Annotated in this window: 47 protein-coding genes (1 of these 47 running past the window's edge); 18 read left to right on the top strand and 29 right to left on the bottom strand. The window is 68.6% G+C overall.

Going from position 1 to position 57671, the window contains the following annotated elements; all coding sequences use genetic code 11:
• On the top strand, nt 1–1268 hold a 1268-nt coding region (locus tag ACEU5R_RS08570; protein ID WP_392409836.1), incomplete at its 5' end, for a PLP-dependent aminotransferase family protein.
• A 76-nt stretch (nt 1269–1344) separates the two neighbouring features.
• Here ACEU5R_RS08570 and ACEU5R_RS08575 read toward each other — a convergent pair.
• The 5 genes from ACEU5R_RS08575 to ACEU5R_RS08595 all read right to left on the bottom strand — a co-directional run bounded on the left by ACEU5R_RS08575 (nt 1345) and on the right by ACEU5R_RS08595 (nt 6678).
• Nucleotides 1345–1779 carry a hypothetical protein gene (locus tag ACEU5R_RS08575; protein ID WP_392409837.1) on the bottom strand — a complete coding sequence of 145 codons (435 nt, stop codon included), beginning with the start codon at nt 1777–1779 and terminating at the stop codon, nt 1345–1347.
• A 69-nt stretch (nt 1780–1848) separates the two neighbouring features.
• Nucleotides 1849–2562, bottom strand: coding sequence for an SDR family oxidoreductase (locus tag ACEU5R_RS08580; RefSeq protein ID WP_392409838.1), 714 nt, complete (start codon nt 2560–2562; stop codon nt 1849–1851).
• Nucleotides 2563–2724: 162 nt separating this feature from the next.
• Entirely contained in the window at nt 2725–4044 is a 1320-nt protein-coding gene (locus ACEU5R_RS08585; RefSeq protein ID WP_233772434.1) for an MFS transporter, read from the bottom strand.
• Nucleotides 4045–4145: 101 nt separating this feature from the next.
• Entirely contained in the window at nt 4146–5114 is a 969-nt protein-coding gene (locus ACEU5R_RS08590) for a TauD/TfdA family dioxygenase (protein ID WP_158658422.1), read from the bottom strand.
• Between the two features lie 652 nt (nt 5115–5766).
• Nucleotides 5767–6678: a LysR substrate-binding domain-containing protein gene (locus ACEU5R_RS08595; protein ID WP_392409839.1), complete on the bottom strand. Its 912-nt coding sequence runs from the start codon at nt 6676–6678 to the stop codon at nt 5767–5769.
• Nucleotides 6679–7053: 375 nt separating this feature from the next.
• Between ACEU5R_RS08595 and ACEU5R_RS08600 the strand changes: the two genes are divergently transcribed.
• The 7 genes from ACEU5R_RS08600 to ACEU5R_RS08630 all read left to right on the top strand — a co-directional run bounded on the left by ACEU5R_RS08600 (nt 7054) and on the right by ACEU5R_RS08630 (nt 12428).
• Nucleotides 7054–7935 carry a diiron oxygenase gene (locus ACEU5R_RS08600; RefSeq protein WP_392409840.1) on the top strand — a complete coding sequence of 294 codons (882 nt, stop codon included), beginning with the start codon at nt 7054–7056 and terminating at the stop codon, nt 7933–7935.
• A gap of 1 nt (nt 7936) precedes the next feature.
• Nucleotides 7937–8215: an acyl carrier protein gene (locus ACEU5R_RS08605; RefSeq protein ID WP_103274429.1), complete on the top strand. Its 279-nt coding sequence runs from the start codon at nt 7937–7939 to the stop codon at nt 8213–8215.
• A complete protein-coding gene (locus ACEU5R_RS08610) occupies nt 8208–9098 on the top strand; it encodes a hypothetical protein (RefSeq protein WP_392409841.1) in 891 nt (296 codons plus the stop codon). The genes ACEU5R_RS08605 and ACEU5R_RS08610 overlap by 8 nt, the downstream gene beginning before the upstream one ends.
• 21 nt (nt 9099–9119) lie before the next feature.
• The gene (locus ACEU5R_RS08615; protein ID WP_392409842.1) at nt 9120–9941 is read left to right on the top strand and encodes an enoyl-CoA hydratase-related protein; all 822 of its coding nucleotides are present in this window, start codon (nt 9120–9122) and stop codon (nt 9939–9941) included.
• Nucleotides 9925–10803, top strand: coding sequence for an alpha/beta fold hydrolase (locus ACEU5R_RS08620; protein ID WP_392409843.1), 879 nt, complete (start codon nt 9925–9927; stop codon nt 10801–10803). Before ACEU5R_RS08615 ends, ACEU5R_RS08620 begins: the two co-directional genes overlap by 17 nt.
• Before the next feature lie 7 nt (nt 10804–10810).
• Nucleotides 10811–11656: a DMT family transporter gene (locus ACEU5R_RS08625; protein WP_392409844.1), complete on the top strand. Its 846-nt coding sequence runs from the start codon at nt 10811–10813 to the stop codon at nt 11654–11656.
• Nucleotides 11657–11789: 133 nt separating this feature from the next.
• Nucleotides 11790–12428: a class I SAM-dependent methyltransferase gene (locus tag ACEU5R_RS08630; RefSeq protein WP_392409845.1), complete on the top strand. Its 639-nt coding sequence runs from the start codon at nt 11790–11792 to the stop codon at nt 12426–12428.
• A gap of 85 nt (nt 12429–12513) precedes the next feature.
• Here the strand turns inward: ACEU5R_RS08630 and ACEU5R_RS08635 are convergent, their stop codons facing one another.
• The 3 genes from ACEU5R_RS08635 to ACEU5R_RS08645 form a co-directional block, all read right to left on the bottom strand.
• Entirely contained in the window at nt 12514–13446 is a 933-nt protein-coding gene (locus tag ACEU5R_RS08635) for a 2-hydroxyacid dehydrogenase (RefSeq protein ID WP_392409846.1), read from the bottom strand.
• Between the two features lie 106 nt (nt 13447–13552).
• Nucleotides 13553–14173: an FMN-dependent NADH-azoreductase gene (locus ACEU5R_RS08640; protein WP_103274436.1), complete on the bottom strand. Its 621-nt coding sequence runs from the start codon at nt 14171–14173 to the stop codon at nt 13553–13555.
• The gene (locus ACEU5R_RS08645) at nt 14170–14610 is read right to left on the bottom strand and encodes a GNAT family N-acetyltransferase (RefSeq protein ID WP_103276476.1); all 441 of its coding nucleotides are present in this window, start codon (nt 14608–14610) and stop codon (nt 14170–14172) included. Before ACEU5R_RS08645 ends, ACEU5R_RS08640 begins: the two co-directional genes overlap by 4 nt.
• Before the next feature lie 326 nt (nt 14611–14936).
• Here ACEU5R_RS08645 and ACEU5R_RS08650 point away from each other — a divergent pair, with 326 nt between their 5' ends.
• The 6 genes from ACEU5R_RS08650 to ACEU5R_RS08675 all read left to right on the top strand — a co-directional run bounded on the left by ACEU5R_RS08650 (nt 14937) and on the right by ACEU5R_RS08675 (nt 20112).
• Nucleotides 14937–15974 carry a 2-keto-3-deoxygluconate permease gene (locus ACEU5R_RS08650; protein ID WP_103274437.1) on the top strand — a complete coding sequence of 346 codons (1038 nt, stop codon included), beginning with the start codon at nt 14937–14939 and terminating at the stop codon, nt 15972–15974.
• On the top strand, nt 15971–17173 hold the full coding sequence (locus ACEU5R_RS08655; RefSeq protein WP_392409847.1) for a four-carbon acid sugar kinase family protein: 1203 nt from the start codon (nt 15971–15973) through the stop codon (nt 17171–17173). The genes ACEU5R_RS08650 and ACEU5R_RS08655 overlap by 4 nt, the downstream gene beginning before the upstream one ends.
• The gene (gene pdxA, locus ACEU5R_RS08660; protein WP_212320061.1) at nt 17170–18222 is read left to right on the top strand and encodes a 4-hydroxythreonine-4-phosphate dehydrogenase PdxA; all 1053 of its coding nucleotides are present in this window, start codon (nt 17170–17172) and stop codon (nt 18220–18222) included. The genes ACEU5R_RS08655 and pdxA overlap by 4 nt, the downstream gene beginning before the upstream one ends.
• Nucleotides 18223–18227: 5 nt before the next feature.
• Nucleotides 18228–19136 carry a GntR family transcriptional regulator gene (locus tag ACEU5R_RS08665; RefSeq protein WP_392409848.1) on the top strand — a complete coding sequence of 303 codons (909 nt, stop codon included), beginning with the start codon at nt 18228–18230 and terminating at the stop codon, nt 19134–19136.
• Nucleotides 19137–19254: 118 nt separating this feature from the next.
• Nucleotides 19255–19701: a hypothetical protein gene (locus ACEU5R_RS08670; RefSeq protein ID WP_103274441.1), complete on the top strand. Its 447-nt coding sequence runs from the start codon at nt 19255–19257 to the stop codon at nt 19699–19701.
• 12 nt (nt 19702–19713) lie between these two features.
• Nucleotides 19714–20112 (top strand): GFA family protein, encoded by a 399-nt coding sequence (locus ACEU5R_RS08675; RefSeq protein WP_392409850.1) that lies wholly within the window; start codon nt 19714–19716, stop codon nt 20110–20112.
• A gap of 70 nt (nt 20113–20182) precedes the next feature.
• Here the strand turns inward: ACEU5R_RS08675 and ACEU5R_RS08680 are convergent, their stop codons facing one another.
• From ACEU5R_RS08680 to ACEU5R_RS08690, 3 genes are all read right to left on the bottom strand, one after another.
• Nucleotides 20183–21634, bottom strand: a complete 1452-nt coding sequence (locus tag ACEU5R_RS08680; protein ID WP_392409851.1) for a YdgA family protein — start codon at nt 21632–21634, stop codon at nt 20183–20185.
• Nucleotides 21635–21694: 60 nt separating this feature from the next.
• Nucleotides 21695–22630 (bottom strand): LD-carboxypeptidase, encoded by a 936-nt coding sequence (locus ACEU5R_RS08685; protein WP_392409890.1) that lies wholly within the window; start codon nt 22628–22630, stop codon nt 21695–21697.
• Nucleotides 22631–22844: 214 nt separating this feature from the next.
• Nucleotides 22845–23591, bottom strand: a complete 747-nt coding sequence (locus ACEU5R_RS08690; RefSeq protein WP_392409853.1) for an RNA pseudouridine synthase — start codon at nt 23589–23591, stop codon at nt 22845–22847.
• A 321-nt stretch (nt 23592–23912) separates the two neighbouring features.
• On the opposite strand from ACEU5R_RS08690, the gene soxR reads away from it, so the two are divergent.
• On the top strand, nt 23913–24374 hold the full coding sequence (gene soxR, locus ACEU5R_RS08695) for a redox-sensitive transcriptional activator SoxR (protein ID WP_392409854.1): 462 nt from the start codon (nt 23913–23915) through the stop codon (nt 24372–24374).
• A gap of 35 nt (nt 24375–24409) precedes the next feature.
• Here soxR and ACEU5R_RS08700 read toward each other — a convergent pair whose 3' ends face one another.
• The gene (locus ACEU5R_RS08700) at nt 24410–25459 is read right to left on the bottom strand and encodes a DNA-binding protein (protein ID WP_392409855.1); all 1050 of its coding nucleotides are present in this window, start codon (nt 25457–25459) and stop codon (nt 24410–24412) included.
• A gap of 187 nt (nt 25460–25646) precedes the next feature.
• Between ACEU5R_RS08700 and ACEU5R_RS08705 the strand changes: the two genes are divergently transcribed.
• The 3 genes from ACEU5R_RS08705 to ACEU5R_RS08715 all read left to right on the top strand — a co-directional run bounded on the left by ACEU5R_RS08705 (nt 25647) and on the right by ACEU5R_RS08715 (nt 30404).
• Nucleotides 25647–26765, top strand: coding sequence for a site-specific integrase (locus tag ACEU5R_RS08705; protein ID WP_392409856.1), 1119 nt, complete (start codon nt 25647–25649; stop codon nt 26763–26765).
• A 108-nt stretch (nt 26766–26873) separates the two neighbouring features.
• The gene (locus ACEU5R_RS08710) at nt 26874–28445 is read left to right on the top strand and encodes a diguanylate cyclase (RefSeq protein WP_392409857.1); all 1572 of its coding nucleotides are present in this window, start codon (nt 26874–26876) and stop codon (nt 28443–28445) included.
• Nucleotides 28446–28637: 192 nt separating this feature from the next.
• Nucleotides 28638–30404 carry a diguanylate cyclase gene (locus ACEU5R_RS08715; RefSeq protein WP_392409858.1) on the top strand — a complete coding sequence of 589 codons (1767 nt, stop codon included), beginning with the start codon at nt 28638–28640 and terminating at the stop codon, nt 30402–30404.
• 78 nt (nt 30405–30482) lie between these two features.
• Here ACEU5R_RS08715 and ACEU5R_RS08720 read toward each other — a convergent pair whose 3' ends face one another.
• From ACEU5R_RS08720 to gspM, 17 genes are all read right to left on the bottom strand, one after another.
• On the bottom strand, nt 30483–30632 hold the full coding sequence (locus tag ACEU5R_RS08720) for a hypothetical protein (protein ID WP_392409859.1): 150 nt from the start codon (nt 30630–30632) through the stop codon (nt 30483–30485).
• 232 nt (nt 30633–30864) lie between these two features.
• Nucleotides 30865–31308, bottom strand: a complete 444-nt coding sequence (locus ACEU5R_RS08725; protein WP_158658428.1) for a type II secretion system protein N — start codon at nt 31306–31308, stop codon at nt 30865–30867.
• Between the two features lie 70 nt (nt 31309–31378).
• A complete protein-coding gene (locus tag ACEU5R_RS08730) occupies nt 31379–31966 on the bottom strand; it encodes a type II secretion system protein J (protein ID WP_392409860.1) in 588 nt (195 codons plus the stop codon).
• A 4-nt stretch (nt 31967–31970) separates the two neighbouring features.
• On the bottom strand, nt 31971–32357 hold the full coding sequence (gene gspI, locus ACEU5R_RS08735) for a type II secretion system minor pseudopilin GspI (RefSeq protein ID WP_103274453.1): 387 nt from the start codon (nt 32355–32357) through the stop codon (nt 31971–31973).
• The gene (locus ACEU5R_RS08740; RefSeq protein WP_392409861.1) at nt 32344–32835 is read right to left on the bottom strand and encodes a GspH/FimT family pseudopilin; all 492 of its coding nucleotides are present in this window, start codon (nt 32833–32835) and stop codon (nt 32344–32346) included. The genes gspI and ACEU5R_RS08740 overlap by 14 nt, the downstream gene beginning before the upstream one ends.
• 142 nt (nt 32836–32977) lie before the next feature.
• On the bottom strand, nt 32978–33592 hold the full coding sequence (locus ACEU5R_RS08745; protein ID WP_392409862.1) for an RNA polymerase sigma factor: 615 nt from the start codon (nt 33590–33592) through the stop codon (nt 32978–32980).
• A 4-nt stretch (nt 33593–33596) separates the two neighbouring features.
• Nucleotides 33597–34223 carry a transposase gene (locus ACEU5R_RS08750; RefSeq protein ID WP_392409863.1) on the bottom strand — a complete coding sequence of 209 codons (627 nt, stop codon included), beginning with the start codon at nt 34221–34223 and terminating at the stop codon, nt 33597–33599.
• An 88-nt stretch (nt 34224–34311) separates the two neighbouring features.
• The gene (locus ACEU5R_RS08755) at nt 34312–34899 is read right to left on the bottom strand and encodes a transposase (protein WP_158658430.1); all 588 of its coding nucleotides are present in this window, start codon (nt 34897–34899) and stop codon (nt 34312–34314) included.
• Nucleotides 34900–35051: 152 nt separating this feature from the next.
• The gene (locus ACEU5R_RS08760; RefSeq protein WP_392409865.1) at nt 35052–36038 is read right to left on the bottom strand and encodes a FecR family protein; all 987 of its coding nucleotides are present in this window, start codon (nt 36036–36038) and stop codon (nt 35052–35054) included.
• A gap of 111 nt (nt 36039–36149) precedes the next feature.
• On the bottom strand, nt 36150–36665 hold the full coding sequence (locus tag ACEU5R_RS08765) for an RNA polymerase sigma factor (RefSeq protein ID WP_103274459.1): 516 nt from the start codon (nt 36663–36665) through the stop codon (nt 36150–36152).
• A gap of 17 nt (nt 36666–36682) precedes the next feature.
• A complete protein-coding gene (locus ACEU5R_RS08770; RefSeq protein ID WP_233772435.1) occupies nt 36683–37390 on the bottom strand; it encodes a TonB C-terminal domain-containing protein in 708 nt (235 codons plus the stop codon).
• Nucleotides 37391–37578: 188 nt separating this feature from the next.
• Nucleotides 37579–49911, bottom strand: a complete 12333-nt coding sequence (locus tag ACEU5R_RS08775) for a filamentous haemagglutinin family protein (protein WP_392409866.1) — start codon at nt 49909–49911, stop codon at nt 37579–37581.
• A gap of 301 nt (nt 49912–50212) precedes the next feature.
• Complete coding sequence (locus tag ACEU5R_RS08780) at nt 50213–51427, bottom strand: substrate-binding domain-containing protein (protein WP_392409868.1); 1215 nt, start codon at nt 51425–51427, stop codon at nt 50213–50215.
• A gap of 189 nt (nt 51428–51616) precedes the next feature.
• Nucleotides 51617–52822, bottom strand: a complete 1206-nt coding sequence (gene gspF / locus ACEU5R_RS08785; RefSeq protein ID WP_103274462.1) for a type II secretion system inner membrane protein GspF — start codon at nt 52820–52822, stop codon at nt 51617–51619.
• Between the two features lie 10 nt (nt 52823–52832).
• Nucleotides 52833–54284, bottom strand: coding sequence for a type II secretion system ATPase GspE (gspE, locus tag ACEU5R_RS08790; RefSeq protein WP_392409869.1), 1452 nt, complete (start codon nt 54282–54284; stop codon nt 52833–52835).
• Nucleotides 54281–57100: a type II secretion system secretin GspD gene (gene gspD, locus ACEU5R_RS08795; protein ID WP_392409870.1), complete on the bottom strand. Its 2820-nt coding sequence runs from the start codon at nt 57098–57100 to the stop codon at nt 54281–54283. The genes gspE and gspD overlap by 4 nt, the downstream gene beginning before the upstream one ends.
• A 19-nt stretch (nt 57101–57119) precedes the next feature.
• Nucleotides 57120–57671: the 3' portion of a type II secretion system protein GspM gene (gene gspM, locus ACEU5R_RS08800; protein WP_392409871.1), read on the bottom strand. Its footprint extends 81 nt past the window's final position; only the last 552 of its 633 coding nucleotides appear in the window; its start codon lies off the right edge, out of view; the stop codon is at nt 57120–57122.

The raw sequence follows: 57671 nt of genomic DNA on the forward strand, positions 1-57671 counted from the left end.
CCCCCCCCCCCCCCCCCCCCCCCCCCCCCCCCCCCCCCCCCCCCCCCCCCCCGGTACGGGAGTTCGCCAGACTGCGCGGCATCGGACCCAGCACCGCCGCGCGGGTCTACGCGAGCCTGCGGCAACAGGGGCTGGTCATTGGCGAAGTGGGACGCGGCACCTTCGTGCGCGAGCGGCCGATGGACGCGGGTCCGCTGTCGGCGGCCGCCAGGTACGCGTCATTGGGCCGCAGCGCCGTGGCGCTGGAGGCGCAGGACCTGCGCGCCGCGCTCAAGGCGGTCGCCGCCCAGCCTGACCTGGCGCAGCTGACCGGACAGGCCAGCCCGCTGGGCCGGACGTCGGTCCAGCGCGCCCTGGCCGCGCATTTCGTCGGAATGGGGTTGGACGTGCCGCCGGGGCAGATCTGCGTCGCGCACGGCGGGCAGGCCGCATTGCGGCTGGCGGCGCTGGCGATCGCGCAGCGCGGTCAGCGGGTGGCGGCCGACGCCATCACCTACCCAGGCTGGAAGCTCGTCGCCGGCCAGCTCGGCCTGGATCTGGAACCGATCGCCTTCGATCGCGACGGCCCCTTGCCCGATGAGCTGGAGCGGACACTGCGCCGCAGGCGGATCAAGGCGCTCTATTGCATGCCCGTGGCGCATTTGCCCATGGGCTGGGTGATGCCGCCGCAGCGCTGCCGCGCCATCGCCGAGCTGGCCCGCAAGCATGATTTCGCGCTGATCGAAGACCTGACCTACCGCCATCTGAGGCCCAAGGCATCGACCGGCCTGTACCGGCTGGCGCCCGAACGGACCTGGCTGGTCGGCAGCATGTCCGGCCTGCTGGGCGACGGGCTGCGCTTCGGCTATCTGGTCGCGCCCGACCCGAACCGGCGGGTCCTGGAAAGCCTGGCCATGTCGTGGGGGCTGGCTTGCGCGCCGCTGCTCATCGAGCTGGTTCGGCATTGGCTGGAGGACGGCACCGTCGGCGTGATCCAGGCGCGGCAGGCGGAGCATGCGCGCGCATTGTGGCAGGCCGTCGCCCGCACGGAGCTGAAGACGCTGGGATCGCCGTCGACGGCGGGCTGGGGCTTGTGGCTGCCGGCCGGCCGGGGCCGGCGCGCGGAGGATCTGGTGTCGCGCCTGCGACGGGCGGGCGTGGACGCCATCGGCAGCGAGCCGTTCAGCGTCGCGGCCGCTCATCCCAACGCCTTGCTGGTCCGGCTGCGGCTGCTGGCCGGGGAAGACGTCGCGCCACTGGTGCGGACGATCCTGGATGCCTGGGCCTGAATTCAGCGGACAGGCAGATTCACGCCAGGGCCGGGTCGCCAGACAGGCGTAGCGGCCGGGCCGCGCGCGGGAAGAATCAGTCCCAGCACACCGTATAGACCTGGAACCCCTCCCCCGCTTCCGGCGCGGCGGCATGCTTGCCGTAGGGCCAGCCGGTGATGAGGCCGTCGGCCTCCAGGCCTTCCAGCCACCGCTCGGCGTCCGCCTGCGTCGCGGACGAGATCACGTGGATGTTCTCGGCGGCGGGCCAGTCATCGCATTCCAGCGCCATGCCCCAATCCTGGTGCAGGCCCACGTAGACGCCTTGCACGTCGGGACGCCGGGCGATGGCCTGGAAATGGGCGTGGATCTCGCGCAGGGTCGGACGTCCGTAGCCCCATTGGTTGGGCGCGATGGAGTCCTCCTGCTCGTTGCCGTCGAAATACTCGTCCAGGGTGACGACCGGCAGATGGTCTTCGTCCAGCGCGTCCAGCGCTTCGAGCTTGTCCAGCAGGGTCTTGCGCGCGTCCATCCGTGCTCCTGTACGCGTTAGAGAAACTCGGCGCGTCCGGTCAGCCGGGCGCGCCGATGGCCGCCCGGTTCAGCGCAGCACGTAGCCGCCGTCGACGAAGAACGTCGTGCCGGTCGTGTAGCGGTTCGAGAGCAGCATCCAGGCGGCGTTGGCCACGTCGTCCACCTGGCCCACGGCCTGCAGCAGCGTGCTGGCGCGGTACTGGGCGAAGGCGGCCTCGCGCAGCTCGGCGGGGCGCGCCTGCCACAGGTCGCTGTCTATGGTGCCGGGCGCGATCGCGTTGACGCGGCGCGGCGCCAGCTCGGTGGCCAGCCCCCGGGCCAATCCCTCGATGGCGGCGTTGGCGGCGGCGTAGGCGGCGCCGCCCTTGACGGGACGCGCGCTGGCCGCGCCCGACATCAGCAGCACCGAGGCGTCCTGCGCCAGTTTGGGCAGGGCCGCGTGCACGGCCCAGTATTGCGGCCAGAACTTGCCCTCGAACGGGCTGCGCGCCTGTTCCTCCGTCGCCTGGGCGAAGGGGGTGACGGTGTAGTTGGTGCCGGGCGTGAACAGCATGTCGACCACGGGCAGGTCGTCGAAGAAGGCCGTCAGCGACGTGCTGGAGAACGCGTCGACCTGCCTGGCGATGGCATTCTGCGGCAGGGTCTTCAGGGCCTCGTCCAGGCGCCGGCGGTCGCGGCCGCCGATGATGACCCGGGCGCCCTGCGCGGCGGCCACTTGCGCGGTGCGCAGGCCGATGCCCGAGCTGCCGCCGATGACGACGAGTGTCTTGCTGTCCGACATCATGATTTCCATGGAAGTTGAAAGCGATGGGAGAAACGCGGCGAGGCGGCAAGGGCCGCTTGCGTGGTCCTTGCCGCCTCGTGCCTGTCTGCATTCGGATGACGGGGCCATTGTGCCATGGCCGCGCGCGGGCTTCGTCCACGGCGGCCCTGCCCCGTCGCCTCAGCGATGGATGCGCACCAGGCTGAGACAGCAGGACGCCATCGCGATCGCGCCGGCGATCCACAGCGCGGTCTGCATCTGTCCGACCTTGCCGCTGGCGAACAGCTGGCTGGCCACGCCGGACAGCACCACGGCCACCACCGCCGCGCCCAGCGACTGGCCCAGGGTGCGGGCCGTGGCCAGCACGCCCGAGGCCGCGCCGCTGCGCGCGCGCGCCACGTTGCTGAGCATCTCCTTGTTGTTGGGCGCCTGGAAGAAGCCGAAGCCCAGTCCGCACAGGCCCAGGCGCCACAGGATGTCGGTGACGTCGTGCGCATGGTCCATGGACGCGATCAGGAACAGCCCCAGCGCGAAGATGCCAACGCCGATGGTGGACAGCAGGGTCGCGTTGATCTTGTCGGACAGCCGCCCCGACAGCGGCGCGGCCACGGTGACCACCACCGGCCAGGGCGTGAACAGCAGGGCCGACTGGATGGCGCTGTATCCATAGACGGACTGGAACAGGAACGGCAAGGCCACGAAGGAAATGCCCTGCGCCGAGAACGCGGCCAGCGAGGCCGCGGCGGCGAAGGAAAAGCGCTTGGACGCGAAGATATCCAGCGGCAGCAAGGGCGCGTCCAGCCGGCGCTGCCGGCGCAGGAACACGGTGGCCAGCACGGCGCCGCAGGCCAGCAAGGTCCAGACGATGCCATTGTCCCAGCGTCCGGCCTGGTCGATGGCGATCACCACGAAGCCGATGGCCAGCACGGAGTAGCCGATGCTGGACAGGTCGAGCCGCGCGCCGCTGCCCTCGTCCGCCGGCAGGTTGCGCAGGCCCAGGTACAGCGCCGCGACGCCGAACGGCACGTTGATCAGGAACAACCAGGGCCAACCCAGCGTCGATACGATGATGCCGCCCAGCGTGGGCCCGGCGACCGTGCCCAGCGCCACGATCAGCGCGTTGATGCCCAGGATCGAGCCCAGCAGCTCGGGCGGATAGATCTTGCGGTACATGCCGATGCCGATGCTGACCATGGCGGCATAGCTGAAGCCCTGCAGGCTGCGGAACGCGACCAGGGTCCAGAGGTCGTTGGCCACGGCGCAGCCGATCGAGGTCAGGGTGAAGATGGCCAGCCCGATGCAATACACCCGGCGGTAGCTGAAGACCGCCCCGACCGCCGCGAAGGTGATCATGGTGGCCGCGCTGGCCACGTGATAGGCGTTCACCACCCAGATGATGGCCGCCGGCGTGGCGTCCAGTTCCTTGGCGATGGTGGGCAGGGCCACATTGACTATCGACGTGTCCAGGGCCCCCATGAAGATGCCGATCAAAATCGCCATTGCGGCAAAGTATCTTGCCGGAATCGGGATGCCCGATGGCTCCGCGTTGATAGCCAATGTGTCCGACATGCCTGCTCTCCTGTTCAGATAAGGGTTGGGTTCTAGGATGCGTAGCGCTGGTCGCTGATGCGGATCCGGATCAGGTGGCGCGCGTGATCGCTGAATTCCGTCCTGCCGTGCAAGCCTTCATGGTTGTTGGTGAGCAGGATGTCGTCCGCGTCCAGCCGGCAGGTGGTGGTGAATTCCTGGTTGCCGATGACGTTTTCCAGGATGTAGAGCGCCAGCCGGTTCTCGGCGGTGTCGTACTCGGGATGCGCCTTCAGGCCGGCTTCGAGCGTGTCCTTGCGGTAGCGGATCAGCGGCTTGTCGGCAAAGATGGGCGCGAAGGTGGCTTCGGCCACGTCCTGCCGGCGTTCCTTGGTGTACGAGGTGGGGATGCGGAAAGGCAGCTTGGTCCTGGACAGGTGTCGGAATGCCCAATCGCCCTGGCTGCCGCTCTTGAGCGAATTCACGATGTGATGCCCGTCACGGATCAACGAGACCCCGCCGTCCTCGGCGGGCCGCACCACGTAGAGCAGCGTGTACCTTTCGGGATTCGGAAAGTACTGGGTGTCGGTATGCAGCTTGGCCTCGTCGGCGTTTTCCGAGAAGGTGGAGACCTGGCCGGCGGGCAGGTCCCGCTTCTTGATATCCCAGATGATCTGGCGATTGACCCTGTCGGTCGGCGTGGGCCAGCCCAGCGCCAGGCACAGCAGGAACAGGATGCGGCGCTGCTGGTCCAGGTCCAGGCCGGCCAGGCCGCTTTTTTTCAGGATCAGCGCCGAATAGCGTGTTTCAAGCAGGTCCTTGATCGTTTCGGAGGCGCTGGCGATGCCGGGGAATGTGCGCAGCACGTCCGCCCGGAGGTGGGAAAGATCGATCTCGTCCGACAGTTTTTCCGGCGTGTGCGCGACGTCGCCGTAATGGGTGGCCAGAACATCCCGCGTGGATTTCTCGGCGTTCGTCAGCCAACCCGCATTGAACTCAAACTCACCAATTCGATACCCCGCGTCTTTGACAAAAGCAAGCATGGTTAATCCCTCGAAAGTGCTGGTTGAGTGCCCATCCCGCAGGATGAGTAAAGGTCTCCTCCAAGCCGGACGCTCGCGGCGCCCTTGTCGGATTTCACGCAACATCAATAACGCTTTCGTGCGAATGCAACTGCCCGGGTCATCCAATCATGGTGTGGACGGGTGCTTCTCCTTTGATTTGGGGGGAATCAACGCAATGCGCCGGTCCGAAGTGAATCCTGTGCGGCGGGCTCATCCCTGATGCGGGTCGCGTCGGTACGCCGGGGCGTCATGTGATCCATGTCAAGCGTGCCGGCCTGCAATGATTCTAGATTAAATGCTGCGATGCAGTAAACATATTTACGATATTTTCCGGAAAAAAAATTTCATAAATATCAATCACTTGAGTTAATCAAATGGTGTTTTGGTAATTTTCTTCTGTTTAATTTGTTGTTTAAAATGCCGCAAAGCAAAAGACGATTTCACATCGCGCTTCTGCTTTTTGCATTGCTCAAGGCAGCCGCATGACGTTTCCGCCCTTCGCACGGGCCCGCGCCGGCATGACGTTTGAAGTGCCTGCCCGGATAGCGCGCGTCGGCGAAGTGCGGAGCATCGGCGATCTCCGCAAATGATTGACCTGCATGACGCGCAGGCGTCGTTGGATGTGCGTCGTTCAGACAGCGGCGGCGCTGGTGAAGCAGCCCTCGCTGGCCAGGTCCGTCTTGATCCATTCGATGAACGCGCGCGTGCGGGCCGGCAGCAGCTTGGCGTGCGGATAGATGACGCTGACTGGCCGGGGCGGCAGTTCATAGTCGGCCAGCACCGTGGTCAGGCGGCCTTGCGCCACGTGCGGCGCCACCTGGTAGGACAGGAACATGCCGAAGCCCAGGCCGTCCAGGCAGGCGCCGAGCGCCGGGGCGACGTGGTTGAACTCCAGGCTGCCGGCCACCGGCAAGGTGAACATGCGGCCATTGTTCTGGAAGGCCCACCAGGAATGGCCGGCGCCGGAGAAGTCGATGCAGTTGGCCTGCAGCAGGTCCTTGGGATGCGTCGGCTCGCCCTGGGCCGACAGGTAGGCGGGCGCGGCCACCACCATGCGCCGCACCTGCCCGACCTGATGCGCGACGAGCGAGGAATCGTTGAGCCGGCCGATGCGCACGCCCAGATCTATGCCCTCTTCCAGCAGATTCACCTGGCGGTCCGCCAGCACCAGGCTGCAGCGCACCTTGTAGTGCTGCCGGACAAAGCGATTCAGCGACGGCGCCACGTGCATCTGGCCGAACAGCACCGGCGCCGTGATCGTCAGTTGGCCGGCGAGTTCCCCGGTGTCTTCGCGCAGCGCCGATTCGGCCTCTTCCAGGGTCGCCAGCACATGGCGGCAGCTATCCAGGTAGCACAGGCCCTCATTGGTGAGCGCGATGCGCCGCGTGCTGCGGTTGAACAGCCGCACGCCCAGGTCGGCTTCCAGCGCCGCCAGCGTGCGCACCACTGTCGGCAAGGACGCGCCCAATACCTGCGAGGCGGCGGTCAGGCTGCCCTGTTCCGCGATACATACGAATGCCGCCATGCTTTTCAGCTTGTCCATCAAAAATTACTCCAAGTTCCGCAAGAGTGAAATTCGTGACGCACCATTTATTCCAGGTGATCATGGCTGCATACTCCGTTTAGTTATTTTTTGTCATGAAAGGGATTATCGATGATTTCTCCGGTTCGGGCGTCTGATTATTCGCAGGTTTTTTGGACCGGGCATGGCCGGCATTCTCCGGCCGTCTGAATATCCCCTCTTCCCGTTGCAGGCGCGCTTTCCCCGCGGAAGCGCGCCTAATATGCCGCGCACGCGCAATACCCGCATGCCGGCAGGCGTTTTGCTGTTTTACGGCCCAGGGCGCAAGTTTTTCCGGCGCGCCCGCGACGGGCCGGCTTCGTTAGAAAGAAAACCATGTCATGCGAAGGAGACAAAATGCTGGATACCGCAAATCCGGTCAGGACCGACACGCACGCGCAACGCAAGGCGACCGTCGACCGCCTCACGGCCCTGTCCATCCGGAACAAGACCAATCCGTTCCTTGACATCGCCTGGCCCGAGTCGCTGTCAGAGGATGTCATGTGGATGCCCCACAAGCTGATGACGGTGCATGGCACCCAGGCGGGCGCAACGCTGACGCCCGAGCAGCTGCTCAGGCTCAGCAAGTGGGAAAGCATCTGGTTCTATAGCTTCAACGTCCACGGAGAACGGCACCTGCTGCGCGACGTGCTGAACTGCATGCACAGCCCCGGCTATGAGGACGTATCGGACTACATGCACCATTTCGTGTGCGAGGAAAACAACCATAGCTGGTTCTTTTCCAATTTCTGCACCCGTTACGGCGGCAAGGTCTATGTCGACAAGCGTTCGCAATTCCAGGCGCAGCCATTAAAGCCCGCCGCCAATGCCTTCCTCATCTTCGCCAGGATCCTGATCCTGGAGGAAATGCTCGATTACTACAACGTCATTATCGCGGCCGACGAGGCCGTGCCCGCGGTAATACGCGAACTCAATGCCCTGCACCATTATGAAGAGGCGCGCCATATGGCCTTCGGCCGTGCCATCGTGGCGGATCTGTTCGACAAGGCGCGCAAGAATTGCACGGACGAGGACATCGATGAGTGCCGCGCCTACCTGGATCGCTATATCGGCTGGTGCCTGGACTCGCTGTATTACCCGGCCATGTACCGGGACGCCGGCATCGCCGACGCTTATCAATTCCGCAATGCCGTCATGGCCGATCCGGGCCGGCAATCCCATCACGACGCCATGACGGCCAAGGTAAGGAAATTCTTCGCAAAGATAGGGGCAGCCTGAAATGAATAATCAAAATCCGGCCGTGGCCGCACTGACACAGAAAATCAAGCGCTTCGTCGCGGAGCGCAATCCGGAACTGGGCGACGTTCATATCGACGACACGGTGGACCTGATCGAAAGCCGCATCGTCGATTCCCTGATGTTCGTGGAATTCCTGCTGTTCCTGGAGGATCACTTCGGCTGCGAGATCCTGCTCGACTCCGGCGATGTCGGCGCCTTCCGCACGGTTCGCGGCATCTACGACAACTTCAACCAGAAAGCGGGGGTGGTGAATGTGTGATTCCGGCAAACACTGGGCCACCCATGAAGGGCTGGCCACGCTCGATCCGCTGGCGGTCCGGTTGAAGGATCTGCTGGACGCCAGCTTCCTGAACATCGCGGCCTCGCTGCAGGCCGAGCGCATGCAATTCCCGCCGCTGCTGAAGGTGGCCGACGTGGACGCGCTGGACTACTTCAAGAACTTCCCGCAGCTGCCGCTGCTGGTGTCCGCGACCGATGCGCAGGCCATGAACGACAGACGCGAGAGCAGTCGGGAGGCCTGGACCGAAATCAGCCACGATTGCCTGGCCCACGCGACCCACATCCTGCCGCCGGCGGCCTGCTATCCGGTGTACAGCCATCACCGGGACGCGCCGGTTGGCCGCCTGAAGACCATCACCACGGCGGCCAACTGCTATCGCAACGAAAGCCATTACCTGGGGCTGCGGCGGCTGAAATCCTTCAGCATGCGCGAGATCGTGTTCATCGGCGAGATGGAGCCGGTGACCCGGGCGCTGGGCCTGGCGCGCGGCCGCATCCATGACCTGGCGGGCGCCCTGGGCGTCGAGACCCGGCTGGAGAACGCAATGGACCCGTTCTTCGATCCCAACTCCACCCGCGCGGTCACGCAGAAGATGTTCCCGACCAAGCAGGAAATGGTGTACGGCGACGATCTGGCGATTTCCTCGTCCAACTTCCACCGCAATTTCTTCGGCCAGCGCTTCAACATCAGCAGCGTGGACGGCCAGACCGCCTACACGGCCTGCATCGGCATGGGCCTGGAGCGCTGGATACACGCGATGCTGGAGGTCTACGGCAACGATATCGAGCGGGCCATTGCCCGTCTCGAGGCGCTGGAAGACGAGCTTGCCTCGGCGTCCGAAGCCGACGCGGCCCTGGCCTGAACCGCGATCGCCAGGACCGCCATGTCCCACCCCTCCCCCCGCCCGCCCGTCCTCGTCCAGTTCGACCCCAAGCGCCGCTGCGCCGAACTGCGCCTCTGCCGCCCCGAAACGGCCAATCTGCTGGACCAGGGCGTCATCGCCGCCCTGACCAACGCATTGCGCGAGCTGGCCGGACAGGCCGGCCTGCGCGCCATCGTCCTGTCGGCCGAGGGCGACACCTTCTGCGCCGGCATCGACCTGCGCTGGATGCAGGCCGGCGCGCACGCCTCGCCGGCCGACAATCTGCGCTCGGCGGCGACGCTGGCTCGCCTGTTCAAGGCGATCCACGACTCGCCGGTCCCCACCATCGCCAAGATCCAGGGCGATGCGCTGAGCGCCGGGCTGGGGCTGGTGGCGGCCTGCGACATCGCCATCGCCAATGATCACGCCCGCTTCCGGACGCGCGAAGTCCGCGTCGGAATTCTGCCGGCGCTGATGAGCCCCTATGTGGTGCAGGCGCTCGGACCCAGGCTGGCGAAATACCTGTTCCTGACGGCCAGGCCCCTGTCGGCGCAGGAAGCGCTGCAGGCGGGCCTGCTGCACCAGATCTGCCCGAGCGGCGAGCTGGACGGCCTGGTGGCCAGCTGCGTGGACGACATCGTCCAGGGCAGCCCGGCCTCGCTGCCGGCGACCAAGGCGCTGGTGCAGACCGTCGCCCATCGCGCCGTGACTGATCAGGTCGTGGCGGAAACCACCGCCTGCATCGCCGACTTCCGGGCGCGCGGCCAGGCGCAGGCCGGCATCGCCTGCGCCATCGATGGCGTGCTCCCACCTTGGATGGAAGACCATGAATCATCCCGATAGGCGCGCCGAGAACGCGCCCCGCCAGCTGAGCATCGGCTGCGAGATCGGCGGCGCCACCTGCCGCGTCGCCGTCCACGAATGGGGCCGGCCCGACGCCGAACGCGTGGTGCTGTGCCTGCATGCCCTGAACCGCAACGGCCGCGATTTCGATTTCCTGGCGCGGGCGCTGGCGGCGGACCGGCGCGTGCTCTGTCCCGACCTGCCCGGCCGGGGCGACAGTGACCGCCTGGCGGACCCGGCCGACTACAACCACCAGACCTATCTGCGCGTGCTGCACGCGCTGGCGGACTCGGCCGGCCTGCGCGACCGGCCCGTGGACATCATCGGCACGTCGCTGGGCGGGATACTGGGCATGATGTATGCCGCGACGCATCCCGACGCGGTGCGCGGCCTGGTGCTCAACGACGTGGGCACCGTCACCGCCGGCGAGGTCTTCCTGAAGGCGGCGCGCTCGATCCAGCGCGAGGTGCGCTTTCGCAGCCTGGAGCAGGCGGTGCTCACCTTCAAGATCATGACGGCGTCCTGCGGACCGCTGTCGGACGCGCAGTGGCGCGCCGTCTCCGACCACATGATCGAGCCGGACGGCGCGGGCGGCTACACGCTGCGCTACGACACCCGCATCGCGGAGCAGCTGTTGCGCGACGCCGGCGCGGACCTGGACCTGTGGCACTGGTATGAGCGGATCCGGGCCCGCGTGCTGCTGGTGCGCGGCGCCAATTCCGATGTGCTGACGGAGGAGAACGCCTGCGCCATGGCCGCACGCGGCCCGCGCGCCGAGCGTTACACCGTGGCGGGCACGGGGCATTTCCCCATGCTGGTCAAGCAAGACGAAATCAACGCCGTCAAACACTTCCTGGGCTGAATCCTCCATGACTCCCCGCCTGTTCGCGCTGACCCTGCTGTCCCTGCTGGCCTTCGCCGGCAATTCCTTGCTGTGCCGCATCGCGCTCAAGCAGACGCCGATCGATCCGACCAGCTTCGTCGCCATCCGGCTGCTCTCCGGCGCGCTGATCCTCTGGCTGGTGCTGTATCTGCAGCGACAGTCCCGCAACCTGGAAGGCAGTTGGTTCGGCGCGCTGGCGCTGCTCGCCTATGCCATGACCTTCGCCTATGCCTATTCCCAGATCCCCGCCGGCACGGGCGCGCTGCTGCTGTTCGCCTCGATCCAGATCAGCATGATCCTGTACGGGTTGATCATTGGCGAACGGCTGTCCTTCTTGCAGAGCATCGGCGTGGCCTTCGCGGTCAGCGGGCTGGTCATGCTGATGCTGCCCAGCGTCGGCGCCCCGCCCCTGTTCTATGGCTTCCTGATGATCGTCTCGGGCATCGCCTGGAGCGCCTACTCGGTGGCGGGCCGGGGCTCTCGCAATCCGGCCTCGGCCACCGCCGGCAACTTCATCCGCGCCACGCCGATCGCCCTGGTGCTGTTCTTACTGCAGTTCCAGGCATCGCACGTGGACCTGGACCCCACCGGCGTGATCTATGCGGTGGCGTCCGGCGCGGTGACCTCGGGCCTGGGCTACATCCTCTGGTACGCGGCGCTCAAGGAGCTGAAAGTGACCCACGCCGCCACGGTGCAACTGAGCGTGCCGGTGCTGACGGCGTTCGGCGGCGCGCTGTTCCTGGGCGAGGCCGTGACGCAGATCCTGGTGGCCGCTTCGGCGCTCATCATCCTGGGCGTGTCGCTGGTGGTGCTGGTCAAGCGCCGGGCCTGAATCCGATCGGGCCGGGTCCGGTCCACGCCCGGGCCGGCGCGCCGGCGGGCATCCGTGCGCCTGGCGCCAGGGCCGCCGGTGTATGCTGCCTTGCGCCAGGCCCCGCCCCGCCTGCCCAAGGACCGACCGCCCCATGACATTGAGCAACGATGCCCGCTTCTGGGACCGCAGCGCGCGCCGATACGCGGCCGCCGCCGTCTCGGATCCGCGAGGCTATGAACGCACGCTGCGGCGCACCCGCGAACTGCTGGAAGAGAACGACCATGTGCTGGAACTGGGCTGCGGCACCGGCAGCACCGCGCTGCGATTGGCGGACGGCGTGGCCAGCTACCTGGGCACGGATTTTTCACCGACCATGATCGCGATCGCGCAAGAAAAGCTGGCCGCCGCCCCGGTTGCCGCCCTGTCCTTCCTCGCCGCGACGGCCGAGGATCCGGCATTGCGGGCCGGCCAGTACGACGCGGTGCTGGCGTTCAACTATCTGCACCTGGTGCGCGATCTGTCCGGCACGCTGCGGCGCATCCACGCGCTGCTGGCCGACGGCGGCCTGTTCATCTCCAAGACGGGGTGCCTGGGCGACATGAATCCGTTGATCCGGCTGGCCTTGCTGCCGGCCATGCGCGCCATCGGCAAGGCGCCCTATACCGGCGCGTTCAGCGCCTCGGCGCTGGAGCGGCAAGTGGCCGCCGCCGGGTTCGAGATCCTGGCGACGGAACTCCACGCCGACGGCGGCAGCGACCGGCGGCCGTACATGGTCGCGCGCAAGCGCTGAGCACACCATCGGTCCGGCGCGCGTCCGCGCGCAGCCGGCACGGCGCTGCCGCCTCGTGCCGCGTTAGACCGGCGTTAGACCGGCGTTAGACCGGCGTGACCACGCCGCGCCCGGAAAAATGCCCCTCCAGGTTTTGCAGGTAGATCGTGAATTGCGCTTCCACGCTCTCCGGCGACCAGCCGCCCACGTGCGGCGTCAGCAGCAGGTTGTCCAGCGCCAGCAGCTCGGCGGGTGGCTCGGGTTCGCTTTCATAGACGTCCAGGCCCGCGCCGGCGATGACGCCGTCGCGCAGCGCGGCCGCCAGCGCCGCCGTGTCGACGATGCTGCCGCGTCCCAGGTTCAGCAGGTATCCCCGTGGCCCCAGCGCCCGCAGCAATTCGGCATTGACCAGGTGGCGGGTCGAGGCGCCGCCGGGCGCCACGCACAGCAGCACGTCGCACCATTCGGCCATGGCGGTCAGGCTGTCGAAATACGGGTGCGCCGAGCCGGGCTTGGGATTGCGGTTGTGATAGCCGATGCGCAGGCCGAAACCCTGCGCGCGCGTGGCGATCTTCTCGCCGATGGCGCCCATGCCCAGGATGCCCAGGCGCTTGCCGGAGATGCCGGGCGGCACCGGGATCTGCGTGCGCCAGACGCCGGCGCGGCACTGCTGGTCCAGCTTGCGGAAATTGCGCACGACGGCAATCAGCATGCCCATGGCGTGGTCAGCGACGCAGTCGTCATTGGCGCCACGCCCGTTGGTCATGACGATGCCGCGCGCCCTGGCGGCGGCCGCGTCCACGGTCTCGTAGCCGGCGCCCATGCAGGACACCAGCTCCAGCCTGGGCATGGCCGCGATCTCCTCGCCGCTCAGGCCGATGGTGCCGATGGTCAGCACCGCGCGGAACGCCTGGCCCCGCTCCCGGATCGCCTGCTCGCGCGCCACGTCGGTGATGGCGTAGGTGACGTCGAATCGCTGCGACAGGATGCCGAGCTGGTGGTCGGCAATGGGACAAAGAATGAGCAGAGGGATGGTCATTTCGGCTGGCGGCAAAGGGAGGAATGATGCCGGCCCGCGCGACAGGCGGCGCGCGGGCCGGCATCAGACTATATGCCTCTGCCGCAAATGTGCAACTGACCCGGCCTCAAGCGTGGACAGCGGCGAAATGGCGCTCCAGCTCGGCCTGGGCCCGGCTCCTGGCGTGCGCCAGCGTGTCGCCGCCCGCCGCCGCGCGCTGGACCGAAAAGAAATGGATCGTGCGCAGACCGATGGTGTTCAGGATGGCGGTCAGGTACGGCGTGAGGAAGTCGGGCTGGCGCGCGGGCTCGGACGCGAAGGATCCGCCGGACGACACCGCGACATATACCGGGCGGTCCGCCAGCACGCCCAGCTTGCCGGTGGGGATGTGCGTGAAGGTCCGGTTCGCGCGCACCACATGGTCGATCCAGGCCTTGAGCGCCGAGGGCACAGTGTAGTTGTGCATGGGCGTGCCGATGACCAGGCAGTCGGCGGATTCCAGCTCGCGTATCAAGATCTCGGAATCGGCCAGCGAGCCGCGCGCCAGGTCGGCGGCCGCCCCTGGGGTGCCCAGCGCGCGGGCATAGTCGCCATCCACATGGGCGATCGTGCCCTGCCGCAGGGGCCGGCCGATGACCCGCGCGCCAGGATGCTTGCGCACGAGCCGGTCGACGATGGCGCGGGACAGGCGTGCGCTTTCCGATCCCTCGAGCCTCGGGCTGCAATCCAGATGCAGGATGCGGTTCATCGCGGCGTCTCCTGTTCCAGGGGCTTGGAGAAGCGCATGGCGCTGGTCAGCAGGCCCTGGCGGAAATAGAAGCGCTGGGCCAGCGCGTTCGACAGGCCGGTATCCAGCACCAGTTTGGCGCAGCCGGCGCGTCGCGCCGATTCCGTCAGCGCGTCGAGCAGCCGGGCGCCCAGGTTGCGGCCACGGCTGGACTCGTGGGTCACCAGGTCGTCCACATACAGGAAGCTGCCGTAGATGAGGTTCTCGTCCAGCCGGTAGCCGGCCAGCGCCAGCGGCTCGTCGCCGCGCCAGGCGCCGAGCAGGCGATAGCGCTGGGCCGCCATGCGGCGCACGCGCGCGGTGAAATCGGCCGGGTCGGCCAGATGCGGCCGCAGCTGGCGCATGAGGGGGAAGCAGGCGCGCAGTTCGTCTTCGGTGTCCGCGTGGCGGAGTTGCATGTCGTCCAATTGCGTGGATCCTGGTGCGGGCGCTGGCGCGGTGGCCGGCGCGGGTGGGAACAGGTCTCCATGCTACGGTCGGCATGGCTTATCACATATATCCAAGAATGATGTTTTGTACTGGGCCATGATGATTTTCCCCCTTGGATTCGGGAGTTTGACGAGGGCTGAGCGCGGCAGATCTGCCGCATTTCCGGGCGCCATGAAGCGCCCGATTCTGTACGTACAGGCAGTACGTACAAGATGTACACTAGCGCGTCTTTCCCGCCGACAGACGCGCGCATGAACGTCTGCCTGATCGAAAATTCCTCATGGAGACTCCTACCTTGGCAACCGAATCCACCCGTTCCCCATTCTTTGGCACGATGCAGAAAATCCCAGGCGGCCTGATGCTGGTGCCGCTGGTGCTGGGATCCATCATCGGCACATTCGCGCCGGACGCGCTGACGATCGGCGGCTTCACCACCGCGCTGTTCAAGAACAGCGCCCTGCCCCTGATCGCCCTGCTGATCTTCGCAACGGGCACCCAGGTCAACACCCGCACCGGCGGCCCGATCCTCGCCACCGCCGGCACCATCCTGCTGATGAAGACGCTGGTCCCGGCCACGCTGATCATCATCCTGGGCAGCTACGTGGGCCTGAACGGCGTGCTGGGCGTGTCCATCCTGGCCATGCTGGCGGCTTTCGACAACAGCAACGGCGGCCTGTGGCTGGCCTACACCGGCCAGTATGGCGACGCGCGCGATCGCGGCGCCTACGTCGCCAGCGCGGTCAATGACGGTCCCTTCTTCAGCCTGCTGTTCCTGGGCGCCTCGGGCCTGGCCGACATTCCGCTGGTCGCGCTGGTGGCGGCGCTGGTGCCATTCCTGCTGGGCGTGGTGGTCGGCAATCTGGATGCCAAGTGGCGCGACGTGCTCAAGCCCGTGCCGAACATCGTCATCCCCTTCTTCGCCTTCGCGCTGGGCACCGGCATCAACCTGGGCGCGGTCGTCAGCGGCGGCGTCAGCGGCCTGATCCTGGGCCTGATCATCAGCCCCATCACGGGCGGCCTGGTCTACCTGGGCTACCGCTACATCCTGCGCCGCGGCGGCAAGAGCGGCCTGGGCTTCGCGGCCGGCACCACCGCCGGCAACGCCATCGCCACCCCGGCCGTGGTGGCCGCGGCCGATCCCTCGTTCCAGCAGTACGTGGGCACCGCCACCGCTCAGGTCGCGGCCTGCGTGCTGATCAGCTCTATCCTGGCGCCGGTGCTGGCGTCATACTTCCTGAAGCGCGCCGGTGAACTGAAGCCGGTTGCCGTAGACGGCGAGGAAGGCGTGGCCCCGGCCGCGCCGCTGAGCGCGGCGCGCGGAGAAGCGCTGTGAATCCCGTGATCGCCATCGTGTCGGACGACCTGACCGGTTCTGGCGACACCGCGGTGCAATTCGTGCGCGCCGGCTGGAGCACGCACCTGTCCATCGGCGGCGCCGACGAGGCGCTGGCCGGCGACGGGCAGGCCGAGGTGCTGGCGGTCACGACGCACAGTCGCGCCCTGCCCGCCGATCAGGCCGCCGGGATCGTGCGCGCCAACGTCAAGCGCTTGCGACAGGCCGGCGTCAAGCGCCTGTACAAGAAGGTCGATTCCACGCTGCGGGGCCCGTTCCTGGCCGAAATCGAAGCGGCCTGCGCCGCCTGGGCGCCGGACGCGATCGCGGTCATCTGCCCTGCTTTTCCCGCCACCGGCCGGACCGTGTCCGGCGGCGTGCTGCTGGTGAACGGCAAGCCGGTCACCGAGACCTCGGCCGCGACCGACCCGGTCACGCCGGTCACCGAAAGCCATATCCCCAGCCTGCTCCGATGCGCCCATGTCGGCCAGGACGGCCTGGCCTCGGCCGATGAGCTGGCGGCCCGCATCGAGCGCGCCGGCCGGATCGTCGTGGTCGACGCAGCCGACGAGGCCGAGCTGGAGCGGCTGGCGCAGGCCATCGGCCTGTTGGGCGAGCGCGCGCTGCCGGTCGGCGCGGGCGGCCTGGCCGCGCCGCTGGCCCGTGTCTGGGCTGGCGCGGAACAGGCTGGCACGGTGCTGGTGGTCGTGACCTCCCAACATAGCGCCGCGCGCGCCCAGGCGGCGGCGCTGATCGCCGCCGGCGCGCGCTGCTGGATGCCGGCGCCCGCGCAGTTGGCCGACGCCGACGGGTGGCGCGCCTGGAGCGCCGCCCTGCTCGACGCGCCCGCCGACAAGGGCGGCGTGGCGCTGCTGCTTGCGCCCGAAGGCCATGCCGACGGACTCGACGCCGACATGGTGGCGCGACGGCTGGGCGGCCTGGCGGCCGCCTGGATCCGGCATCGCGGCGCGGCCGGCGTGGTGGCCACCGGCGGCGATGGCGCCCGCGAGGTGCTGCGCGCGCTGGACGCGGGCGGCATCGCGCTGGCCGATGAAGTGATGGGCGGCGTGCCCCTGGGCACGCTGACCGGGGGCCAGGCCGCCGGCCTGCCCATCGTGACCAAGGCCGGCGGCTTTGGCACGGAAGATGTATTGGTTCGCGCCGTGCGCGCGATCCGCGAACGGAGATTCAAGCAATGACTCAGAGCAATTCCCGCAACCTGCCGCTGCTGGCCGTCACGCTGGGCGACGTCGCCGGCATCGGCCCGGAGATCACCGCCAAGATGCTGATGGGCCACGAGGCCCTGCGCGCCAAGGCGCGGCTGGTGGTGGTCGGCGACGCGGCCGTGATGGCCAATGCGGTGCGCGGCCTGGGCGGCGATCCGTCCATCGTGCGCACGGTGGCGCGTCCGGCCGACGCGACCAACGCGCCCGGCACCATCGAGGTGGTGCAGGCCGGCCCGTCGCTGGCGCACGTCAAGCTGGGCGAGATCAGCGCCGAGGCCGGCGATGGCTCGGTGCGCTTCGTCACCACCGCGTGCGCGCTGGCGCGCGCCGGCGAGGTCGACGCCATCGTCACCGCGCCGCTGAACAAGGCCGCGATGCACGCCGCCGGCCACAAGTGGCCCGGCCACACCGAACTGCTGGCGCATGAGTTCGGCGTCAAGACCTTCTCGCTGGTGCTGTCCGCCGGCGACCTGTACGTATTCCATGCGACCACCCACGTATCGCTGCGCCAGGCCATCGAGGACGTGAATCCGGCGCGCATGCGCGCCGTGCTGCGCCTTGCCGGCGCCTTCGCCAAGGCGCTGGGCCGTGGCGACAAGCCGGTGGCCGTGGCCGGCCTGAACCCGCACGCGGGCGAGAACGGCATTTTCGGCAGCGAGGATGCCGACATCCTGGCGCCGGCGGTGGCCGAGGCCAATGCCGCCGGCATCCTGGCGGCCGGCCCGATTCCGGCCGACGCGCTGTTCCCGCAGGCCGTGCGCGGCAAGTGGGAATTCGTGATCGCCTGCTATCACGACCAGGGCCACGCGCCCTTCAAGTCGGTCTATGGCGACGACGGCGTGAACATCACGGTCGGCCTGCCGGTGGTGCGGGTGTCGGTGGACCACGGCACCGCCTTCGACATCGCCGGCAAGGGCATCGCGCGCGAGGACAGCCTGGTGCTGGCCGCCGAGCGCGCCGCCAACCTGGCCCCCGGCTGGTCGCATGTATGGGAAACTGCGCGGGCACAAACAGGAGGTTGATTTCCATGGCGCCCGCCCAGGCCGATGCCGGCCCCGTACTAGACCGCTCAGGCGACGTGCCGCTGCACGCCCAGATGGCCGCGCAGCTGCGCGGCGCGATCCTCGATGGCCGCGCGCCGGCCGGCACCGCCCTGCCCAGCGAGGCGGCGCTGTGCGAACGCTACGGCGTGGCCCGCAGCGTGGTGCGGCAGGCGCTGGCCTCGCTGGCGGCCGAGGGCCTGATCCGGCGCGAGACGGGACGCCCGGCCGTGGTCGCGGTGCCGCAGCAGCATCGCCGGCTGGTGCAGCGTTCCACCGGCTTTCATCAGCAGCTGGCGCAGAGCGGCGTGGCGCTGGAGACCCGCGTGCTGGGCCTGGAGCCGGCCGACGCGCCCGCCGAGGTCGCCGCGTTCTTCGGCGCCGGCCAACTGCTGCGCCTGGAACGCCTGCGCCATGTCGGCGGCACGCCGCTGGCCTATGTGCGCACCTGGCTGCCCGCCGCCCGGCTGCCCGGGCTGAGCGCGGCGCAGCTGGAAAATGCGTCGCTGCACGCCGTGCTGCAACAGCGCTACGGCCTGCAGCCGCACAGCGGCCGCAACCGCATCCGCGCCGTGGCGGCCGACCGGGTCCAGGCCGGTTTGCTCGACGCCAAGCCTGGCAGCCCGTTGCTGATGCTGGAAGGCCAGGGCCTGGACCAGCACGGCCGCCCCATGGAATGGTTCACCACCTGGCATCGCGGCGACCAGCTGGTGTTCGACGTGGACGTCAACGACACCCACGAAAGCGTGCAGCCGCGCCTGCGCGACGAGCCGGTCGTGCCGGAGTCCGGACAGTCCGCCGCCGCGTCCGGCGACGCGGAAGATCCGCTGGCGCGGGCGCAGGCGCTGGTGCAGGCGTTGTCCGCCGAACTGGAACGCCTGCGAGCGGCCCGCTGAGGGGGAAATCCCCGGCGCGTCCCGCGCCAAGTCGTGGATAATCCATCCAGCGCGGCGCGGTGTCGCCATGTCCGGCCCACCGCCAGTCGCGCCCTGCCCTCGCCTGGAGAACCTTCCGATGATGCGCCGTTCCGCCGCGATGTCCGCCCTGTGCCTGCTGGTCCTGTCCTCGTCCGCGCTGGCCGGCTCGGCGCCCGCCGAGCTGTCCTGTGTTTCCGAGAGCGGCAAGGTCACGATCAAAGGCCAGATCCCATCGCCTTCGTCCGAGGAAATGGCGCTGACGCTGGACTACATGAAGACCCGGCTGACGTTCAATTCCAACAAGACGTCCGGCCATGTCGTCGAGAATTTCCCGGTGGGCGTGTTCACGCTGGTGATTCCCAGTGAGCCCGTGGCGCTGACGCTGTATGCGCTGCCCGCGTCCATCACGGTCAAGATGCAGCCCAACGGCGACATGGCGGGCAAGTTCCAGGCCAAGCTGCTGGGGCCGCGTCCCGGCGCGCGCGCCGAGGGCGACTTGCCGTTGAAGGCGAACATGAGCTGCGACTACCGCTATAGCCTGTAAGGGGGGCGGGACATGGATGGTCATTCGGATATCCGCCATGGCGGCTGCCTGTGCGGCGCGATCCGCTTCGAGGCCGTTGGGCAGCCGGGCAATCCCCATGCCTGTTCCTGCGAGTCCTGCCGCCGCCACACCGGCGCGCCCAGCGTCGGCTGGGTGGAGTATCCCAGCTCGATGCTGCGCTGGACCGGCCCGGGCGGCGCGCCGGCCGTCTATCGTTCATCGGACTATTCCAGCCGCGCCTTCTGCCCGCATTGCGGCAGTTCGCTGGGCGCGATCGACGATGCGCCGACGGTGGCCTTGTTGATCGGTGCTTTCGACGAGCACCGGGATCCCGCATTGCGGCCCGACGGCCATTCCTTCGAGGATGGGCGGCCGGCGTGGTGGCCGGATGTCGCGGGACCGGCGGACTGAGTCCGGCCGTGTCCGGTTCCCGTATGTGTCAGCCAAGCGCCTGGTCTTATTCAGCCGACGGCGCAAGCGCCTAGTTCCTGGCGGCTCCATTGCCAGCCGTGAACCATCGCAGGAACTGGTCAAGCGGCATCCTTGTCCCGTTGACGTCGACTTCGTCCATCGTGATGGACAAGGTCGATCGGACCGTATCGTTCTCGATCTTCAGCAGGCCCATGGCAGCCCATTTCCCGGCAGCCTCCGCGACCACGGGCCGCACCCGTGCAAGCGCCTGCTCGGCAGGCACGCCCATGAGTCTTGCCCAGAAGACCAGCAGATCCACCGTGCCGGCCTGGGACAGCTCGATTTCGGCGTTCAGCTTGCGTATCCGCGCCAAGCCCGCGGAACCACGGGAGGCCGCCGCCTGCTTGCGCAGCTCCATATCCAGGTTGACGTTCAAGGCCCCGGCTACAGCACCCAGCTGCAACGGCGCCAGGGAGACCTGGGCGCTGCCCATCAGGATCTGATCGATGCTGGTGATCAGTTCCTCGAGATCATCTGACGAGAATGGCGGAATGTTCCCCTGCACGACACCTTGCCATGTGCGAATGATTACCAGGAAATTGATGAAATCGAGCGCGGACAGCGCGTCGGAATCCAGATGCTTCAGGTCCAGGGCGAGCCTTGCCGTGGCGACGTCCTTTTCCCAGCCGTTGATCATGCCGACGTCCAACGCGGTCTTGAGCGCCAGGCCAGAGTCGGCCTCGATGAGATCGAGCGCCAACGAGGTTGGCTGGACGATGATCGGCGGCAAGGAGGCGTGCCGTATCGTCAGCGTCTGGAACGACAGCTTCCGGTCGGACAGGGGGACATCGTTCTTGCCGGGCCTGCCGCGAAAGGCGAAGGCGCCTCCCTGCAACGCCATGCCGGTCAAGCCAGTCGTTGTCGGCGCATGGTCCAGCGTCAAACTGTCAAGCCGACCCGAGAACTCGCTGGCTCCGGCCTCGCGGTCCAACCTCCAGAGCAGGTTCATTCCAGAGAACGACAGCTTGGCTCCATCCCTGACAAACGCCATCGGGGCCAGTTCATACGTGCCTTCGAGCTGCTTTCCATAGCTGACGCGGGACGTGCCCGTCAAAGGCGTTACGCCCTGGGTCGCGGCGAACCATGCGTTGACATGCGACGTTGCTTGAAGCTCGAGCCGGGTCGCCACCATGGCCGGCCTGAAGTCGCCGGCGGCCAGCCTTCGGAACGGAAAGGGGCCGTGGTCGGCATGTTCCACGATGTCGATCTCCCGGGTTTCAGCGCCGGGTATCGAAAGCGTCAGGCGAGAGCGGGCCGTGGATGTAAACACGCCGCGTTCGAATGAAATCAACTCGGTGACGATCGAGTAGCCCGTGCTTTCGCCGAGCGCCTTCGCTTGCGCATTGTCCTGTTCCAGCGATTCCCGGAGAAAGGCTTCGGCCATCTTCCCCGAGTACCAGGCCGCGCCCGTCCATGCCGCGCCCAGCGCCAGGACACCCCCCGCAATCACCGCCTTCTTCATGACACCCTTACGGTTCAAATATCAATGAAATGATCGTGCATGGGCAAAGGCGCCCGTGGCTCAACGCGTGACCGCCTGCTCCAGCCGCAGGCCCTGCCGCGTCGCGTCCAACGTGACCCGCGCGCCCAGCGGCAGCGTCAGGTTCGGATCGCCGTGGCCACTGGGCCAGCCGGCCAGCACGGGAATGCCCAGCGGGCCGAAGCGCTCGCGCAGCAGGGGATGGAACGCGTACTGGAACTGCGCATCGTCGCGCGCGCCTGAGCGTGTGAAACTGCCCGCCAGCACGCCCTTGATCGATTCGAACTTGCCCGCCGCCGCCAGCTGCGACAGCATGCGGTCGACGCGCGGCACGGCTTCGTTGACGTCCTCGATGAACAGGATGGCGTCGCGCGTGTCGATCTCGTGGCGCGAGCCCTGCATGGCGCAGATCAGCGCCAGGTTGCCGCCCGCCAGCCGGCCGGTGGCTGTGCCGGGCATCAGCGTCGTCGGCAAGGCATAGTCCGGCGCGCCGATCCAGGCGCCCTGCCCCATCCGGCCGCCGACCATGGCGTAGAGGGCGGACTCGGTGGGTTCCTCGCGCCCGTTCAGCAGATCCTGCGCCAGCATCGGGCCATGGAAGGTCACGAAGCCCGCATGGCGCTGGATGGCCAGATGCAGCGCCGTGATGTCGCTGTAGCCAATGAAGGGCTTGGCGTGGCGGCGCAGCAGTTCGTAGTCCAGCAGGTCCAGCAGGCGCCAGGAGCCGAAACCGCCCTGCAGGCACCAGACGGCATCGATATCGGCGGAAGTGAAGGCCGCGTGCAGGTCGGCCGCGCGCTCCGCGTCCGTGCCGGCCAGATAGTCGAAAGGCGTGTCCAGGCGGCTGCGGGCGGCCGGCATGATGCGCGGTTGATAGCCGCGCGACAGCAGCCAGTCGGCGGCATCGTCCGCGGCGTTCGGCGCGGCCGACGCGGGCGCGACGATGGCCACGCGGCCGCCGGGCCGCAGCGGCGGCACGGGCGCGCCCTGCGCGGGCATGGCCGCTTGCGCGCCGCCGGACGAGCGCGGCGCGACGGTGCGCCGGGTCGCGCAGCCGCCCAGGGTCAGCGCGGCCAGTCCGAGCATGCCGGCCTGTTTGAGAAAACCTCGGCGCGCTGGCGGGATGGAATCGTGCGGCATCGGTCGGGCGTGCTCCTTGAGTATGTCGGCTGCTCGGCGGATCGCGTCGGCCTCAGAAGCGCTCGTAGTCCAGGCGCGCGCGCCATTGGCCGGCGGGCAGCCCGGCGAGCGGCAGGCGGCCGATGCGGATGCGGCGCAAGGCCCGCAGTTCCAGCCCGGCGGCGTCGCAGGCGTACTCGATGAAGCCCGGCGCGGGCGTCTTGAGCGCGAAACGCAGCCGGGTTTCGTTCTGCCAGCTGACCTGCATCGGCGAGGCCGGCCGGCCGTCGTAAGGCAGGCCCCGGCGCAGCCAGGCGAGTCCTTCCGCGTCCAGGCTGCCGCTGACCTCGGCAATGTATTCCTGTTCGACCAGGCGGGCTTCTTCCTGCAGCTTGCGCGCCACCGGATATTCCTGCGTGTAGACCACCAGGCCACTGGCGGCGCGCTCCAGCGGCGTCACCAATCGCAATCCGGCCAGCAGGCGCTTGAGGTAGCGCTGCGGCGAGCGGTCGCCCTCCATGCGGTTGGCGGGCACGATCAGGTCGCGGGCCGAGCCCGGTTCGTCGTTGGCATACACGCCCACGGGTTTGTGGACCAGGATGGTCACCGGCCGCAGCGTCTCCAGGCGCGCGCCGGGCAACAGGCTGACGGTCTGGCTCGCGCCGACCCGGAAACCGGGCTCCTCGACCACCTGCCCGTCCACCGCGATCCAGCCGCCTTCGATATAGCGTTCGGCGTCGGCGCGCGAGCACGATTGCTGGACCGCGACGCGCTTGGCCAGGCGTTCAGTGCCATCCGCCATCTTGTGGTCGGCGCTCATCGCTGCGGCCTCGCCGTTGGGAAATCAATGGAATGGGCGCTCAGGCGCGTGGCGGCCGGCGCGAAGCCGTGCACGGTGAACGAGGCGCAGGTGGGCCGGAGGTCGGCGGGCGAAGGCATCATGGTTTAAGACTGACTGCTGAAAGACGGGCGCGCGGATCGCGGCAAGGGCTGGCGCGGCGGCCAGGGGCGCTTGCGGCTTGCGCGGCTGCAAGTGCCGGATGTTACGCCTTTTCCCGTCGCCGGATGGCTGCCGGGGGGAGGTTTGCCAAAGCCCGTCCGACGGGCTATAAGACCTCAGCTTAACTTCAGGTCAATTCATATGGCAAAGGTCGTGGCGATCGACTACACGCGCTCGTTGTCCGTCGGCGAAGTGGCCAGGCGCAGCGGCGTGGCCGTGTCGACGATCCACTTCTACGAGTCCAAGGGCCTGATCAAGGCGACCCGCAGCGAAGGCAACCAACGGCGCTTTTCCGGCATCGTGCTGCGCTACATCGCCATCATCAAGGTCGCGCAGCGCACTGGCATACCCCTGGACGAGATCCGCGCCGCGCTGGGCGAGCTGCCGCCAGACAGCAAACTGACGGCGGCGCAGTGGAAAAGCCTGTCGGCGCGTTGGCGCCAGACGCTGGATGAACGCATCAAGCGGCTGACCCGCCTGCGCGATGAACTGGACAACTGCATCGGCTGCGGCTGCTTGTCGCTGCAGGACTGTCCGCTGCGCAATCCGAACGACGCGCTGGCCGCCGAAGGGCCGGGGCCACGCATTCTTGAGCGGCCTTGAGCGTTCCAGCTCTGGTACTTGTCCGCCCCCCTGACTCAGTCGCTCCCCTGCCCCGTCGTCGCGTCTGAAGCGGCCGGCGCCGGTGTGGTCAGCATCATCAGATGGCGGGTCAAAGCAGCCAGCTGCTCGTCCTGCGCTCGAATCCGTGCCTGCAGCGCCGTTGCCTGAGTCTCGGCTGCGCTGCGCAGCTGTTCCAGGCTGGCTTCCCGCTCCTTCGCGTTCCCGGCCGCCTGCTCCGCCGCCGAGCGCGCCGAGACCAGCTCCGCCTCCAACCGAGTCAACCGTGCCGCCTGCTCGGCAAACCGGGCCTGGGCCTCGCGTTCCGCCTTCCGCAGGCGTTCGCCGGCGCGCGCCAGTTCGGTCTCCAGCGCGGCCGCCTTGCGTTGGCCTTCGGCGACGGCCTCGTCCAGCTTGGACTGCAGGCGCTTGGCGGCGCTGCGTTCCGCGTCCAGTTCGTTGAGCCAGCGGCGTTCATGCGCGGCGTGGCGGGATTCGAGCGCGGATTGGGCCTGCGCATGCGCGTCGCGGGCTTGTTCCGCCTGCGCCTGCAGCGCCTGTTCCGCCGCACGGGACTCGGCCAGCTGGGCCTGCGCGGCGTCCCACTGGGCATCACGCTGGCGCAACTGCGCCTCGGCCGCGCGCAGGCGCGACTCGGCCGCTTCGAGCTGTGTGCCGGCCACGGCCAGGCTCAGCCGCATGTCGTCTTCCCGCGCCGCCAGCGCCAGGGCATGCTGGCGCAGGCGTTCGGCTTCGTCGGCATTGGCCTGCCGCTGCGCCGCCAGTTCGGCTTGCGCGTCGCGCTGGGCGGCGGTCTGTTCCGCGCGCGCCAGCTCCAGCGCGGCGTCCCATAGACGCGCCGCCGCCTGCGCGACCGGATCGGGCACGGCTTCCTGGCTGGCGAAGGCGCGAGGATCGCGGATGCGTGCGCCCAGCGCCTTGAACCAGGTCTCCAGATAGGGGCTGACGGTGTTGGGCGAGCCCCGGCCGATCTTCTGCCGCACTCTTTCGATGGTGGGGCGCGCGCCTTCCAGCAGCAGCGCGTCCGCCGCCGTCCAGACGTCTGATTCCGTGATTCCGGTGGCCATAGTGATCTCGTTCGGTGTTTTTGCCTTGCGCAGGGCTGGAATTACTCACGATAATGGAAGCTTATCGTGAGTAATCTGGTAGTTATGTTAGATATCAAACACAATACATATTAAATAACACATAAGCAAGATTTTGGGCCGATTCCCGGCCGGAAATCGCCTTGCACACACGAAATCACCTCGTTCCATGCAACTGAAGCCCTTGCCCGCCCTGCCCCTGCTCGACCCCGCCGTTCTGGACCGCAGCGCGGACGAGGCCGCGCGCGCCCTGATGCGGGAAGGCAGTTCGGCCAATACGGCGGCCAGCTACCGCGCCGCGATGCGTTACTGGGCGGCCTGGTTCGAACTGCGCTACGGCCGGCGCTTCGCCCTGCCCTTGCCCGAGACCGCTGTCGTGCAATTCGTCGTGGACCACGCCCGCCGCCAGACCGAACAAGGTCTGACCAGCGAAATGCCGGCCGCGCTGGACCAGGAACTCGTCCGCCTGAAGGTCAAGGGACGCCTGGGGCCGCCGGGCCTGAACACGGTGCTGCAACGCGTATCGGTCCTGTCCAAGGCGCATGACACGCTGGGGCTGCCGAACCCGTGCCGCGCGCAGGGGCTGCGCGATCTGCTCGCCCGCACCCGCCGCGCGCATGCCCGGCGCGGCGCGGCGCCCGCGCGCAAGCCGGCCCTGACGCGCGAGCCGCTGCAGGCGCTGTTGGATACCTGCGACGATTCGCTGCGCGGACTGCGCGACCGGGCGCTACTGCTGTTCGCCTGGGCCAGCGGCGGTCGGCGCCGCTCCGAAGTCGTGCGCGCCACCGTCGAGAACACGCCGCGCGGCGAGGACGGTTTTCTTTATCTGCTGCGCCACTCCAAGACCAACCAGGCGGGCGCCGCCCGGGCCGAGGACGCCAAGCCGATCGTGGGAGCGGCGGCGCGGGCCCTGCAGGCCTGGCTGGATGCCAGCGGCATCGCGCAAGGCCCGCTGTTCCGCCGGATCCGGCGCGGCGATGTGCTGGGCGAGCCACTGGCCGCCGCCGCCGTGCGCGATATCGTGCGCCAGCGCTGCGAGCTGGCGGGCCTGGACGAAAGCTATTCCGCGCACAGCCTGCGCTCGGGCTTCATCACCGAGGCCGGTCGCCAGCAAGTGCCATTGGGCGATGCCATGGCCATGACGGGCCACGCCAGCGTGGCCACGGCCATGGGCTACTACCGCGCCGGCGCGGCGGCGACCCTGAAGGCCGCCCGCCTGTTCGATCTGGCGGCAACGGAGCAGCCGGCCGCCCCGCGGGACGCCGGCGATGCCGGCGCCGCCCGATAGCGCAACGACCTGGAGGGCGCCGGCCCGCTCCTGATTACAATCTCGCTCGTAATCCCCCCTCTCTCTACAAGCTGACCCGTCACGTGGCCGCCGCGCCCGCACCAAGCCATGTCCGCCACGTTCTCGATGCGTATCCATCTGCGCGGGCTGGTGCTCGCCCTTACCGTCTTCAGCGCCATTGCCGCAACCGCCAACGCCCTGTACGCGAGCTACTGCGTGCAACGCGACCAGCTCATCGCCAACACGCTTGAGTCCAACCGCGTCTATGCCGCCAAGCTGGCCGAGAGCGCGGCCAACTTCCTGAAGGGCGCGCAGCAGCAACTGCGCTACAGCGCCCAGCACGTGGCCGACGCCTTGGACTCGCCCACCGCGCTCGAGGCCGAGGCGAGCCGGGTGCAGGAACAGAGCGACAGCTTCAATTCCGTGGGCATCGTCGGCGCGGACGGCGTCATCCTGGCGGCCTCGCGAAACTTTCGCGGCTTTCTCGGCGCGCGCGTCGACAGCCCGGGCAGCCGGGCCGCGCTCCAGGCGCGCCAGGCGCTGATCAGCCCGCCCTATGTGTCGATCGCCGGCAATCTGCTGATCACGCTGTCGCACCCGATCTACTCCCGCGATGGCCGCTATCGTGGCTATATCGCGGGTTCGATCCACCTGCGCAACGAGAGCGCCCTGCAGGAACTGCTGGGCCGCCACCATTACCAGGATGGCTCCTATCTGTACGTGGTGGACCGGGACGGCAAGCTGATCTACCACGTCGATCCCAGCCGCTTGGGCGAGGATGTCTCGCACAATCCCGTGGTCGCCGCCGTCAAGCAAGGCGAGTCAGGCGCACGCCGCCTGCTGAACACCAAGGACGTCGACATGCTGGCGGGCTACGCGGTGGTGACGAGCAGCGGCTGGGGCATCATCGCCCAGCGCCCCACCGCCGTCACGCTGGAACCGATCCAGGAGCTGATCTGGGCCCTGCTCGGCTATGCCGCGCCCCTGGCGATCGCTTTCCTGCTGGCGATCTGGTGGTGCGCTCGCATGATCTCGCTGCCGCTCGCGCAGCTGGCGACCAATGTGGAACATCATGATGTGGCCGTCGCCATGCAACGCGTCCGGTCGGTGAAAGCCTGGTACTTCGAGGCCGAGCGCCTGAAGCATGCCGTCATTTGGAGCTTCACCAGCCTGCAGGAGAAGATCGGCAAGCTCAACCTGGCCAGCATCACCGATCCCCTCACCGGCCTGCGCAACCGGCGCGGCATGCAGGACGCCGTCGAGCAAATGCGCGCCTCGGCCATCCGCTATGGCGTGATCGCGCTGGACATCGACCACTTCAAGAACGTCAACGATACGCATGGCCATTCGACCGGCGACGAGGTGATCCGGCACATGGCGCAGATCATGCGCGAATGCTCGCGCCCCGCCGACGTGCTGTGCCGCAACGGCGGCGAGGAATTCCTGATGCTGCTGCCCGGCGCGGGCCTGAAGGAAGCCGGCCTGGTGGCCGAGCGGCTGCGCAAGCGGGTCGAAGCCTGTCCAATGCCCGGCATCGGCGGCATCACCGTGTCGGCTGGCGTGGCCTGTTGGCAGGATTTCGGCGCGGAGCCGGCGCAGGCCTTCGCCGAGGCCGACGCAGCCCTCTACGCCGCCAAGCAAGGCGGCCGCAACCGGGTCGTGCTGCAAGGCCAGGCCTGAGCGCCGCATGGGCGCGCATCGATGCGCGAAGGCGCAACAATCTGATGAAAATCCGAGTTCTGTTGAAACTTAAAGATTTATTCTGATATAGCGTTTCAAAATTGCGACGGCTTGCGCGCGCTTGGCGCTCCTGCTGCAGCAATTCAAGTATTCTGCGCGGCACAGACATTGTTTTAGGGCCGGTTTTTCCGTATGTTGCGCAGTGCCTACGCCCTCAAATCCTTGGAGCGGTATTTCCTGATACTGGCCACGGGCGTGGTCTTGCCGGTATCCGTGCTCACCGGCATCGTGGTCCAGCAGAACTGGCGCGCCTACGCCTCGACCGCCGCCGCCTCCACCGCCTTCACCGCCGTGCGTTGCACGTTGCAGACCATGGAGCTGGTCTCGGCCGAGCGCGGCCCGATGAACGCCGCGCTGGGCGAGAACCTGCCGGTGCCGCCCGCCCTCCTCGCCTCGCTGCGGGATGCCCGCGAACGCAGCGATGCCAAGCTGGCCGAGTTGCTGGCCCTGTACCGCGCGCCGCTGAGCCCGCACGGCGCCAAGGAATTCTCCAACATTCAGCGCATCCGCCAGGCCCTGGCGATCGCGCGCGCGAACGCCGACCTCGCCATCGACGCGCCGCGAGGCGCCAGGTCTGGCCAGAACGTGTGGTCCGTGGTCGACGGCATGGTGGATGTGGTGCCTGAATTGCGCACCGGCATGGTCGAAAGCATCGGCATCGTGATGCGCAACCAATCCGACGCCTCGGACATGATGGCGCTGGCCATCCTGGCCGGCGAGCTGCGCGAACAGGCCGGCCTGCTCGGTTCGACATTCACTCCCGCGCTGAGCCGGCGCCGGGCATTGAACGATGCGGACCAGCTGAAGATCGAACGCGTGCTCGGCCGCATCGAGGAGTTGCAGACCCTGATCGACGCGCGCATTTCCAGCATTCCGGAATTGCGCGGCACCATTGCCTACATGGACATGAAGCACCTGTACATGGGCGATGGCATCGCCTATATCGAGCGGCTGCGCGAACTCGCCTCGCGCGGTCCGGCGGGCGCCGGGTTGACGACGCGCGAAGTGGCCGACGCCTACGTGCCCCTGATGCGCTCGATCACGCAATTCCGCGACTTCATGCTGGACCGGGTGGAGCAGCGCATCGCCGCTCAGCGCGCCTCCTCGGTCCGCGTGCTACTGGCCACGCTGGCCGCCGCCGCGATGCTGGCCGCTGCTCTGCTGCTGTCGCTGAGCCAGTTCCGCAAGCGCGTCATCCGACCGTTCGTGCAGGCGACGCGCATCATCGGCGCTATCGCGGACGGCGGTCCCGTCCCCGCCATTCCACTGGACCGCTACCGGGGCGAGATCAACGGGATGTTCAGCGCCCTGAGCGTCCTGAAGGACACCGCCGCCAGCAAGTCGCGGCTGGAGTCGGAGCGCGACCGCCTGATACTGGATCTGGCGACCATGGCCGAGACGGATTTCCTGACCGGCCTGCTCAATCGCCGCGCATTTGAACGACGCTTCGAAGAGACGCGCGAGCGCTGGCGCGGCGCCGACCCGGTGCTGGCCTTCATCCTGTTCGACATCGATCATTTCAAGTCCATCAACGACACCTACGGTCATGCCGCTGGCGACGAGGCGCTCAAGGTCGTCGCCGCGCTGTCCGCGCGCAACTTCCGCCACGCCGATGTGGTGGCGCGAGTCGGTGGCGAGGAATTCGCGGTCCTGTGCCACACCAGCCAACCGGGGCAGGCGCTGGAAATGGCCGAGCGGATGCGGCAGGGCATTGCCCAGGCTAGCGTGACCAGCTGCGACGGCCGCCGCTTCGGCATGACCGCCAGTTTCGGCGTGTCGTATGTGGAATGGGGAAGCGGCGCGGAACACGCCGAAACGCTGTTCCGCCGCGCCGACGAACTGCTCTACCAGGCCAAGATGAGCGGACGCAACCGCGTGCTGCTGGACCGGGCGGACTGAAAGGCGCGGCGAGCCGGAAAAGACGACGGCCGCCGCCGGTGAGAACCGGCGGCGGCCGTGATGGGCCAGGAGGCGGGTTTAGTTGGCGTCGCGCTGGCCGTCGGAACGTTCCGAGCTCTGGGTTTCAGCCGAAGCCGGAGCGGCCTCTGTGTGCTGGCCCGTGTCGGGCGCCTTCCAGTTGAGCGGTGCGACTTCGAATTGCCATTTGTCGCCGAGCTTGCGAAACATGAATGCTCTCCTATTCAAGGCAGTGGCCTTCCCGCCAAGACACAATGCGCAGGGTGTCGGGCGGGCCGGATGCGTGCTGCTGCGGGGGGAGCATCGGACGGCCGCGCCATGGAGATGAGCTGCGATCAACATGACTTGCGCACGAACAGCGCGCAACGCCAAATGAATGCAACATGTTGTATTTTAAAGCATTATTGCCATAAAAAGCAAGCATTTTGGCGACTGAATGGCTTTATTGGCGCGCCGCCGCCGTTAGTCCGCCGCTGGCGCTGTCCTGCAGTGCGGGCATGGGCAGGCGGATGCGCTCGCCCGATTGCTCCACGATCAGCGCCTGCGCCTCGATGTCCGCCAGACGCGCCGTGCCGGTCAGCGCATCGCCGATCGCATAGGCCTGCGGCGGGCCGCCGTTGACCGAGAGCACCGCCGCGCCACGGCCGGCGCCGGACAGCGCGCCCGCAACCCTCACATCCAGCCGCGCGGCGCCGGGCGCCAGCCACGCGGCGGCCTGTTCCGCGCCGCTTGGCGGCACCCCGGCGCGGGCGGCGGGCGTGGCGGCCTGGGGCAAGGGCTCCATCAGCGCCCACCCCCACCACGCCAGGCCCGCGAGCGCGGCGGCCATCAGGCACAGACTGGCGGCGCGGGCGGCGGACAAGGAAGGCATTCTGATTTCACGCATGGGCATATGACTCCTGGGCCGCGTGGCCAGGTGGCACGCGCGAAAATTGCGGTTGCATTGATCTGCCGCATTAGTGCAGCGCGTACACGCGGCGATAGCGTTGCAGCTCGCCCGGCGGGCCGCGCGCGATGATCAATTCCAGCCCGGTCGCGGCGGGCGCGTCGCCGGTTGGAAACGCGCCCCACCCCCTGCCTGGCACCCAGACGCGGACGTTGAACTCCTGCACCTCGTCCAGCACGGTTTCGCCCGGACCTGGCGGCGCCAGCGGATAGCGCTCTCCAGAGGGACCGGCCGCGCGCAACAACTTGCGGCCATCGCGCTCCCACAGCACGCGCTGCCAGCCCGCCGCCGGCCCGGCCATGCTGCGCATCAACTCCACGCTGCGCAGGTCGGACTGCGCGGCGCGCAGCCGGATCGCTACGCCGCCGAAGTCCTGGCCGGCGGCCTGCATGGGGCTGGCCCGCAACGCGACGTCGCGCTCGAACTGGTCGAACACGCGCTGCAACGCCGTGATCTCGTCGCTGCGCGCGTCCAGCTTGCGGCTGGTCAGCGAGACGCTGTCGATCGCCCGCCATGACAGCAGGCTGATGATGGCCATGATCATGATGGCCACGATCACCTCGATCAGCGAGAAACCGCTCTGCCGGCGCCGGTCCATGGGCCTATCTCTGATTGTCCAGCGCCGCGCTGAGCGTGGCCAGCCGGGGGCCCGCCTGCCGGTCGCGGAACACTTCCACGGTCGCCAGGCGGGATCCTCGCACCACGTCGGTCAGGCGCGTTTCGCATACCAGCGCCAATCCGCCCTGCGGACAGGGCGCGCGATCCCGGCTCACCGTGGCCACGGGCGGCGCCAGCTGCAGCTCAACCAGCCGGTTCTGCGCCGACATGAGCGCCAGCGCGCGGTCGCGCAGCACGCCATTGTTGGTGGTGAGCATGCCGGTCGTGCGCATCACGGCGGCCAGCGCCACGCTGACGATGGCCAGCGCGATCAGGATTTCCAGCAGCGTGAATCCCCGCTGCCCGCCGGCCCCCGCGCTACTGGACCACATAGCGTCCGCCGCCGGTGCGCCGCAAGACCACTTCGGCCGCGCCGTTGGAGAGTTTCAGCTGCCAGGGCTCGCCGAACCATTCGCCATCCAGCGTCACCGGCCTGGCGGGCGTCACGCGCACCTCGCCCGATTGCCAGCGCTGCGGGCGCAGCGTGGCGTCGCGTTCGAAGGCGTCCAGCCGCGTCATGTCCAGCGTCGGCGCGGCATCGTCCAGCGCCCAGGTGCCGCGCGTGTAACGGTAGCCGGACAGATCCGCCTGCCAGGCGATGGGCCGGCCGTCGGCGCGCGCTTCCTGCTGCGCGGTCTGCATGCGCAGCGCCAGCTGCTGAGCGTCGTCGCGCAGCCTGCGGGCCGGATCGGAACGGATGGACAGGCCCAGGGCCGCCGTGGCGATGCCGACGATGACCACCACCACCATGACCTCGACCAGCGTGAATCCCTGCTGGCCTGCTGTGTCGCGCGGAGGATTCCTGGGCATGGCGGATGGGCTCGAACGGGGGCTGGACGGTGACGGGGCGGCCACGCCGGCTGCGCGCGGCGGGCGGGTGACGAAAATCGTAGCGACCCCATATGAAGGATTTGCGTCCGCGGCGACAGATTCGCTTGCGCGCGCGGCCGTTTCACTGCGCGCGCGGCGGCGTCGGACAGGCCAGCCTGTGCGCATACCCCGCCATGTGCCGGCCCGCATCGCGCAGGTGCCGCTGCACGATGCGCGGCGACAGGCCGTAGCGCGAGGCCGCCGCGCTTTGCGGCAGCCCTTCGATGCGCACGTCGATGTACACGGCGCGCTGCTGCCTGGGCAGCGTGTCCACTTCCCGAAGGAAGTCGCGCAATGAGGAACGCGCCTGCGCGATCTGCTGCGGGCCGGGCGCGCCGTCCTCGACCTCGTCCGGTTCGAGCTCGGGACCGCCCGCGCGCCGCAACTGCTCGGCGCGCAGGCGGTCGATGGCGATGTTGCAGGCCATGCGGAACAGGTAGGCGCCGGGGTTGACGACGCCCGCCGCGCCACCCGGCTCCGGCGCCGGCCCATCCGCCAGGCGCAGCCAGGCGTCGTGCAAGCTGTCGGAAGCCAGGTCTTCGCAGCCCAGGCGGGCGCGCAGGCGGCCGATCAGCCGAGCGTAATTGGCGACCAGGAAATCGCTCAGACAGGCCCGGACATCGCCGGACGCGGATGGGCGGCGGGCGGGCGTGACCGTCATGCCGATGCTGTCCGTCGGACGGGAGTGCGATGCCACGGCGTCAACGCGCGCCGGCCAGGCCCGCGTTCGCCGCGTAGCCCGCAACGCCTCGCGCAAGCGGGCGCTGTCCGGTGCCGGCCGGACTCCTGGCTGCCCGCTTGCGCACTGCCCAGCTCGGCGGCGTCAGCAAGCCGTCGTCCAGCGCCTGGTGCAGCACCTGCACGATCTCCGGGCGCCGGCCGATCAGGTCCAGCTCCCGGTCCAGGTCGGCCTCCTCGTCGGCGCCCAGCCCCTGCGTCAGGCCGGCGAACCAACGGAACAGCAGGTTGTAGGCGATCTGCTCCAGGAAGTAGCGGCGGCTGCCCACCGGATACAGCAGTTGCAGGATGAAGGCGCGGCACAGCACCGCCGCGTCGGTGCGCAGCGCCAGCTGCGCGACGGCCCGCTCCAGCATGGCGGCATGGCCGCGCAGCACGTCGTCCACGTGCTCGCGCAGGCCCACCAGGGGATGCCTGGGCGGCACGAAGCGGGTGAGCTGGACCTGCCCCATCCAGGCCTCGTGCGACACCACCCACACCCAGGGCGAGCCATAGCGCGACACCGACACCGGAACGCGGCGGGCGCTATCCAGCACTTTGGACAGTTTGCGGTCCAGTTCCAACATACCCACGGTGACGATGGCTGACACGGCGATCTCCTTGCAGGGGGCCGGCAGGGGCCGGCATTGCGGTCTTTCTCTAAGACGATTCCTAGAAGAAAAACCCGCCAAATCCGTCTCAACCGCCCCGCACGCTGCGGGCCCGCCACTCCCTCAACAAAGCCTGGTTCAGCGGTATGCCGGTAGCCTGCGCGATCGGCGCCACCGGCGCGCCGAGCAGCAGTTCCTCCAGGATGGCCACAAGCTCGGCGCTGGCCAGCACGCGCTCCAGCGAATATCCAAATTCCTGCGGCGTCCAGATCTGCTGGTCCAGGGACAGGCCGACGAACCAGCGGAACAGCAGGTTGCAGGAGATCTGCTCATGCAGCGCGGCCTCGGTTTCCAGTCCGTACAGCAGCTGCACCGCCAGCGCCCGCAGCAGCGGCTGCGCCTCGATGCGCAGCATGGCCCGCAGCGCCGCCGCGTGCAGGCGCGGCTGGCGCTCGCGCATCGCCATGTCCAGATGCTGGCGCACGGCGGCCAGCGGATGGCCGGCCGGATTGAAGTCGATGCGGCGCGTATTGCGGGTCCAGACTTCGTGCGAGACGATCCAGACCCAGGGCGAGCCATAGCGGTGCACCGACACGGGATGCTCCCAGGCGGAATCCACCACGGCCGACAGGTTTTCCTTCAGCTCTCGTATGCCTATGTTCGGTTTGCGCGACACTGCTGCTCTCTCCATCGCGCAGCCGCGGCCCGCGCCTGCCTGGCGCTCTGCTACCGGGTCTGCATGGATAGGACGAGTTTCGCGGCGCAAAACCGACATGGCGCAGGCAGGTCCGCGCGGCTGGCCCATGAGCCGGCGCGCGGGGCGCCCGCTCAGCTGAGCAGGACGACGTTGCCGGGCAGCCGCGTGGCGGTCAGGCCAAAGGCGCGCTCGATCTGCACCAGCACCTTCTCCATGTCGCGGATCTCGAAGCGGCCGCTCATGGCGCTGGCGCCGCGCTTGCCGTCCAGCAGCACCACGTGGCCGCGCCGGTAGCGGTTGATCTCGGCCACCACGGCCGGCAGCGGCGTCTGGCGGAACACCAGCGCGCCCTGCCGCCAGGCCGAGGTCTCATCGGGGTCTATCGTCTGGATCGCGCCCACCTGCTCGCGGTCGTAGCTGACCTGCTGGCGCGGCGCCAGGACCAGCTCGCCGCCCGCGTGCGACAGCGCGACCTCGCCGCTGACGCAGGTCAGGCAGACGCTGCTGCCGGTGCGACGCAGCTCGAACTTCGCCTGGCTGGCGCTGGCCTTGCCGGCGCCGGCCAGCACCGTGACCTTGCGGTCGGGCGCCAGCGCCTCGAAGGCCGCTTCGCCCGTGATCAGCTCCATGCCCAGCGCGCCCGCTACATCCGGCCGCAGGGCGATGCTGGTCTGCGTGTTCATGTCGACCTGCACCTGCCGGTCCAGGCCGAACTGGCGGCGCCCGCCGGTGTCGGTGCGGTAGTCTGCGTCCCACTCATCGAACGAGCGCCACAGACCGAACGGCGGCGCCACCACCGCGGCGATGGCGGCGGCGGCCGTGCCGCCCAGCGCCGTCCCCAGGAACGCGCGGCGGCCCCAGGCGCGGGCAGCCGGGCGCGCGTGGGACGCCCGCGCCGTCTGCCGCTGCAACTGTTGCGCGGCGGGTCCCACCTGGTTCCAGAACCGCCGTTCCAGCGCGAAGGCGGCGGCATGCGCCTCGCTGGCCGCGCACCACAGCTTCAAGGCCTCGGCGTCATGCAGCGTGGCCTGGCCGGAGGCCAGCAGCCTTATCCAGGCACGGGCCTGGCGCTCGATGTCCGCCTGTCTGCGTCGGGCGTCGCGGGATGCACTCTTCATGACGATTCTCTCTGTACGGCGATGCCGGCATGGAGCGGCGGCGCGCCGTTATTCCCCTTGCTACCCCTATGACGGTTCTCGCAGCCGGAATCCGCCTTGGGGATGCGTTTTTTATGGTGACAATAAATTACGGACGCGCGTCGCGCAGTGCTCGTGCGCGCTGCGCAATTCGCGCTCCACGGTGCGCAACGACACGCCCATGCGCGTCGCCACCTCGGCCTGCGGCAGTCCTTCCAGCCGCACGGCCAACAGCACCCCGCGCTGACGCTCGGACAGCTCGCCCATGACCCGCACCAGCGTGTCCAGTTCCTCGCGGCCTTGCGCCGTCTGCGCCGGACCGGGCGCGGGGTCGGGCAAGGCGAGCAAGGCCTCGGCCTCGCTGGAGGTGAGCCGGCGGTTTTCGGCGCGCTGCTGGTCCACCGCCACATTGACCGCCATCCGCAGCAGGTACGCGCCCGGGCTGTCGACCGGCCCCAGTTCGTCCTTGCCTTCGAGCCGCAACCAGGTGTCCTGCAAGGCGTCACTGGCCATGTCGGCGCAGCCCAGGCGCCGCGTCAGGCGCGCCTTGAGATCGTCGTAGCGCTGCAGCATGAAATCGCGCAGTACGGCCAGGCTGGAAGGCATCATGGATCCGGGTCAGGCGCTCAGCGGATGACGCAGGCGCGGTCGTGGTCGGCCGACTGCGGCACGATCAGCATCACGAAAGGCTGCGCCAGGCCCTCGGGCGGCGCCTTGCCCAGGGCGATGCCGTTCAGCGCCTGCGTGATCGCCTCGTCGCGGTCCGCGTCGCCGCTGGAATCCAGCAGATGGGCGTCCCGCACCCGTCCCTGCTCCGACACGCCAAAGCTCACCGCCGCCCGGAAACTGCCCACGGCCAGCGCCGGCAGGCCGCAGAGCGCATCGCGCACGCCGGCCTGGATCAGGCCGTAGTAACTGCGATAGAACGACCCGGTGGGATTTGCCGGCCGCCGCGCGACGGCCGGCGCGGCCGGCTCGGGCTGCAGCACCACGGCGTTCGTCGCGGTGTACTCGGCGACCAGGCCAGAACCTTCGATCAGCATGCGCAAGGCAGCCTCCGGCGTATGGATTCCCTTCACGGCGGCCGAACGCCGCCCCACGGTCAACGCTGCGCGATACACCACCGATCCGCCCGTCACATTGCTGTACTGTTCCAGCGCGGCCTGCAGCGGCTGGGCGGGAATGTCGAAGGCGAAAATGGGCCGAGGCTCGGGCGGCGCCTCCGCGGCCAGCGCGCGCCAGCAACAGGCCGCCAGCAACAGCAGCGCCGGCCAGCGGCGCGCGCGCCATAGCGTGCGCGTGCAGCGGGCCGCCTTCGAACGCCAAAAAAACATACCCCCCCACGCCGCACGCACGCGGTGCGCTTGCTGCCCCCAAGGACGGAGCGCCACGCGCCTGCCGCGCAAGCGCCCCGCCCATGCCGCGTCCGGCGGGCCGGGAGCCGGCCGGACGCGGTGGCGATCGGTGAACAGGCAATGTAGTAATGGCGTATGACTGCCGCGTGACAGGAACGGCGCCCGCTTCAGCCTCCCGACAGCCTGCGCCGTTCGGCGTCCGTGAGCCTTGCCCGCTGCGCTTCCGGGATGTCGCCGTTGCCCAGCATCTGGAAGACGCTGCGCGGGTCGTAGCCGCTGGCGCTGCCGTCGCGCCGTGGCGGCTGTCCGGCGGGCGCCGCGCCCTCCCCGGTCGCTCCGGACGCCGGCTCGTTGCCGTAGCCCAGGATCTGCACCGAGATGATGGACGGCAGGTTCTGGCGCGCGGATGCCTGCTGTTGCCGCGTCATATCCTGTGCGCTTTGCGTGGCCGACGACGCGGCCGAGCTGGCCGAGGTCAGCGCGCCGGTGTTCACCGTCGCCGTCGCCGGGATGCCCTTGGATTCGCCCTGGGCCTGGATGTTGGCGGCATTGACCACGTGCAGCGCGGCGATGTTGATATTGCCCGATACGCGGATGCCGGCCTCGCCCGGATCCACCGTGCCCAGCGGCGCGACCAGGTCGACGTCGCCCTTGGGCACTTCCGGGATCGGATTCAGCGTGCTGATGCCGGCGCCGGTGCTGGGCACCGTCGGCGACAGGCTGACGTTGCCCACGGCGTCGTACAGCCGGCGCTGCGGCGTGTAGACCACTGTGCTCTTGGCGCCTCGGCCGCTGTTGATGTCGCCTTCCGCCGACCAGCCCATGATGTGGCCGCCGAACGTGGTCATGACCCGGCTCTGCCCCAGCAGGATGCTGCCCTTGGCGTACATCTGGATGTCGCCCGCGCCCTGCGTCACCACGCCGGCGGTCGACGGCGGCGCCATCCCTTCCACGCCGAAGATCATCTTGCCGCCCGGCGCCAGCAGGTGGATCGGACCGCCGAACAGCGTCTGGATGCCGGAGCCGCCGAACAGGGTGATGTCGCCCTGGTAGCGGATCGGGCGGCCCTGCGCGTCGGCTTCGGGGAACAGCGAGGCGATGGCCTGCCGGCCGCGCACGTAGCTGCCGGGGCGCGGCCCCGCCGCGTCGTTGTACTCGCGCCCGCCCTGGGTCAGCTCGGCGTAATAGACCTGGCGCAGGAAGATGCGCTGCTGCTCCGGCGGCAGCGCGTCGAAGTAGGCGCGCGCCTGGTCGGCCGGGCCGTCGTAGCCTTGGAACGCGCGCAGCCAGTCGGCCAGTTCGCGCTCGTAGGTCTTGATGGCCTTGCCTGGCTGGCTGGCCAGGGTCTGGCCGGGGTCGGCGCGATTGGCGGGGTCGAGATAGCGCCGGGCGAAGGCGGTGTAGTCGCCCTCGCCGCCGACGCTGACGACGATGCCGGCGCCGCCCTTGCCGGTGGCGGGCTTGCCGTCGATCAGGCCGACGCTGCCCAGGCGGCCCCTGTCTTCCTGTGTCAGGTTGCGGCCGGCGATGATCTCCAGCCAGCCCGGCCCGGCAATATCGACATTGGCGTAGAGAATGTCGCGGCCGGCGGCGATCCGGGAAACGTCGTTGGGTCGCTGGTTGAGGATCAGGCCCTTGAGGTTGACGATGTCGCGGCCAGCCTGGATCCAAGCCGGACGGGCGGCGCGATACTGATTGCCATCGATGGAAGTCACCAGGCTGCCTGTCTGCAGGCCAACGATGTCCATGCCCGCGTAGTAGCGGGCGATGCCGGCGTCGGACTGCGGCGCCCGTCCTGCCGCCGTGTCGAGCCCGAAAGCGAACAAGGCGCCGGGAGGCGCGATGGCGTTGGTCTTCCGGATGGCCGACCCGCCGACATTCCATTCGACGAGATAGGCGGGCCGGTCCGGCGTCGGCATGACGGCGGGGGCCGCGCCCGACATTTCTGTCGGCATGCCGCCAGCGTTGAGCGAACGGGCGGCGAACAGTTCCACCCGGCCGTTGGGGCCCGGCGCGAAGGTCCACGCCGCGCCGGCCGTATCCTTCCGGGGAGCGTAGTAGATGCTGCCGGCCGATGCGACCGCACTGAAGCGGGACGGATAGAGAAAACTCTCGCCCATCAACCCGCTGTTGAACATCAATGGAAATGCGTTGGTGCCGTCGACATGCTGAGTCGAGATCGGCGTCAGCGATCCGCCGGCGGCATGAAGGTCGATGCTCGTGCGATCGGTCCACAAGCTGAACCAGCTCTGCGCGCCGCCGCCGATTTCCGGGCCGCCGCTGATGAGGCGCGTACCGCCAAGAGGCCGGTTGCGGCCGGCGTCGCCGACGCCACCCAGCACCAGATCGCTGTTCGTTGACAGGCGCGCCGTGGCGTCCCCCGGCACAATGACTATGCCCCCCGAGGGCAGGCCCAGCGTCGGTGAATCCGTATTCATGGGCCGCGAATCCGACGGATCGGGCACCATCCGCATGGGATCCACACGCCCGATGCTACGTGCAGACACGTCCAGAGCGCCGCGCAGGTTCGTCAGCACGCCGTTCATGTCGCTCGTGACCCCGCCATTGACGGCGCCGGCGGCATCGTAGCTGGACGTCGCCACGGGATTCAACGCGCCGTTCACCTTCAGGCTGAGGTCTCCCCCGCCCGTCGTGACGCGGGCGCCGTCCGGCGTGATCCGTCCCGTGCTTCCCACCGCCAGCACCAGGCCGTCGCTATAAGGGAAACGGAAGGAGGATGTGCTGCCGGGCTTTCTCTGGATTCCCGCATCGCCGCCCACCGCGACATCAACATTGCCGCCGCCCAGCGCGCCAATGCCGGTGAAGCCTTCTATCGTGACGCCCGGCTGGCGAATGGAAGAATAGAACGCGGTCGGCACATACGTGCCGAAATTGATCCACCACGCGGTGCGCTGCCCCAGGTCCTCGCCGCCCTGCCGCCACAGCCAGGTACCCGTGTAGCCTCCGCTCATCCAGCCCGATCCGCGCTTGTCGGACAGCTCCGGCCCGCTGGCGATGCCCCGGGTGGCGGCACGCATATTGCCCTGCACGCCGATATAGACGTTGCCGCCCTGCTCCGGGTACCAGGCGGCGTACTGACCGCCCGTCACCAGCGGTTCGTAGCGGGCCGACCCCGCGCCCAGGACGGACTCGCGGCCATTCGCCAGGGACTGGTCCGGATCGCTGGCCCGCCTCAGGTTGTAGGCGTCCTGCCCCAGGGCATTGAGGACGGGGTTGCCATTGTGATCCCGCACGGGGCCGGACTGCGTGCCTGCCGTATAGATGCCGTAGAACGAGGTCTGGCGGAAGTCGCCGCCGGACAGGATGTCCAGGTCGCCCTTCCCGGTTCGGATAACACTGAAAATGGGCGATTCGCCCAGCCGTCCTCCCGACAGGTCCTGCTGATAATGCAGATCCGCCAGCCGGACCTGGCCGCCTCCGGCCAGCTGCATGGACGGCAGCAAGGCGCGCGTGTCGGCCGACGCCAGATCCGCGCCGCCGGCCAGCCGAAGGCTCCACGACTCGGTACCGGCGGGCAACATGGGCGCGACGGCCCAGATGCGGCCCTGCTTGCCATTGGCGTCCAGATCGCGCAGGGGCACGCTGCTGCCGGCAAAGCGCAACGTCGAACCCGATGGCAGATAGGAACCCGGCGCCAGGGTCAGGTTGCTCGACAGCGCAGGCTGCATGTCGAAGATGCCCAGCGACGTGCCCTTGGGCAGGGTGAAAGGCGCCACCGTAATGCTCTGGTCAGCCATGAAGCCGGCGGCCAGCGTGGTTCCCGGCTCCAGCAGCAGGTTGGCGGCGACGATGGTACCCGCGGGGTAGACCGTGCCGTCGGGCGTGGTGACCGCGCCGCCCAGCACCGTGCCAGCGCGCAGGTTGAAATAACTCTCGAGTTGGACCTCGGTCGGCATGCGCACGCGGGCCTTGATGACGCTGGAGCGCAGCGGCGCGTCGAAGTTCAGCGATTCTCCCTCGACATTGGGAAACGTCGTGGTGACGCCAGCCGCGGCGCCTCGCAGGGTGATGCTCTTGGGCACGATGATGCTCTGCTGCCACAGATCCACGCCGTTCGGATTGTTCGTCGCCAGCCGGCCCACCAGCCTCCATGCGCGGCTGTCTTCATCCGTGCTCAGGGGCGGTGCGAAACCGTCGTTGATGCTGCCGTAGACATTGAGATTGCCCTTGGCCCGTATCAACAGGACGCCGGGCTCGCCCATGCCGCGCCGGGCCGGGTTGGACGGATCCGCGCCCGGACCATAGCGATAGCCGGACAGGTCCAGGTCCCCGCTGATCGTCAGGTCGCCGTCGGCCGTCGCGCTGCTGATTTCCACGCCGGGACGAAGACGGTACGGTCCCAGGGCGGCAAGCCGGCCGGACAGCGCGGCGTTGTTCAACGCCCCGTTCATGTATGTCGTATTGTCCCGGTGGATACGATCGAGATAGGCCTGGGTGATCTGCTGGGGTCGCCTGCCGTTGACATCGGGCACGCCGGCGGCCGGCGCATCGATGTAGGTGGCGTAGTCGAACGCATTGACCGCCACGCGCATCGCGCCCACGATGCGGGGCGCGCCCAGCACGTCCAAGGCGACGTCGTTGGCGCCGATGCGGGAGGCGTTCAAATCGACGGTGCCGCGGGCGCGGCCGTCGTTCCTGCCAGGGCCTGTCCCCGCGGGTGCCGCGGTGCCGGCGCGAAGGTCCATTTCCGCGCCCGCCGCCAGGATCAGCCGTCCCTTGCGCGACGTCAGATCGATCACGGCGCGGTTCGGGCTGTCGATGATGGCGCCGGCGCTGTCGACGCGCAGCCGCGTTCCGTGCGCATCAAGCAGCCCGTTGAGCACCAGATCGTTCATGGCCGCGAGCCGGATGCTGCCCACCTGTGCGCCGCTGGCGTCGATCTTGCCATTGATGCGCAGGCTGCCGCCGTCGGCGGCGATGACGACGTGCCGGGCGCGGACTTCGTCGCCGACCGTCAGGTCCCCGATCCTGGTCTGGAAACTGCGGGATCCGGTGACGCCGGTCTGGGTGAGGCGGCGATTCAGACCGCCGAAATCCTCGATGGATTGCCCTTTCAGCTGGATGCCGCCGTTTTCGAAGGGCACATAGGTGCCGCCGGCATCGTATTCGCCGCTGGCGCTGCCCAGCAGTTGGCCTCGCAGCGCGATCAGGCCAGCCGTCGCGCCCATGGCCGACGCGCGCAGGCTGCCTGCGTGGTTATAGGCGGCGGAAACGTCCACGACCGATCCGGCCGACTGAATTATGTTGCCCGACTTGCTTTCCAGCTCGACATCGCCGCCCCAGCTGTAACGGGTCTGGTCGAACAGCGTCGTGCCGCGCCCGGCCATGTCGATGCGCGCGCCGTCGCCCAGCGTGATGTCCCGTTCGGCCCGCACGCTCAATTTGCCGCTGGGCAAGGCGATGGCGCTGTCCAGCGTGACGCTGTCCGCGACCAGGTACAACGATCCGCCGATGGCCGCGGCGCCGACCGCCTGTCCCGCACCCGACAGGCGCAGCGCGCCGCCGGCCGTGATGCGGGACACGGACGCGGCTTCGCCTGTCAGCAGCGGCGTGCGCAGCACCAGGTCGCCGCCCGAATAGGAAAACGCGCCGTTCGAGTAACTCCCGCGAGACTGATAGACGCCCACACTGCCTTCACCGTTCGCGGAAATGCGTTCCGTCGCGTCCAGAGTCACCTGGGAGAAACCCAGCGCGAGGCGTTTCATGTTCAGATGCGGCGTCAACGGCGTTCCGTTGGCATCGCCCAGCATGATGCGGCGGGCGCGCAGATCCAGACGACCGAGTCCGGTGCCGGCCCCGCCGGCAACGATGTCCCCCGCGGGCGCATCCGCCACGCCGTTCCAAACCAGCGTGTCGGTGCTCACGCTCGCGACATCGCCGGCCGCGCCCAGTCCATACATGGCAGGCGTATTGAACACCAGTTGCTGCAGGCTGGATTTTCCGGTGGTGGGATTCAGCGTGCTCAGATTCACCGAACCGAAGAAATTGACCGAGTTCTTCATCGAGAAAATGACGCGCTCCAACGCCGGCGCGCCCATTTCCCGATCGCCGATCAACAGGCGGCTCAACAGGGTCTGCGACAGTCGCAACCCCGGCGGCAGCACGCCGCGCGCGGCAGCGTCGGCCAGCGCCGCCTCGTTGCCCACGTTCAGGCTGTTCGCCGCCAGCACCAGATTGCGCGTGCCGTAGCGCAGCGCATCGTGGACGATCAGGTTGCTGGTGCCGATGGCGATCGTGCCGTCCGAATAGAGACGTGCGGGCGCCGCGCAAGTCGCGACGGCGCAGTCCGCGCCCAGTTCGATCCCCGCATCCTGACTGCTGACGCCATTGGCGAAATCCAGCCAGCCGTTGGACACCGCCAGCACATTCACGCTGCTGTCGGATTGGCCGTAGCGATAGCCGTTGCGCGAGTCGTAGGGCGCGGCGCCCATGCCCAGCGTATTGATGATGGCTCCGCGCTCCACCACGATCGATTTGGTGTCCGATGTCATCAGCAGGACTTCGGGAGCTCGCAGCAGCGCTCCGCTGCGCAGGTAGATATCGTCGCCGCGCACGTCGAATCTCAACCGGTCCGGGCTGATCGAGGATTGAGCGGTCGAGCCTCCGATGGATATGCGATCGGCGCCCAAGGCGTTGATATCGGCCGCTCGGACCGAGGCGCCCAGGAATCCGGGCGTGGCGCCGTCCTTCACGATTTCCAGCGGCTGGTCCGCACGCACGATTACCTGGCCGCCATAGCCCTGCGCGCCTCGGTTGGCGCGCATCGCGCCTTCGAATCGGAACGCCGTCGCGCCTGCGCTGTCCGCGTCCGAGAGGAATCGCAGTTCGAGCGCAGAGACATCCTGAGGCGACCACGCACGCGGCAGCCCCTTGCGCGTCGCGTCCGCCAAGACGTAGGCCTGGTAGTCCATCTCGTTGTATTGCGCGTGCCGGCGCAACACGTCGCCCGGCGTGATCAGCGCCTGACGGGGCCAGCCGTCGCCGGTGCCCGTGCCGGCCAGCCCGCGCGTCGCCGTCACCGTCCAGGATCCGCCGCGCAGGCCGGCAGGCGCGAACGGCTGCGCATTCGCCCCAACCTCGACGCGGAAAGCGCCGGGCAGGAGCGCGTAGTACGCGGGGAGCAGCGTATAGGTGCCCGCCGCCAGACCGGGCACGCCCGCGCCGATGGTGATGGTTTCTCCGGGCAATGGCCGGGATCCCGCGTAGCCGGCGGAGGCATCCCTCGGCGCCAGCGGCGCATACCGGTCGGGCAACCCTGGCAGGATGGCATAGACCGGGCGGGCGTCCAGCGTCGGCAGTTCGAATTGGCCCGATGGCGGGTCGAACCGGGGCAGCGGGTGGAACATGGGATCCGTGGAGCCGCCTCGTCCGCTGACGAATGCCGCGCCGGCCAGCGTGCCGCCGCCGGAAACATCGATCACCGCGCCCGGATCCACGCTGAACGAGCGGCCCGTAAGCACCACGCCGTGTTCCATGTTGCCGATGCGGTTCTTGCCCCCCACCGAGCCAAGCTCGACGGTCGCGCCGTTGTACAGGTAGCTCAATCCGTCGACCGTGCCGCCATAGGGTATCGTCGCGCCCCTGGCGCTGACGGACGTCAGGCTGCCCGGCAGCAGCCGCACGCTGCGATTGATGTTGGCGCCGGTCGAGCCCAGTTGTATCGCGCCCAGCGGCGCATACAGGACGCCGCCCTGCTCCACCGTCGGCGCCATGAGCGCCAGCCTGCCGAACGCCGACAGCGGCGTGACGGCGGACAGGGACCCGTCCACGCGTTGCACTCGCAATGCGCGCTCCGGGTCAAAGGTATTCGCATCCCTGACGCCGGCCACCGCGAGGCCGGCGGAACCCGTCGCGGGATAGATGCGCTGCGCCGCCAACAACAGGTCGCCGCTGGCGAGCATGGCGCCGGCCGAGGGAAAGCCGCCGAATGGCAGCGAAGCCGGGGTGGCCGCCGTCGAGGACAGAAAACGCAGATCGCCCCGGCTGCGTAGTTCGACCAGGCCGTAGCCACGGCGGTCCACGGTTTGTGTCATGCCGCCATTGAGCGTGACCGCGCCCTGGATGCCCGTGCGGACGAAATCGCGGATGTCGATATGGTCTGCTTCAACGCCGAGCCGCGCGGCGTCTCCTTGCCCTGACGCCCGCCATTCTTCCAACGAGGCGAATACCGGCAGAGGCGGCGTCGACGGGGGAAGCAGACTGGTGCGTCCGCTCAGCAGCACGTAGGGCGCCGCGAGGCGCACCGTGGCGCCGGCCCGCGTATTGCCGAGCGCGCCTTCATACAGGTTGATGGCCCGGCGCAAGCCCAGATCCACATTGCCATCGAAAGTGACGAGGTCCCGCGCCATCAGCGACACTTCATCGAAGCCGCCGGCCAGGATCTGATCGACGCCGATGCGGCCCTGGCCATAGCTCAGCGTGACCGAATCCGGCCGCGCGCCGACGGGCAGCAGGCTGGCCCGGCTGGCTTGGGCGACCACCAGCTCCCTGGGGCGGATCATTTCATCTGGCGTACCTGCGTCATAGAGTGGCGTTTCCAAGCGAAGCGAGAGCTTGCCGCCCGGCGCATCCGGCGTGCCGCCCGCGGCCCGCATGTCGCCGTCGAGATAGAGCCCTGCCGTCGCGGACAGCGCGATTTCTCCGCCCTTGCCTCCGATGCGCGTGCGAACGGCCGCCGCGCCCGGCATCGGGACATCGACATCCATGCGCGTTCCCGACGCGTCCAGCACCGCCCCAGGGCGGATCACGACGAATTCACCGTCCAGCGCGATGCGTCCGCCGTCCCGCTGCAGGCCGTATTGGCGTCCCGCCGTGTCTATCCCGGTCGCCGAGATGCCCGCGACATCCAGCCGCGCCTGCCCGTCCAGCCAGATCGAATTTGACAGTCCGCCCTTCTGCAGCTGGATGCCGACAACCGGGTCCGCCCCTCGCGCCGCCTCGATACGGCCGCCCGGCGCGCGCAGGGTTCCGCTGATGCGCAACATGCCGCGCGACTGCAACTGGATCACCTGGCCGGGGTCCACCTCGACCAGCGCGCCCGCGCCGATGCGCAGGCCGCCTTCGGGCTTGGGCTGGTACGGCGCGAAGGCGCTCAGGGACAGGCTGGCGCCCAGGCGCTGGGACATGCGTCCCGCGAGCGGATCCTCCTGGAACACGGGAGGCGTCCACAGTTCCAGCGCGTCGGCCACGCTGGAAGCACCGGCGTCAGGGTTGACTGAACGCGGACGATAAACCGGCATGACGGGGCGGACCATGGCGCCATCGGCGATCTCCAGGCCGGCATTGCCGTTGATCTCATAGCGCGAGAATCCCTGCGCGAACAGACTTTCGGACAATACGATGACGCCAGGCTGCGCCGCGCCCGCACCGCCGATCCGCACCTTGTCGCTGGACAGCCTGAAGGTGCCGCCACCCGTCACGCCATAGGCATGGGCCGTGCCATCGAACGTGACGCCGACGCGACCGGGCGCGGGCGCGCTGCCATCCGGGGAAAGAGCCAACTCCACTCTGACGTCGCCGCCCCGGCCGCCGATCAATTTGCCGGATGCGGCGATTGCGGCGCCGGAATCCGCATTCAGCACGCTGCCTTTCCCGACCCGCACGTCCTCGGTGCCACGCAATACGATCTGTCCGCCGTTGCGATATGCCAGGTCGCCGGCTGTCGCGGGATCGCGCCTTGCGTTGACCCACGCGCCGCTGACGTCGAGCAGTACGCCCGGCGCAACGATCAGGCGGGCCGACGCGTTGGCGACCGCTGGAATCATGGCATCCCGATCGATGCCTTCGTACACATTGCCCGCCGCGATGCGACCGCTACGCGCGCTCAGGTCCGACGCAATCGACACGTCAGGCGCATACAGCTCTATCTGGCCGCCATTCGCCACGCGCAGGCGGCTTTTCACCGACACGGACTCCGACGCGACGGCGGTGATCTGCCCCAGACCGATACCGTTCAGCCTGCCGGCGTCCAGGGAAATGCGGCCGTTTCCAAGCGCTGGCAAGGGATCGTCCAGGTTGACTGCCGGCGCGCCGGATGGCTGTCCGTCCTGGATAGAGATACTTCCCGTCGTGGCATACAGATCGTAGCCCCAGCGCACCTTGCCGTTCTGTTCGAAGCTCTTGGCCTGGTATCCGCCGATGACCAGCTGGCCTGCCAGTGACCGGGCCAACTGCGATTGCCGGTAGCCCGTTTGCTGGCGCACGCCGGCGTCGATGTTCTGTCTGGCCTGCGTTTGATAGACGCCTTGAAACGCCTCGCCGATGATGTCGCCATCGAGAACGGCGGTTTTCGTCGATACGACCAGCTGACCGGCGTCGCGGCCGGCGGTATAGCCTTCTTCGTAGCGCTGGCGCGGCCCGATCAGCGGGTTGTGGAAATAGCGCGTGCCCTTGTCGCCCCAACGCGCATGGACATCCTCGAAGCCCTTGTACAAGCCCTTGTACAGCAGATCTCCCGGCGCACGCGATATTTCGTACAGCCGGCCGTCCTCGCCGCGCAGCCAGCTTTGCCTGAGATAGCCGCTCTGCACGTCCAGCGTGCCGCCGGAGATGTTGATCTGGGAGCCGGCGCGACTCACCAGCTCGCCGCCCGCCACGGTGACGATGCCGCCCACCGCCGCCCATTCGCCGACGCCATGCTCGGTGGTGCCCAGATAGCCGCCCACTTCCAGCAGGCCTCCCGGCGTATACCAGCGCTCCCGCTCGTAGCCGTTGACGCCCTTGGCGATCTGGATCAGCGTGCGCCTGTCCACCCAGACATCGGTGTTGTTCAGTGTCTTGCCGTCCCGGCTGACCGGCGCATCGCGCTGTTCGTTGCCCTGGATATTGACTTTGACGTTGTTCGACTCCATGGCGAGCTTGACGCCGACCGCGCCGGCCACGTCCAGGACCGCGCCGTTTTCCAGCAGGGTGCGCCGCGCGGCGGACACCGCGATCTGGCCGCCGGTCGCCAGGGCCATCGCGCCGCCTTCCACCTGCACCGTTCCGCCGCTGGTCACCTCGATGCGCGACTGGTCGCGCCGGTCCGGCACGGAGCTAAGATGATCGAACGCCTGTCCCGCCGCGCGATAGCCGTCTGCCGCGCTTGCCGGAAGCAGCAAGGCATCGCGCTGGGCATCCAGCGCGCGCCCACCGTCGGCCTCAAGCAGAATTGCCGTGGCCGAATCGCGGCCCAGCACGATCTTGCCGCCGGTATCGCTGGCCGAGTTGAGCAGATGCACCGTGCCGCGCGTCGTTACCGTGGTGCTGGATACCGCGACGCCCAGCTGGCGCACGTCATGGCCCGTCAGCGTCACGTCTCCGGTCGGCGCCTGGATCAATCCCGTATTCGCCACCAGCCCTGCTTCACTGTCGGCCCTGCGGCGCGCGGACACCTCGTTGCCACGGGTCGTCGATATGCTGTTGGCGTCGGACGCCAGTCCCTTGCGGATGATGAAGCTGTCTCCGGCGGCCAGCAGCGTCTGGCCGCCCGGCGTCGTGATCTGACCGGCATTGTGCGTCTCCCGCCCCAGGAGCAGCACGTAGCCGCCGCCCTGGGTAACCGACTCGGGCTTGCCCGTCTGTATGCGCGCGCCTGCTTCCACGCGCACGTCGCCCGTCGCCTTGCTGAACGTCGCGGCGTCGCCGGCGCCGGCCAGATCGTTGCCGAAGGCCGGCGTCATCCGCTCCTGGACCCCGCTGTCCACCTTCGCGCTGTAGATGCCCTGCCTGAACTGCGCATCGCTCATGCCCACCGCGGCGGCGACCAGATTGCGGGTATTGACCTGGCTGGTGCCGCTGAACACGATGCCGTTCCGATTCACGACCATGACCGTGCCAGCCGCGTCGATCTGCCCCTGGATCTGGCTGGGGCGGGCCTTGGGATCGTTCACCCGATTCAACACCGCCCAGGACGCTTCCTGTTTGAAGGCCACCGTCGTCTGGCGGCCGACGTTGAAGGTCTCCCAGTTCAGGATGGCGCGCTCGCCGGTCTGTTCCACCGTGACGACGGTCCGGCCATTCACCTGAGCCTGCGACTTGTCGGTCAGCGCCTTGGCGTTCTCCCAACCCGCCGTCAGCGGATTGCGGTCCACCTTCAGTCCGCCTTCCGCCATTCCGTCAGGCACCGCCGACGCACCGTTGAGCGCGGCCTGGCGCGCGGCGCCCTGGGCAGATTGCTGGGCCGCGATCATGGCGGCTGTGCGGTTCAGGTTGACCAGCGACCGTTGCAGCTGCTCCTGCGAGCGCTGTTGCTCTCGTTGCGCGTTCGGTATTCCGGCAATGCCGCCGCCCGGCAGCCGGCCCGTGGCCGCCGCCTGCGCCTGGGTGGCGCGCTTGTCGGCGAACCAGCCGGGGCTGAAGGCCGGTCCCGCCGCCGCCGCCGATCCGGCCGTCATGGCCAGCGCCATCGCGTGCACGACCGGCGCAAGCCGGAACTTCGCCACGCCCTGCCCCTGGTTTTTTCCCTTTCGCCCTGCCCTCAAGCCCACGCGTCGATTCATGCCGTATCTCTAGTGTGAAATGCCGCCGCCCGTCGGGCGGCCTTGCCTAGTCCCATTCATACCGGCCGCGCGCATGCTGACGCCGCGCTGACCGCTACAGCTACTCGCATGATGTGTAATTCAGATGACAGCGCCGGGAAAAAAGGTGTGGAGTGCCGTAACAAGTTGCGGAGCCGCGTTCGCGCGGAACGCCCCTGCAAGGTCCATGAAAAAAGACGGCGCACCCCGCGATACTCGCGGAATGCGCCGTCCACACTGCTGCTATCTCGACCTGCCTACAGCTGCTGGAGCCCTCGCCCCATTAGCCGCGGCCAGCGTAGCTGCCGCAAACCGTCGTGTTGCCGATGTTCAGGTTCTTGGCATCGCCCGTCACGAAGGTGTTGAGGATCGCGTCGCGCGTATCCTGGCTCAGCGCGACCAGCAGGTGGTCGCCCGGCAGCAGGTTGCCGGCGTCGTAGTGCTTCGTCAGGAAGTCCTTGACGTCGTTGGCGACAGCAGCGCTGGTGTAGCACTGGCTCAGCACCAGGTTGGTGGGGCCGGCGATCGGATAACCCTTGGTCGGGTTGACCGACGCACGGATCCAGTTGAACGGGTTGCCGGCGTTGTTCACGTCGTTCCAGCCAGTCGCGGCCGGATTCGTGACGGTGGGAGCCGAGCCCGGCAGGCCGCCGGAACCCGAGTTCTGCAGCGCCAGGTTGACGTCGTCGGCGGTCGGGCTGTAGACGACATTGTCATTCGAGTTGCGCAGATTGGCCTGCTTCAGCGTGCCGGTGTAGGCCGGATCGGGGCTGAGGTAGGTGATGGCGGAAGTCTGGCCGCCGATCACGGTCGCCACGCCGCCGCTGCCGTTGGCCGGCAGGAAGGTGGCGGGCGGGGTGTTCGACGGGAATTCCTGGGCGAAGGTGCTCTTGCCCGAGAAGGCCACGTTCGAATCGGCGCCGCACACGGCTTGCAGATGGCGGGTCAGCAGTTCGGTGGTGCCGCTGCTGTCGCTGCGGTACACGACCTTGAAGTCGTTCAGATTGGCGGGGACGGTCACGCCGACCTGGCTCCACTTGGTGAACTTGCCCGAGAAGATGCCGCAGACCTGGGCCTTGTTCAGCGTGATGACGCCCGTCGGACCCTTGTAGGAAACCGTCACCGGGGTGGCGACCGAGGGAATCTGGATCAGCGGACCGTGGCCCACCGGGTTGCCGATCTTGCCCAGGCCGGTCGTCAGGTAGTCGTTGATCTGCGTTTGCGTCAGGATGGAATCGCTGCCGATCCAGTGCACCACACCCGAGCTGCCGAAGCCGGTGGCGTTGTTCGTCAGGAAAGCGGTCTTGCCCGCGCCGCTGCCCACGCCCTTGTAAGGCTTGAAGCTCGCTTCGGGGAAGTTGGTGATTTCGTCGTTGTACAGCTTCTCGGGCAGCGTGGCGCCGCCGGAAACCACGACCTGCTGCGCCAGCGCGGCGCCCGACAGGGCCATCAGGCCGGCCGCCGACAGAACGGCGACCAGGGAATTGCGGTTGAACATGTCTTGCTCCTTGCACTCGTTTCGGAGAGAACTGCCAGTGGAGAAAAGAACGGATGGACCCAAGAACGCACCCTGCGGCTACGGAGAGAAAAGCCTGCCTGACGCGTTGAAGTCATGATGCGCAAGGGAGGTGACAGGGCCGGGAAAAAAGGTGTGGAGTCGGGTAAGAATGTGGGGATAAGCCCGCCCTCACCCCACCATCTGATTGATCTCCATGATCGGCAGCATCACCGCCAGCACGATCACCAGCACCACCGCGCCCATGGTCAGGATCATGATCGGCTCCAGCAAGGCCGTCATCGCCATCGCCCGCCGCTCGATATCCGACGACAGCGTCTGCGCCGCCCGGTCCAGCATGCGCGACAGCGTGCCGGTCTTCTCGCCGCTGGACACCAGATGGCACAACAGCGGCGGGAACACTTTCTGCTGCCGCAGCGCCGCGCCCAGGCCCGAACCGCCTTCGATGCGCGCAGTGGCGTCGAGCACGGCGCGGCGCAGGCATTCGTTGCCCAGCGTCTGGCGCGCCGCTTCCAGGCCGCGCAGCAGCGGCACGCCGGCGTCTGAGAGGATGGCCAGCGTGGACGCGAAGCGCGCGGTGTTCACGCCCAGCGCGAAGCGCCCGATCATCGGCAGTCGCAGCACGCGCGCGTGCCAGGCCAGCCGGGCGGCCTCGGCGCGCTGGGTCCAGCGCCACAGGCCGAACAGCAGGACCAGGACCAGCGCGTTCAGCGCGCCCCATTGGCGCACGTATTCGCTGGCGGCCAGCATCGCCTGGGTGATGAAGGGCAGCTCCTGCCGCGCCTGCGAGAAGGCGCTGACCACCTGCGGCACCACGTAGGCCAGCAGGAAGATGACGATGCAGATCGAGACGCAGCCGACGATGGCCGGATAGATGAAAGCGGTCAGCACCTTGGAGCGCAGCGCGTTGCGTTCCTCGATATAGTCGGCCAGCCGTTCCATGATGCGCGCCAGGTCGCCGGAGTCCTCGCCGGCCTTGATCAGCGCGCGATAGATGGGCGGAAAGTCGCGCGGGCGCGCGGACAGCGTATCGGAAAAGCGCTGGCCGCCGCGTACATCGGCGCGCACGGCGGTGAAGGTATCGGTGATGTGTTTTTTCTCGGCCTGTTCGACGGTGGCGGTCAGCGCGGCTTCCAGCGGCAGGCCAGCGGCCAGCAGGCTGGCGAGCTGGCGGGTGGCCCAGGCCAGGTCGCTGTCGGACAGCCTGGGGCCGAACAGCTCGATCTGGCCGCGCCTGGCGGCGGCCTCGCGCAGTTCCAGCGCGGTCAGGCCCTGCGCGCGCAGCTGGGCGCGCGCCGAGCGCGCCGAGTCGGCCACCAGCGTGCCGCGCTGGATGGCGCCCTGTGCGTCGGCGGCCTCGAAACGGAAATTCGCCATGGTCTCTCCCCTACCCGTCCCGCGTCACGCGGATGATTTCTTCCGGCGCGGTCTGGCCGTCGCGGACCCAGCGCTCGCCATCCTCGCGCATCAGCTTCATGCCGGTGCGTTGCGCGGCCAGGCGCAGCTGCTGTTCGCCCGCGCCTTCGTGGATCAGGCGGCGCTGCTCGTCGTCGATGACGTACAGCTCGTGGATGCCGGTGCGGCCGCGATAGCCGGTGTGGTTGCAGGCCGGACAGCCCACCGGCAGGAAATGGCCACCCTCGGGCGCGGGCCGCTTGCACTCCGGGCACAGTCGGCGCACCAGGCGCTGGGCCAGCACGCCCAGCAGCGACGAGGCCAGCAGGAAGGGCTCGACGCCCATGTCGGTCAGGCGGGTCAGCGCCGAGACCGAGTCGTTGGTATGCAGCGTGGCCAGCACCAGGTGGCCGGTGAGCGAAGCCTGCACCGCGATCTGGGCGGTCTCCAAATCGCGGATCTCGCCGATCATGATGACGTCGGGGTCTTGCCGCAGGATGGCGCGCAGCGCCACGGCGAAGCTCATGTCGATCTTGGCGTTGACCTGGATCTGGCTGATGCCTGGCAGGTCGTATTCCACCGGGTCTTCCACGGTCAGCACGTTGCTGGTGGCGGCGTCGATCTGGCCCAGCGCGGCGTACAGCGTGGTTGTCTTGCCGCTGCCGGTCGGGCCGGTCACGAGCACGATGCCGTGCGGCTGGTGCACCAGGCGGTCCAGTTCCGCCAGCACGCCGGGCGCCATGCCCAGGCGTTCAAGCTTGAGGCGCCCGGCTTCCTTGTCCAGCAGTCGCAGCACGGCGCGCTCGCCATGCCCGGTCGGCACGGTGGACACGCGGATGTCGATGGGCCGGCCGCCCACGCGCAACGCGATGCGGCCGTCCTGCGGCAGGCGTTTCTCGGCGATGTCCAGGTGGGCCATGATCTTGATGCGCGAGATCAGCGCCGAGTGCAGCGCCTTGCGCGGGCTGACCACGTCGCGCAGGCCGCCGTCGACGCGGTAGCGCACCACCGAATGCGTCTCGAACGGCTCGATGTGGATGTCGCTGGCGCCGTCGCGCGCGGCCTGGGTGAACAAGGCGTTGATCATGCGGATGACGGGCGCGTCGTCCTGGGCGTCGAGCAGGTCCGTGACTTCCGGCATCTCGTGCATCAGCCGGTCCAGGTCGACCTCGTTCTCGGCCGCGCCGACCACGGCGGCGGCATCGCCGGCGTCGGCGTAGGCCGCCGTCAGCAGGGACTCCAGTTCGGCGTCGGCGGCCTGGCGCAGCGGCACCGGGCCATGGCGGCGGCGCACTTCGGTGATGGCCCAGGAAGGCGTCAGCGGGCTGACGACCAGTTCGTCGCCATCACCCGCGCGGCGCAGCAAGGCCCGCTGCGCGCGCGCCCAGGCATAGGGCAGGCGCGTCCCGGCGCCTGGCGCGGCTTCGCCGGCGGGCGCGCTCATAGGCCCAGCACCATCTCGGGCTGGTAGCCCAGCTCGCGCAGCAGCTGCAACGCGGCGTCCACCGAGCGCTGGTCGCGCGGCACGCTGGCGCGCACCACGTAACTCTGCCCGCCCGGTCCGGACAGGGTGTAGGCCTTCAGGCCGCTGACCTGCACGCGCCGGGAGACCGCCGTCGCCTCGGCTTCCGTGGCCACGTCGGCGAACTGCAGCACGGTGTTCCTGGCATCCGGCTGACCGTAAAGCGCGGCGGGATCGCTGGCGACGGTCAGGCCGGCCGGCAGGCGCGTGCGCACCTCGGTGCGCTCATCGGCCGGGCTCTTGACGGCGGCCAGCTGCCTCGGCTCGGTCGTGCCCTGCGTGGCGGGTGGCTCCCGGCGCAGGGTCTGCTCCAGCGAACCGGCGCGGAAGTCATAGGGCTGCCCCGCCACCGGCACGCCGGCCGGCGGCAGCACCGGCGCCCGCATGTCGGGCAGCAGCGGATGGTCCGCCGGCTGCACCTGGCTCTGCACGCGCCGCATGTAGTTGTAGCGGCTCTGGGTCAGCCCCATGCCGCCAGCCGAATCGCGCACCACGTAGGGGCGCAGGAACACCATCAGGTTGGTCTTGCTGCGCCCGCGCGTGTCATAGCGGAACAGACTGCCCAGTACCGGGATGGAGCCCAGCACCGGCACCTGGTCCCGGCTGTTCGTGACGCTGTCTTCCAGCAGGCCGCCCAGCACCATGATCTGGCCGTCGTCCAACAGCACGCTGGTGTCCATGGCGCGCTTGTTGGTGACCAGCCCGGCCGCGACATCGGCCGTCCTGTCGATGCTGCTGACTTCCTGGTAGATGTCCAGCTTGACCGTGCCGCCCTCGGATATCTGCGGCCGGATGTTGAGCTTCAGGCCGATGTCCTCGCGCTGGATGGTCTGGAAGGGATTGCTGTTGGTGCTGCCGGGCGTGATGTACTGGCCGCTGACGAAGGGCACGGTCTTGCCCACCATGATGGAGGCCGGCTCGTTGTCCAGGGTCAGCAGGTTCGGCGTGGACAGCACGTTGCTGCCTCCCTTGGTCTGCATCGCGCGCGCCAGCACGCCCAGGTTGGCGACCTCGCCAACGCCGGGAATGTTGATGGTGCCCGAGATCACGCCGATGCTCAGGCCGCCCTTGGGCAAGGCCTGGATGGAATTCTTCCCGCCAGGCGTGAAGGTGTCCTTGCCGAAGTTCGCGCCGCCGAACACGCGGCCGCCGCCGGCCAGCCACTGAATGCCCAGCTCCGCGCCGTCGTTTTCCGTGATCTCCACGATCAGGCTTTCCACCAGCACCTGGGCGCGGCGCTGATCCAGCAGGTCGATCACCTTGCGCAGGCTGCGGTACATGGGCTCGGGCGCCGAGATGATCAGCGTGTTGGTGGTGGCGTCGGCGTTCACCGTGACGCCATTGGCCGAGAATGCGGAGCCGTCCTGCCCCTTGCGGCCGGTGGTGCCGGGTCCGAGCGCGTCCGTGCCCCGGCCGTTGTAGCCGCTACGGGCGCCGGCACCCGTGCCATTGTTCTGCCCGGCGCCGGAAGCGCTGGCGCCAGACGTATTCGCCTGCTGGCCGTTGGCATTGCCCGAGCTGTTGCCCAGGCCGCCGCCGAAGGCCCCGCCCGGCCCCAGCGCGGCGCGCGCGGCGGCATCGCCGCCAGCGCCGCCGCCGTCGCTCTCTCCGGTCAGGACGCCGCGCAGCACGCGGGCCAGATGCGTGGCCTGGGCGTTGCGCAGGTAGACCACGTGCAGGTTGTCCGGGTCCGTCTGCGAGCTGTCCAGCTGGCGGATCAGGTTGCGCGCCAGCTTGGCGCGGCCGGGGCTGCCAGAGCGCACGATGACGCTGTTGGCGCGCGGGTCGGCCACCACGACGACGCGCTGGCTCGGATCCTCGTTGCGCTGGGCGTCCAGCAATTCCGAGGCCATGCCTGCGATGTCCACGGCGATGCCCTGCCGCACCTTGACGACTTCGGTGACCAGCGACGAGGGATTGTCGATGCTGGCGATGATGCGGCCGATGCGGTCCAGGTTGTCGGCGTAGTCGGTGATGACCAGCGTGTTGTTGGCCGGATAGGCCGTGATGCTGTTGCTGGGCGCGATCATGGGGCGCAGCACCGGCACCAGCGCGGTCGCGTTCTCATAGCTCAGGCGGAAGGTCCGCGTGACCACGCCGCCGCCCGCCGGCGCGTCGGCGCTTTGCACCGGCCCGCCCTGCAGCTTGGCGTCGGCTTCCGGCATCACCCGGGTGCCGCCGGCCACGTCGACCGCCGCGTAGCCCTGCATGCGCAGCGCGCCCAGCAGCATGCCGTAGGCGGCGTCGGGCGCGACCGGCCCCTGCGACACCAGCGTCAGCGTGCCCTTGACGCGCGGGTCGACCAGGAACTGCTTGCCGGTGAACTTGGCCAGCACGCGCAGCACGGCGGGAATGTCGGCGTCGACGAAGTTCAGCAGCACACCGTCCTGCGCGGCGGCTGCGGGTTTGCCCGGCGGGACGTTGGCCGCCGGGGTATCGCTGGTCTTCTGCCCGGCGTCGGCCTGCGCCGACAGCGGCGCGGCGCGCTTGTCGCCGCCCACGGCGCGCGATGCCTGCGCGGTGCGCAAGGGCTGCGCCCGCGCGGCCTCGGGCGCCGGCGTCGCCCTGGCCTGCGCCGTGGGCGCCAGCGTCATGGCCAGCGGCGGCAAGCCATCCAGCCCCGTCTGCGGCGCGTCGGCGCGTCGGCCGCCGTCCGGCGTCGAGCAACCGGCAAGCGCGGCCAGTACGGCCATGCTCACGACCTTGCGCCGGGCCGTCGTGCGGGCGGCTTGCGGCAAGCGATACTGCGTCACTGTGTTACCTCTCGTTCCGGGTGGCGGGGGACAACTCGATCGATGCGCGGTACTGATCCAGAAGCGACATCCCGGTTGGCGACACGGCGCCCTTGCCCGGTACTTCCAGCACCGTGACGGCCGGCCTGGACCCGGCGGCGGCGGGCGCATCGATGCGGCGCAAGTCGATCCGGTCCGGCCGCAGCGACAGACGCCCAGGCTGCGTCAGCAGCCAGCGCAGCAAGGGTTCGGCCCGCGCGTCCTCCAGGCTCAGGCGCCAGCGGCCATCCGGGCCGGGCGCCGTCACGTCGGCCTGCAAACCGGTCTGCTCCAGGCCAAGGCGCAGCGACGCTTCCGTCGCCGGGCCGCGCACGGCTTGCTCGCGAGGCGCGCTGGCCAGCAATGTTTCCAGCTCGATGCTCAAACCGCGCAGGCGCGTCAGTTCGGCGCGCGCGCGCTCGGCCCTGGCCAGCGCAGGCTCGATCAGCGCCAGCCAGCACAGCGCGGCCAGCGCCAGCAAGGCGCAGCCGGCCAGCATGCGGCGCTCGCGCGGCGCCAGTCCGAGCCAATAATTCCC

This window comes from Achromobacter sp. 413638 (genome assembly GCF_043119405.1).
Classification (GTDB): domain Bacteria; phylum Pseudomonadota; class Gammaproteobacteria; order Burkholderiales; family Burkholderiaceae_B; genus Achromobacter.

What these genes read in the sequence shown, in the direction of transcription:
- ACEU5R_RS08645 (WP_103276476.1), bottom strand. Translation starts at nt 14,610, where the DNA reads ATGCAACTCCGCCACGCGGACACCGAAGACGAACTGCGCGCCTGCTTC.
- ACEU5R_RS08605 (WP_103274429.1), top strand. Translation starts at nt 7,937, where the DNA reads ATGAATAATCAAAATCCGGCCGTGGCCGCACTGACACAGAAAATCAAG.
- ACEU5R_RS08635 (WP_392409846.1), bottom strand. Translation starts at nt 13,446, where the DNA reads ATGACCATCCCTCTGCTCATTCTTTGTCCCATTGCCGACCACCAGCTC.
- ACEU5R_RS08760 (WP_392409865.1), bottom strand. Translation starts at nt 36,038, where the DNA reads ATGAAGAGTGCATCCCGCGACGCCCGACGCAGACAGGCGGACATCGAG.
- ACEU5R_RS08580 (WP_392409838.1), bottom strand. Translation starts at nt 2,562, where the DNA reads ATGTCGGACAGCAAGACACTCGTCGTCATCGGCGGCAGCTCGGGCATC.
- ACEU5R_RS08625 (WP_392409844.1), top strand. Translation starts at nt 10,811, where the DNA reads ATGACTCCCCGCCTGTTCGCGCTGACCCTGCTGTCCCTGCTGGCCTTC.
- ACEU5R_RS08640 (WP_103274436.1), bottom strand. Translation starts at nt 14,173, where the DNA reads ATGAACCGCATCCTGCATCTGGATTGCAGCCCGAGGCTCGAGGGATCG.
- ACEU5R_RS08590 (WP_158658422.1), bottom strand. Translation starts at nt 5,114, where the DNA reads ATGCTTGCTTTTGTCAAAGACGCGGGGTATCGAATTGGTGAGTTTGAG.
- ACEU5R_RS08710 (WP_392409857.1), top strand. Translation starts at nt 26,874, where the DNA reads ATGTCCGCCACGTTCTCGATGCGTATCCATCTGCGCGGGCTGGTGCTC.
- ACEU5R_RS08575 (WP_392409837.1), bottom strand. Translation starts at nt 1,779, where the DNA reads ATGGACGCGCGCAAGACCCTGCTGGACAAGCTCGAAGCGCTGGACGCG.
- ACEU5R_RS08770 (WP_233772435.1), bottom strand. Translation starts at nt 37,390, where the DNA reads ATGTTTTTTTGGCGTTCGAAGGCGGCCCGCTGCACGCGCACGCTATGG.
- ACEU5R_RS08600 (WP_392409840.1), top strand. Translation starts at nt 7,054, where the DNA reads ATGCTGGATACCGCAAATCCGGTCAGGACCGACACGCACGCGCAACGC.
- soxR (WP_392409854.1), top strand. Translation starts at nt 23,913, where the DNA reads ATGGCAAAGGTCGTGGCGATCGACTACACGCGCTCGTTGTCCGTCGGC.
- ACEU5R_RS08665 (WP_392409848.1), top strand. Translation starts at nt 18,228, where the DNA reads ATGGCGCCCGCCCAGGCCGATGCCGGCCCCGTACTAGACCGCTCAGGC.
- ACEU5R_RS08715 (WP_392409858.1), top strand. Translation starts at nt 28,638, where the DNA reads ATGTTGCGCAGTGCCTACGCCCTCAAATCCTTGGAGCGGTATTTCCTG.
- ACEU5R_RS08615 (WP_392409842.1), top strand. Translation starts at nt 9,120, where the DNA reads ATGTCCCACCCCTCCCCCCGCCCGCCCGTCCTCGTCCAGTTCGACCCC.
- ACEU5R_RS08725 (WP_158658428.1), bottom strand. Translation starts at nt 31,308, where the DNA reads ATGCGTGAAATCAGAATGCCTTCCTTGTCCGCCGCCCGCGCCGCCAGT.
- ACEU5R_RS08765 (WP_103274459.1), bottom strand. Translation starts at nt 36,665, where the DNA reads ATGATGCCTTCCAGCCTGGCCGTACTGCGCGATTTCATGCTGCAGCGC.
- ACEU5R_RS08610 (WP_392409841.1), top strand. Translation starts at nt 8,208, where the DNA reads ATGTGTGATTCCGGCAAACACTGGGCCACCCATGAAGGGCTGGCCACG.
- ACEU5R_RS08780 (WP_392409868.1), bottom strand. Translation starts at nt 51,427, where the DNA reads ATGTTCAACCGCAATTCCCTGGTCGCCGTTCTGTCGGCGGCCGGCCTG.
- pdxA (WP_212320061.1), top strand. Translation starts at nt 17,170, where the DNA reads ATGACTCAGAGCAATTCCCGCAACCTGCCGCTGCTGGCCGTCACGCTG.
- ACEU5R_RS08730 (WP_392409860.1), bottom strand. Translation starts at nt 31,966, where the DNA reads ATGGACCGGCGCCGGCAGAGCGGTTTCTCGCTGATCGAGGTGATCGTG.
- ACEU5R_RS08595 (WP_392409839.1), bottom strand. Translation starts at nt 6,678, where the DNA reads ATGGACAAGCTGAAAAGCATGGCGGCATTCGTATGTATCGCGGAACAG.
- gspI (WP_103274453.1), bottom strand. Translation starts at nt 32,357, where the DNA reads ATGTGGTCCAGTAGCGCGGGGGCCGGCGGGCAGCGGGGATTCACGCTG.
- ACEU5R_RS08705 (WP_392409856.1), top strand. Translation starts at nt 25,647, where the DNA reads ATGCAACTGAAGCCCTTGCCCGCCCTGCCCCTGCTCGACCCCGCCGTT.
- ACEU5R_RS08585 (WP_233772434.1), bottom strand. Translation starts at nt 4,044, where the DNA reads ATGGCGATTTTGATCGGCATCTTCATGGGGGCCCTGGACACGTCGATA.
- ACEU5R_RS08690 (WP_392409853.1), bottom strand. Translation starts at nt 23,591, where the DNA reads ATGAGCGCCGACCACAAGATGGCGGATGGCACTGAACGCCTGGCCAAG.
- ACEU5R_RS08670 (WP_103274441.1), top strand. Translation starts at nt 19,255, where the DNA reads ATGATGCGCCGTTCCGCCGCGATGTCCGCCCTGTGCCTGCTGGTCCTG.
- ACEU5R_RS08740 (WP_392409861.1), bottom strand. Translation starts at nt 32,835, where the DNA reads ATGCCCAGGAATCCTCCGCGCGACACAGCAGGCCAGCAGGGATTCACG.
- ACEU5R_RS08620 (WP_392409843.1), top strand. Translation starts at nt 9,925, where the DNA reads ATGAATCATCCCGATAGGCGCGCCGAGAACGCGCCCCGCCAGCTGAGC.
- gspF (WP_103274462.1), bottom strand. Translation starts at nt 52,822, where the DNA reads ATGGCGAATTTCCGTTTCGAGGCCGCCGACGCACAGGGCGCCATCCAG.
- ACEU5R_RS08675 (WP_392409850.1), top strand. Translation starts at nt 19,714, where the DNA reads ATGGATGGTCATTCGGATATCCGCCATGGCGGCTGCCTGTGCGGCGCG.
- ACEU5R_RS08630 (WP_392409845.1), top strand. Translation starts at nt 11,790, where the DNA reads ATGACATTGAGCAACGATGCCCGCTTCTGGGACCGCAGCGCGCGCCGA.
- ACEU5R_RS08680 (WP_392409851.1), bottom strand. Translation starts at nt 21,634, where the DNA reads ATGAAGAAGGCGGTGATTGCGGGGGGTGTCCTGGCGCTGGGCGCGGCA.
- ACEU5R_RS08720 (WP_392409859.1), bottom strand. Translation starts at nt 30,632, where the DNA reads ATGTTTCGCAAGCTCGGCGACAAATGGCAATTCGAAGTCGCACCGCTC.
- ACEU5R_RS08700 (WP_392409855.1), bottom strand. Translation starts at nt 25,459, where the DNA reads ATGGCCACCGGAATCACGGAATCAGACGTCTGGACGGCGGCGGACGCG.
- gspE (WP_392409869.1), bottom strand. Translation starts at nt 54,284, where the DNA reads ATGAGCGCGCCCGCCGGCGAAGCCGCGCCAGGCGCCGGGACGCGCCTG.
- ACEU5R_RS08775 (WP_392409866.1), bottom strand. Translation starts at nt 49,911, where the DNA reads ATGAATCGACGCGTGGGCTTGAGGGCAGGGCGAAAGGGAAAAAACCAG.